The 56,184-nt window shown below is 52.9% G+C and carries 56 protein-coding genes and 1 riboswitch (2 of these 57 cut by a window edge); of the genes, 28 read left to right on the top strand and 28 right to left on the bottom strand.

Going from position 1 to position 56,184, the window contains the following annotated elements:
• The 5 genes from ACIKP9_RS08940 to def form a co-directional block, all read right to left on the bottom strand.
• Positions 1–518: the 5' portion of a DUF4390 domain-containing protein gene (locus ACIKP9_RS08940; RefSeq protein WP_400881559.1), read on the bottom strand. The gene continues 67 nt to the left of window position 1, outside the view; the window shows 518 of its 585 coding nt (coding positions 1–518); it begins with the start codon at positions 516–518; its stop codon lies beyond the left edge, outside the window.
• Positions 481–1,758, bottom strand: a complete 1,278-nt coding sequence (gene rsmB, locus ACIKP9_RS08935) for a 16S rRNA (cytosine(967)-C(5))-methyltransferase RsmB (RefSeq protein WP_400881557.1) — start codon at positions 1,756–1,758, stop codon at positions 481–483. Before rsmB ends, ACIKP9_RS08940 begins: the two co-directional genes overlap by 38 nt.
• 3 nt (positions 1,759–1,761) lie before the next feature.
• Positions 1,762–2,601, bottom strand: coding sequence for a zinc metalloprotease HtpX (htpX, locus tag ACIKP9_RS08930; RefSeq protein WP_230348168.1), 840 nt, complete (start codon positions 2,599–2,601; stop codon positions 1,762–1,764).
• Positions 2,602–2,752: 151 nt separating this feature from the next.
• Positions 2,753–3,679 (bottom strand): methionyl-tRNA formyltransferase, encoded by a 927-nt coding sequence (fmt, locus tag ACIKP9_RS08925; RefSeq protein ID WP_400881554.1) that lies wholly within the window; start codon positions 3,677–3,679, stop codon positions 2,753–2,755.
• A gap of 10 nt (positions 3,680–3,689) precedes the next feature.
• On the bottom strand, positions 3,690–4,193 hold the full coding sequence (gene def, locus ACIKP9_RS08920) for a peptide deformylase (protein ID WP_230348166.1): 504 nt from the start codon (positions 4,191–4,193) through the stop codon (positions 3,690–3,692).
• A 94-nt stretch (positions 4,194–4,287) separates the two neighbouring features.
• On the opposite strand from def, the gene ACIKP9_RS08915 reads away from it, so the two are divergent.
• From ACIKP9_RS08915 to ACIKP9_RS08905, 3 genes are all read left to right on the top strand, one after another.
• Positions 4,288–5,346 carry a LysM peptidoglycan-binding domain-containing protein gene (locus ACIKP9_RS08915; protein WP_449815916.1) on the top strand — a complete coding sequence of 353 codons (1,059 nt, stop codon included), beginning with the start codon at positions 4,288–4,290 and terminating at the stop codon, positions 5,344–5,346.
• Between the two features lie 47 nt (positions 5,347–5,393).
• Positions 5,394–6,437, top strand: a complete 1,044-nt coding sequence (dprA, locus tag ACIKP9_RS08910; RefSeq protein ID WP_400881550.1) for a DNA-processing protein DprA — start codon at positions 5,394–5,396, stop codon at positions 6,435–6,437.
• Positions 6,438–6,538: 101 nt separating this feature from the next.
• Positions 6,539–6,991 carry a DUF494 family protein gene (locus ACIKP9_RS08905; RefSeq protein ID WP_230348164.1) on the top strand — a complete coding sequence of 151 codons (453 nt, stop codon included), beginning with the start codon at positions 6,539–6,541 and terminating at the stop codon, positions 6,989–6,991.
• A 54-nt stretch (positions 6,992–7,045) separates the two neighbouring features.
• On the opposite strand, the gene metF is transcribed toward ACIKP9_RS08905, so the two are convergent.
• The 5 genes from metF to metK all read right to left on the bottom strand — a co-directional run bounded on the left by metF (position 7,046) and on the right by metK (position 12,537).
• Positions 7,046–7,888 (bottom strand): methylenetetrahydrofolate reductase [NAD(P)H], encoded by an 843-nt coding sequence (gene metF, locus ACIKP9_RS08900; protein ID WP_400881548.1) that lies wholly within the window; start codon positions 7,886–7,888, stop codon positions 7,046–7,048.
• A gap of 36 nt (positions 7,889–7,924) precedes the next feature.
• Positions 7,925–8,272: a phage holin family protein gene (locus ACIKP9_RS08895; RefSeq protein ID WP_400881546.1), complete on the bottom strand. Its 348-nt coding sequence runs from the start codon at positions 8,270–8,272 to the stop codon at positions 7,925–7,927.
• Positions 8,273–8,455: 183 nt separating this feature from the next.
• On the bottom strand, positions 8,456–9,865 hold the full coding sequence (gene ahcY, locus ACIKP9_RS08890) for an adenosylhomocysteinase (RefSeq protein WP_230348161.1): 1,410 nt from the start codon (positions 9,863–9,865) through the stop codon (positions 8,456–8,458).
• Between the two features lie 116 nt (positions 9,866–9,981).
• A riboswitch (S-adenosyl-L-homocysteine riboswitch) is annotated at positions 9,982–10,061 on the bottom strand.
• Between the two features lie 42 nt (positions 10,062–10,103).
• On the bottom strand, positions 10,104–11,324 hold the full coding sequence (locus ACIKP9_RS08885) for an HD-GYP domain-containing protein (RefSeq protein ID WP_400881544.1): 1,221 nt from the start codon (positions 11,322–11,324) through the stop codon (positions 10,104–10,106).
• Between the two features lie 49 nt (positions 11,325–11,373).
• Positions 11,374–12,537, bottom strand: a complete 1,164-nt coding sequence (gene metK, locus ACIKP9_RS08880; RefSeq protein ID WP_400881542.1) for a methionine adenosyltransferase — start codon at positions 12,535–12,537, stop codon at positions 11,374–11,376.
• Between the two features lie 71 nt (positions 12,538–12,608).
• On the opposite strand from metK, the gene ACIKP9_RS08875 reads away from it, so the two are divergent.
• The 4 genes from ACIKP9_RS08875 (at position 12,609) to xerC (ending at position 16,082) form a co-directional block, all read left to right on the top strand.
• Positions 12,609–13,463 (top strand): lysophospholipid acyltransferase family protein, encoded by an 855-nt coding sequence (locus tag ACIKP9_RS08875; RefSeq protein ID WP_400881540.1) that lies wholly within the window; start codon positions 12,609–12,611, stop codon positions 13,461–13,463.
• Between the two features lie 75 nt (positions 13,464–13,538).
• The gene (dapF, locus tag ACIKP9_RS08870) at positions 13,539–14,369 is read left to right on the top strand and encodes a diaminopimelate epimerase (RefSeq protein WP_400881538.1); all 831 of its coding nucleotides are present in this window, start codon (positions 13,539–13,541) and stop codon (positions 14,367–14,369) included.
• Between the two features lie 145 nt (positions 14,370–14,514).
• Positions 14,515–15,201, top strand: coding sequence for a DUF484 family protein (locus ACIKP9_RS08865; RefSeq protein WP_400881536.1), 687 nt, complete (start codon positions 14,515–14,517; stop codon positions 15,199–15,201).
• A gap of 2 nt (positions 15,202–15,203) precedes the next feature.
• Positions 15,204–16,082, top strand: a complete 879-nt coding sequence (gene xerC, locus ACIKP9_RS08860; protein ID WP_400881534.1) for a tyrosine recombinase XerC — start codon at positions 15,204–15,206, stop codon at positions 16,080–16,082.
• Positions 16,083–16,177: 95 nt separating this feature from the next.
• On the opposite strand, the gene moaC is transcribed toward xerC, so the two are convergent.
• Positions 16,178–16,654 carry a cyclic pyranopterin monophosphate synthase MoaC gene (gene moaC, locus ACIKP9_RS08855; protein ID WP_400881532.1) on the bottom strand — a complete coding sequence of 159 codons (477 nt, stop codon included), beginning with the start codon at positions 16,652–16,654 and terminating at the stop codon, positions 16,178–16,180.
• Between the two features lie 77 nt (positions 16,655–16,731).
• Here moaC and ACIKP9_RS08850 point away from each other — a divergent pair, with 77 nt between their 5' ends.
• The 3 genes from ACIKP9_RS08850 to soxZ are packed head-to-tail and all read left to right on the top strand — an operon-like array spanning position 16,732 to position 18,902.
• A complete protein-coding gene (locus tag ACIKP9_RS08850; protein WP_400881530.1) occupies positions 16,732–18,159 on the top strand; it encodes a M48 family metalloprotease in 1,428 nt (475 codons plus the stop codon).
• A gap of 44 nt (positions 18,160–18,203) precedes the next feature.
• On the top strand, positions 18,204–18,578 hold the full coding sequence (locus ACIKP9_RS08845; protein WP_400881528.1) for a thiosulfate oxidation carrier protein SoxY: 375 nt from the start codon (positions 18,204–18,206) through the stop codon (positions 18,576–18,578).
• 3 nt (positions 18,579–18,581) lie between these two features.
• Complete coding sequence (soxZ, locus tag ACIKP9_RS08840; protein WP_400881526.1) at positions 18,582–18,902, top strand: thiosulfate oxidation carrier complex protein SoxZ; 321 nt, start codon at positions 18,582–18,584, stop codon at positions 18,900–18,902.
• Positions 18,903–18,904: 2 nt separating this feature from the next.
• Here the strand turns inward: soxZ and ACIKP9_RS08835 are convergent, their stop codons facing one another.
• The 3 genes from ACIKP9_RS08835 to ACIKP9_RS08825 all read right to left on the bottom strand — a co-directional run bounded on the left by ACIKP9_RS08835 (position 18,905) and on the right by ACIKP9_RS08825 (position 21,684).
• A complete protein-coding gene (locus ACIKP9_RS08835; protein WP_400881524.1) occupies positions 18,905–19,978 on the bottom strand; it encodes an NAD(P)-dependent alcohol dehydrogenase in 1,074 nt (357 codons plus the stop codon).
• 92 nt (positions 19,979–20,070) lie between these two features.
• Entirely contained in the window at positions 20,071–21,048 is a 978-nt protein-coding gene (locus ACIKP9_RS08830; RefSeq protein ID WP_400881522.1) for a hypothetical protein, read from the bottom strand.
• 12 nt (positions 21,049–21,060) lie between these two features.
• Positions 21,061–21,684, bottom strand: coding sequence for an HdaA/DnaA family protein (locus tag ACIKP9_RS08825; RefSeq protein WP_400881520.1), 624 nt, complete (start codon positions 21,682–21,684; stop codon positions 21,061–21,063).
• Positions 21,685–21,832: 148 nt separating this feature from the next.
• Here ACIKP9_RS08825 and purM point away from each other — a divergent pair, with 148 nt between their 5' ends.
• From purM to azu, 6 genes are all read left to right on the top strand, one after another.
• Positions 21,833–22,873, top strand: coding sequence for a phosphoribosylformylglycinamidine cyclo-ligase (gene purM / locus ACIKP9_RS08820; RefSeq protein WP_400881518.1), 1,041 nt, complete (start codon positions 21,833–21,835; stop codon positions 22,871–22,873).
• 104 nt (positions 22,874–22,977) lie between these two features.
• Positions 22,978–23,673 (top strand): DUF3108 domain-containing protein, encoded by a 696-nt coding sequence (locus tag ACIKP9_RS08815; RefSeq protein WP_400881516.1) that lies wholly within the window; start codon positions 22,978–22,980, stop codon positions 23,671–23,673.
• A 19-nt stretch (positions 23,674–23,692) separates the two neighbouring features.
• On the top strand, positions 23,693–24,754 hold the full coding sequence (locus tag ACIKP9_RS08810) for a DUF3108 domain-containing protein (RefSeq protein WP_400881514.1): 1,062 nt from the start codon (positions 23,693–23,695) through the stop codon (positions 24,752–24,754).
• A gap of 4 nt (positions 24,755–24,758) precedes the next feature.
• The gene (locus ACIKP9_RS08805) at positions 24,759–26,009 is read left to right on the top strand and encodes an RsmB/NOP family class I SAM-dependent RNA methyltransferase (RefSeq protein WP_400881512.1); all 1,251 of its coding nucleotides are present in this window, start codon (positions 24,759–24,761) and stop codon (positions 26,007–26,009) included.
• 9 nt (positions 26,010–26,018) lie between these two features.
• Positions 26,019–27,278, top strand: a complete 1,260-nt coding sequence (locus ACIKP9_RS08800; protein WP_400881510.1) for a dicarboxylate/amino acid:cation symporter — start codon at positions 26,019–26,021, stop codon at positions 27,276–27,278.
• Positions 27,279–27,537: 259 nt separating this feature from the next.
• Positions 27,538–27,990: an azurin gene (gene azu / locus ACIKP9_RS08795; RefSeq protein ID WP_400881508.1), complete on the top strand. Its 453-nt coding sequence runs from the start codon at positions 27,538–27,540 to the stop codon at positions 27,988–27,990.
• Positions 27,991–28,130: 140 nt separating this feature from the next.
• Here azu and ACIKP9_RS08790 read toward each other — a convergent pair whose 3' ends face one another.
• From ACIKP9_RS08790 to ACIKP9_RS08760, 7 genes are all read right to left on the bottom strand, one after another.
• Entirely contained in the window at positions 28,131–29,546 is a 1,416-nt protein-coding gene (locus tag ACIKP9_RS08790; RefSeq protein ID WP_400881506.1) for a putative porin, read from the bottom strand.
• 245 nt (positions 29,547–29,791) lie between these two features.
• The gene (locus ACIKP9_RS08785; protein ID WP_400881504.1) at positions 29,792–32,860 is read right to left on the bottom strand and encodes an efflux RND transporter permease subunit; all 3,069 of its coding nucleotides are present in this window, start codon (positions 32,858–32,860) and stop codon (positions 29,792–29,794) included.
• Complete coding sequence (locus ACIKP9_RS08780; RefSeq protein ID WP_400881502.1) at positions 32,857–33,942, bottom strand: efflux RND transporter periplasmic adaptor subunit; 1,086 nt, start codon at positions 33,940–33,942, stop codon at positions 32,857–32,859. Before ACIKP9_RS08780 ends, ACIKP9_RS08785 begins: the two co-directional genes overlap by 4 nt.
• Positions 33,943–34,037: 95 nt before the next feature.
• Entirely contained in the window at positions 34,038–34,622 is a 585-nt protein-coding gene (gene ampD / locus ACIKP9_RS08775; protein ID WP_400881500.1) for a 1,6-anhydro-N-acetylmuramyl-L-alanine amidase AmpD, read from the bottom strand.
• Positions 34,623–34,629: 7 nt separating this feature from the next.
• The gene (locus ACIKP9_RS08770; RefSeq protein WP_400881498.1) at positions 34,630–35,991 is read right to left on the bottom strand and encodes a sigma-54-dependent transcriptional regulator; all 1,362 of its coding nucleotides are present in this window, start codon (positions 35,989–35,991) and stop codon (positions 34,630–34,632) included.
• Positions 35,988–37,589, bottom strand: a complete 1,602-nt coding sequence (locus ACIKP9_RS08765; protein ID WP_400881496.1) for a sensor histidine kinase — start codon at positions 37,587–37,589, stop codon at positions 35,988–35,990. The genes ACIKP9_RS08770 and ACIKP9_RS08765 overlap by 4 nt, the downstream gene beginning before the upstream one ends.
• Positions 37,586–37,804 carry a PP0621 family protein gene (locus ACIKP9_RS08760; RefSeq protein ID WP_400881494.1) on the bottom strand — a complete coding sequence of 73 codons (219 nt, stop codon included), beginning with the start codon at positions 37,802–37,804 and terminating at the stop codon, positions 37,586–37,588. The genes ACIKP9_RS08765 and ACIKP9_RS08760 overlap by 4 nt, the downstream gene beginning before the upstream one ends.
• Positions 37,805–37,951: 147 nt before the next feature.
• On the opposite strand from ACIKP9_RS08760, the gene ACIKP9_RS08755 reads away from it, so the two are divergent.
• The 3 genes from ACIKP9_RS08755 to ACIKP9_RS08745 are packed head-to-tail and all read left to right on the top strand — an operon-like array spanning position 37,952 to position 39,329.
• Complete coding sequence (locus ACIKP9_RS08755) at positions 37,952–38,542, top strand: RNA polymerase sigma factor (RefSeq protein ID WP_230348127.1); 591 nt, start codon at positions 37,952–37,954, stop codon at positions 38,540–38,542.
• Positions 38,539–38,913 carry a DUF3619 family protein gene (locus tag ACIKP9_RS08750; protein WP_400881492.1) on the top strand — a complete coding sequence of 125 codons (375 nt, stop codon included), beginning with the start codon at positions 38,539–38,541 and terminating at the stop codon, positions 38,911–38,913. The genes ACIKP9_RS08755 and ACIKP9_RS08750 overlap by 4 nt, the downstream gene beginning before the upstream one ends.
• Positions 38,895–39,329 carry a DUF3106 domain-containing protein gene (locus tag ACIKP9_RS08745; RefSeq protein WP_400881490.1) on the top strand — a complete coding sequence of 145 codons (435 nt, stop codon included), beginning with the start codon at positions 38,895–38,897 and terminating at the stop codon, positions 39,327–39,329. Before ACIKP9_RS08750 ends, ACIKP9_RS08745 begins: the two co-directional genes overlap by 19 nt.
• A gap of 43 nt (positions 39,330–39,372) precedes the next feature.
• On the opposite strand, the gene lptG is transcribed toward ACIKP9_RS08745, so the two are convergent.
• Positions 39,373–40,443 (bottom strand): LPS export ABC transporter permease LptG, encoded by a 1,071-nt coding sequence (gene lptG / locus ACIKP9_RS08740; protein WP_400881488.1) that lies wholly within the window; start codon positions 40,441–40,443, stop codon positions 39,373–39,375.
• A 7-nt stretch (positions 40,444–40,450) separates the two neighbouring features.
• Positions 40,451–41,536, bottom strand: coding sequence for an LPS export ABC transporter permease LptF (lptF, locus tag ACIKP9_RS08735; RefSeq protein ID WP_400881486.1), 1,086 nt, complete (start codon positions 41,534–41,536; stop codon positions 40,451–40,453).
• 95 nt (positions 41,537–41,631) lie between these two features.
• Here lptF and ACIKP9_RS08730 point away from each other — a divergent pair, with 95 nt between their 5' ends.
• The 3 genes from ACIKP9_RS08730 to ACIKP9_RS08720 are packed head-to-tail and all read left to right on the top strand — an operon-like array spanning position 41,632 to position 44,112.
• Positions 41,632–43,122 carry a leucyl aminopeptidase gene (locus ACIKP9_RS08730; RefSeq protein ID WP_400881484.1) on the top strand — a complete coding sequence of 497 codons (1,491 nt, stop codon included), beginning with the start codon at positions 41,632–41,634 and terminating at the stop codon, positions 43,120–43,122.
• Between the two features lie 6 nt (positions 43,123–43,128).
• Positions 43,129–43,557 (top strand): DNA polymerase III subunit chi, encoded by a 429-nt coding sequence (locus ACIKP9_RS08725; RefSeq protein ID WP_400881482.1) that lies wholly within the window; start codon positions 43,129–43,131, stop codon positions 43,555–43,557.
• 15 nt (positions 43,558–43,572) lie between these two features.
• On the top strand, positions 43,573–44,112 hold the full coding sequence (locus tag ACIKP9_RS08720) for a hypothetical protein (protein WP_400881480.1): 540 nt from the start codon (positions 43,573–43,575) through the stop codon (positions 44,110–44,112).
• Here ACIKP9_RS08720 and gcvH read toward each other — a convergent pair.
• A complete protein-coding gene (gene gcvH, locus ACIKP9_RS08715; RefSeq protein ID WP_400881479.1) occupies positions 44,109–44,480 on the bottom strand; it encodes a glycine cleavage system protein GcvH in 372 nt (123 codons plus the stop codon). The genes ACIKP9_RS08720 and gcvH overlap by 4 nt on opposite strands.
• Before the next feature lie 182 nt (positions 44,481–44,662).
• On the opposite strand from gcvH, the gene pbpG reads away from it, so the two are divergent.
• The gene (gene pbpG, locus ACIKP9_RS08710) at positions 44,663–45,682 is read left to right on the top strand and encodes a D-alanyl-D-alanine endopeptidase (protein ID WP_230348118.1); all 1,020 of its coding nucleotides are present in this window, start codon (positions 44,663–44,665) and stop codon (positions 45,680–45,682) included.
• 96 nt (positions 45,683–45,778) lie between these two features.
• Here the strand turns inward: pbpG and topA are convergent, their stop codons facing one another.
• The 3 genes from topA to ACIKP9_RS08695 all read right to left on the bottom strand — a co-directional run bounded on the left by topA (position 45,779) and on the right by ACIKP9_RS08695 (position 50,127).
• Positions 45,779–48,328, bottom strand: coding sequence for a type I DNA topoisomerase (gene topA / locus ACIKP9_RS08705; protein ID WP_400881478.1), 2,550 nt, complete (start codon positions 48,326–48,328; stop codon positions 45,779–45,781).
• Between the two features lie 119 nt (positions 48,329–48,447).
• Complete coding sequence (gene ttcA, locus ACIKP9_RS08700; RefSeq protein WP_400881477.1) at positions 48,448–49,359, bottom strand: tRNA 2-thiocytidine(32) synthetase TtcA; 912 nt, start codon at positions 49,357–49,359, stop codon at positions 48,448–48,450.
• Positions 49,360–49,374: 15 nt separating this feature from the next.
• Positions 49,375–50,127, bottom strand: a complete 753-nt coding sequence (locus ACIKP9_RS08695; RefSeq protein WP_230348115.1) for a pteridine reductase — start codon at positions 50,125–50,127, stop codon at positions 49,375–49,377.
• Positions 50,128–50,184: 57 nt separating this feature from the next.
• Here ACIKP9_RS08695 and ACIKP9_RS08690 point away from each other — a divergent pair, with 57 nt between their 5' ends.
• Together ACIKP9_RS08690 and trmB are read left to right on the top strand one after the other, a co-directional pair.
• Entirely contained in the window at positions 50,185–51,345 is a 1,161-nt protein-coding gene (locus ACIKP9_RS08690; protein ID WP_400881476.1) for a class I SAM-dependent methyltransferase, read from the top strand.
• Positions 51,346–51,374: 29 nt separating this feature from the next.
• A complete protein-coding gene (trmB, locus tag ACIKP9_RS08685) occupies positions 51,375–52,091 on the top strand; it encodes a tRNA (guanosine(46)-N7)-methyltransferase TrmB (protein WP_400881475.1) in 717 nt (238 codons plus the stop codon).
• Here trmB and yihA read toward each other — a convergent pair.
• Positions 52,050–52,673: a ribosome biogenesis GTP-binding protein YihA/YsxC gene (gene yihA / locus ACIKP9_RS08680; protein ID WP_230348112.1), complete on the bottom strand. Its 624-nt coding sequence runs from the start codon at positions 52,671–52,673 to the stop codon at positions 52,050–52,052. The genes trmB and yihA overlap by 42 nt on opposite strands.
• A gap of 117 nt (positions 52,674–52,790) precedes the next feature.
• Here yihA and ACIKP9_RS08675 point away from each other — a divergent pair, with 117 nt between their 5' ends.
• The 3 genes from ACIKP9_RS08675 to ccsB form a co-directional block, all read left to right on the top strand.
• Positions 52,791–53,423, top strand: coding sequence for a c-type cytochrome (locus ACIKP9_RS08675; RefSeq protein WP_400881473.1), 633 nt, complete (start codon positions 52,791–52,793; stop codon positions 53,421–53,423).
• Positions 53,424–53,625: 202 nt separating this feature from the next.
• Positions 53,626–55,557 carry a cytochrome c biogenesis protein ResB gene (locus ACIKP9_RS08670; protein ID WP_400881471.1) on the top strand — a complete coding sequence of 644 codons (1,932 nt, stop codon included), beginning with the start codon at positions 53,626–53,628 and terminating at the stop codon, positions 55,555–55,557.
• Positions 55,558–55,594: 37 nt separating this feature from the next.
• Positions 55,595–56,184 carry the 5' portion of a c-type cytochrome biogenesis protein CcsB gene (ccsB, locus tag ACIKP9_RS08665; RefSeq protein WP_400881921.1) on the top strand. Its footprint extends 556 nt past the window's final position, so 590 of the gene's 1,146 nt are visible here — the first part of the coding sequence; it begins with the start codon at positions 55,595–55,597; the stop codon falls past the right edge of the window.

Raw genomic sequence — 56,184 nt, 5'->3', positions numbered from 1 at the left:
GTGTCTACTTGTAAGGCCTTGGGTAGCTTGGACTGATCAAGGCGCATGCGTAAGCCTGCCTGGTAACTTTCCCCTTTTTTCAACAGGCTATTGTCAACGACTTGCCAATGCCTGAGGCGGGAAATTTCCTCCTTGGCTTCGTAGATACTGGAAAATGATAATTGGTGTCCGTCACGGTTGACGAGATATTGCCGCGACAGGGCATGATAGCTCAGCGATACCTTGCTGGTGAGGCTGACAATCTCGTCATCGAACCAATAACGGCGAGGTGAGACTAGCTGAAACTCGACGAGGAAGTTCAGCGGCATTCCCTTGCTGATTGCTTCTTCCAGTGCGGGACTAAGCGTGAGTCCGAAGTCTGCATCCAGCACATAGTTTCCCTCCTCGGTGGCGGTCAGCTCGGCAGAGGTGATCGATAAGCTACTCTGGATGGCAACTGCCTGGGTGCTGAAAAAAGCCAGCACGAGTAAAAGGAACAGCCTAAACTTTTTGCAGTAAAGCGTAAAAGAAGCCGTCATGGTGTGTACCGGGGAGTAGTTGTCCTTGGTTTGATTGTAATGCGTCGTGCTTTAAGGGCAGCAGGCGAGCATCGGGTTGGGATCGCAGAAACTGCGCGATCTGCTGCTGGTTTTCCTCATGAAATACCGAGCAGGTGACGTAAAGCAATTTACCACCCTTTGCCAGCAGTCGCCACAGGCCTTGCAAAATCACGCGTTGTTGCTCTGCAAATGCTGCGATGTCTTGTTCTCTTCGCAGCCACTTGATGTCCACATGACGGCGCACGATACCCGAGGCAGTACAGGGCACATCGGCCAGGATACGGTCATAAGGCTGCCCATCCCACCAGGCATCTGGCGTGCTGGCATCACCCTGTACCAGGTTGGCTTGCAGGCCTAACCTATCCAGGTTCTGCTGCACACGTTGCAGGCGCTTGGCATCATTATCCATGGCAGTCATGTGTACATCCGCCAGTTCCAATACATGCCCGGTTTTACCGCCAGGCGCGCAACAGGCATCCAGCACACGCATGCCATCCTTGGCATCTAGTTCCAGAGCAGCAAATTGGGCACCCCAATCCTGCACTGAAGCGTGGCCTTGTTCAAAGCCAGGTAGGCGGCTCACTGGCACTGCGTGCTCAAGCATGATGGCTTGTGCATCCAAGGCTTGTGCCGGCAAGTCTGCCGCCTGTAGTTGTTGCAGGTAGTGATCGGCATCGCTGTGGCGGCGATTGACGCGCAGCGTCATGGGCGGGTGCTGATTGCCGGCTTCCAGCATGGATGCCCAATGATCTGGATATTGTTGCTTGAGCTTGTTGATCCACCATTGTGGATAGCTATATTGAGCCACTTGGTTATTGGCGAGCTTTTGTTCAAGCGCATCACGCTGGCGCAAGAAGTTACGCAACACGGCATTGACCAGGCCCTTGGCCCAGGATTTCTTGGTTTTGGCCGCGGCCAGCACTGCTTGATTGACTACCGTGTGTGCACCGGCCTTGTCATAAGCCAGCTGATACAAGCTGACCAGGAGCAGGTGGTGGATAAAGGCTTCAGTCAGGGGTTTTTGCAGTAATTGCTGCAGTAAGGCCTCAAGCCGGGAATAAAAGCGCAACGTGCCGTAGGCCAGGTCTTGGCTCACGGCACGTTGTTGTGGCGTGATGTGAGGATGTTGCTGGAATAGTGTTTCCAGCACGACTGAGAGGTTACGTCCATCAAGCACTTGACCGACGGCTTGCGCGGCAAGCTGCTGCGAAACCTGCACCGCTTAAGCCGCCATCGCCATGAGGCGCTTGATGCGTTCCTCGGTTTGCGGGTGGGTGCTGAACAAGCCCTTGATACCATCAGTGGACAGCGGGTTGATGATCATCATCTGTGCTGTTTCCGGGTGCTGCTCGGCAGTTTCCAGCGGGATCTTGTGCGCGTAGTTATGTATCTTCTGCAAGGCAGCAGCAAGCGCAGTCGGATCATTACAAATCTGTGCGCCAGCGCGGTCAGCCTCGAATTCACGAGCACGCGAGATCGCCATCTGGATCAGCATCGCTGCAATCGGGGCTACGATCATGATCAGGATAGCCACAGCAGGATGCACGCCACGTTCCCTGTCATGCGCAAACAGCATGCCGAATTGTGCGATGGAGGAGATGGCACCAGCAATTGTTGCGGAAATGGTCGAAATCAAGGTGTCTCTATGCTTGACGTGAGCCAGCTCGTGCGCCATTACGCCACGTAGTTCGCGTTGGGTCAGAATGCGCATGATGCCGGTGGTGGCTGCTACGGCAGCATTCTCTGGATTACGTCCAGTGGCGAAAGCATTGGGTTGGTCTTCATCGATGATGTAAACCTTGGGCATTGGCAGCTCGGCATTCTTCGCCAGCTCTCGTACCATGTTGTAAAACTCGGGCGCAGTGGAGGCATCAACCTCGCGCGCGTTGTACATCTTGAGTACGGCTTTGTCGGAAAACCAGTAGGCGTAGACATTCATCGCACCTGCAATTAGCAATGCGATCATCATGCCGCCAGCACCACCCAGCGCGGCGCCTACTGAACCAAACAAGACAACGATCCCCGCCATGAGGATGGAAGTTTTTAGCCAGTTTCCTACCATTGTTGCATTACTCCATTCTGAATGTGTTGCCTACGGCATAACGCCGCGATTCGTCACTATTTTGCTTCCCCATTTAGATAGCGATCAATGGAAAAAATTCAAGTGGATAAGCAGGTTTTTACCGATGAAGTCTGGGGCGCTGGTGCGAATGTCAGCGACCGAATTTGTCACCCAGCTTCAAGGGGTTGCCTGCGAGGAAGTCGCGGGCTTTCAGGCGCTTGCCGCCAGGCAATTGCAATTCATCAATTCTCAGCAAGCCCTTGCCACAGCCTACGATAATGCCTTGATCCAATGACACAATGGTGCCTGGCTCGGCCTGACCATCTAGCGCTTGTGCCATCCAGATGCGGCAAGTTTCGCCCTGCAATGTGCTTTGTGCGACCGGGAAGGGGTTGAAAGCACGCACTTGGCGGGATAGCGCTTCTGCATCCTGGTGCCAGTCGATAGCAGCTTCGGATTTTTGCAGTTTTTCTGCATAAGTCACTAGCGATTCGTCTTGTGGTTCGGCAACCAGTTTTCCTGTGCTTTCCAGCTGGTTCATGGCCTGCAGCATTAACTTGGCGCCTATGTCTGCCAGTCCATCATGCAAAGTTTGGGCGGTATCCTGCGCTGTAATCGGCAAGGCACCCCGCAAGATCATGGCGCCAGCATCCAGTGCGGGCACGACCTCCATGATGGTGACACCAGTTTCTTTGTCACCAGCAAGCAGTGAGCGTTGGATAGGTGCCGCACCGCGCCAGCGAGGCAACAGTGAAGCATGAATGTTGTAGCAACCATGGCGTGGCATGTTGAGCACGGCTGTGGGGATAATGAGGCCATAAGCAGCTACCACCAGTGCATCGGCATTTTCCGCAGCAATCTGGGCTTGTACTGCTGCGTCCTTGAGGGTTTCTGGCTGAAGGACGGGGATATTGTGCTCTAGTGCCAAGCTCTTGACTGGGCTGGGTTTGAGCTTCATGCCTCGCCCTGCCGGGCGGTCAGGCTGGGTCAGCACCAGGCTGACTTCGTGGGAGGACTCAATCAGGGCTGCCAAGGCAGGCATGGCAAATTCCGGGGTTCCGGCATAGATGATTTTCATGAGGGGCTAATCAGGCGCGTTCGCGCTGGCGTTTCTTCAGTTTGTTCTTGATGCGGTTTTGCTTGAGGCCGGAGAGGTATTCGACAAACACTTTGCCCAGCAGGTGATCCATTTCATGCTGGATGCAGACTGCAAGCAGGCCTTCGGCTTCCAGCGTGAATGGCTTGCCATGCTCGTCCAGGGCTTCTACGGTGATTTCCGCAGCGCGCGTCACTGTCTCGTAAAATCCTGGCACGGAGAGGCAGCCCTCGTCGTAATCCTGGCTGCCGCATTTTTTGATGATGCGCGGGTTGATGAAGACTTGCAGTGCAGACTTGTCTTCCGACAAATCCATGACGATCACCTGTTTGTGAACGTCAACCTGGGTTGCAGCCAAGCCGATGCCTGGCGCGTCGTACATGGTTTCTGCCATGTCGCGTACCAATTGCCGTATGTCGTCATTGACTTCATCCACTGGCGCGGCCACTTTATGTAAGCGCGGATCGGGGTAGGTCAGGATGTCTAGAATTGCCATAGAACGCTTGCTTGTTTAATAGATTGAATGCAGAATCCAATGCAAGTTTCAGAATATTAAATGAATCCTTACGCCTGCCGTTAACATATACATGATGTATAAACACATTATAACGCTGCTACTGCTTTGTTGCCCGATTTTGCCTGCTCTGGCAGATGAGGTGAAGCTGCAAGCCAATCATCCTGACCGGTATGTCGTGGTCAAAGGCGATACCTTGTGGGCCATTTCTGGCCGCTTTCTCAAGGATCCGTGGCAGTGGTCGCAGGTCTGGAAGATGAACCGTGAGCAAATCAAGAATCCACACCTGATTTATCCAGGCGATGTCGTGGTGCTGGATACCAGTAGTGGGTCGCCCGAATTGCGCTTATTGCGCGAGACGGTGGCTAACCCCGAGGTGAGTCTTGCGCCTGGTATTCGTACTGAGAAGCTGGATGCTGAAGCCATTCCGGCCATTTCGCCTAGTGTGATTTCCCCTTTCCTCAGTCAGCCCTTGATCATTGAAAACGAAGGGTTGAAGGATGCCCCGAGTATCATTGCCGGGCCGGAAAATCGTGTGGTTTTAAGCCCTGGTTCGCGCGTCTATGTTGATCGCATCAATGAAGGTGAGGGCACGCTGTGGAATATCTACCGTACGGGTAAAACTTATATCGACCCCGAAACCAAGGCGGTGCTGGGCACCGAGGCTATCTATCTTGGTGATGCGCGGATTACCAAATATGGTGAGCCTGCGAGCGGTGACATTGTCAGCGCCAAGGAAGAGATTTTTGCTAACGACAAATTAGTTGCTGCTCCGGAAAACCTGCAAACCAATTTTATTCCCCGGGCGCCAGAAGCCGAGGTCAAAGGTCGTATTCTCTCAATTTATGGTGGCGTGGCGGAAGCAGGGCGCAACACCATTATTGCGATTAGCAAAGGTGGCGATGATGGGTTGGAGCAAGGTCATGTGCTTGCTATCAACCGCAATGGGCGCGTCATCAAGAACCCGAAATACGACAAGAAAAACAAGGAGTCGAAAGAGCCGGAAAACATCAAGTTGCCGAATGAGCGCATTGGGCTGGCCATGGTGTTTCGTACTTTTGACAAAATATCCTATGCGCTGATTGTTCAGGCGACAGAGCCGGTGAACGTGCTGGATGTTGTGGAGAAGCCATAAGTAGCACCAGCCATGAGGAAGCCGGGCTGTGGGTTAGCCTGAGCCTGGTGCCTGGTCTAGGTAGCCAGGCGTTTTGCCAATTGCTGGCGGTGTTTGGTTCTCCTGAAAAAATCTATAACGCCAGCCGGCAGCGCCTGCGTGATGTTTTGCCTGATGCCCAGGCGAGCGCTGTGGCAGCAGGCCCCGTAGCGGAACACCAGGCCTTGATTACAGCTTGGCTGCAACAACCAGGTAATCATCTGGTGACGCTTGCTGACGCCAGCTATCCTCAATCCCTATTGGATATTCCCAACCCGCCCCCGCTCTTGTATGCCAAAGGCAGACTAGCGCTGCTCAATATGCCGTCAATTGCTGTGGTAGGCAGCCGCAATGCCAGTCCGCAGGGTGAAAAAAATGCCGAGGAGTTTTCTGCTGCCTTAAGTCGACAGGGCTTGTGCATTGTCAGTGGCATGGCGCTTGGTATCGATGGTGCTGCACATCAAGGGGCACTCAAGGCGGGAGGTGCCACGATAGCCGTGGTGGGGACTGGTCTGGATATCGTCTATCCGGCACGGCATCGTCATCTGGCACACCAGATTGCCGAACATGGTCTGATCATTTCCGAGTTTGCATTAGGTACACCTTCCCGTGCGCAGAATTTTCCGCGACGCAATCGTATTATTAGCGGCTTAAGCCAAGGGTGCCTGGTGGTCGAGGCCAACCTGCAAAGTGGATCATTGATCACGGCGCGCTTAGCGGTCGAACAGGGGCGCGAGGTATTTGCCATCCCAGGCTCTATACATTCGCCCATGGCCAAAGGCTGTCACCAGCTTATCAAGCAGGGTGCCAAGCTGGTGGATAGCATGCAGGATATCTTGGATGAAATGAAGATTGCTCCACAGTCAGTAGTTGATTCACCTAATGTAGAGCAGCCTGTGGATAGCGAGCATGATCCCTTGCTTGAGGCGCTGGGATATGACCCGGTTAGCCTGGATGTGCTGGCAGCAAGAAGCGGCTTGACGACCGAACGCCTTTCCGCCATGCTGTTGGTGCTGGAGTTAGAAGGTAAGCTAACCTCTCTACCGGGAGGGCGTTTCCAGCGCATCGCCTAATTCTGTGAACAATATCAACACGACACAATGGCGATTCTCAAAATCTGCTAAGTGAGTGAAGACATCACAGGGTCACCCGGGTCATTTTGATTGGGGAATGTATGTTCGAAGTCCTGGTGTATATGTTTGAAAACTACTTTGAGTCAGATATCCATCCCGACCACGAAACACTATCCAAGGAATTATTCGCAGCAGGTTTTGATCAGGAAGACATCAATGGCGCGTTTGATTGGTATAACGCCCTGGAGTCTATGTCTGAGGCTGATGCACCACAGCTTGGCACAACCGGATTACGCATTTACAGTGATGCGGAAACCAAGAAGCTGAGTGCTGATAGCCTGAGTTTTATCATGTTTCTCGAGCAGGCCAAGGTATTGACGGCATCACAGCGCGAGCTGGTGATAGACAGGGCTATGGCGTTATTGCAGCCTGAAATTGGCTTGGAAGAGACGCGCTGGATCGTATTGATGGCGTTATGGAACCAGGATAAAGCCAGCGATTACCTGTTTGTCGAGGACGCCATGTTCAACGACAATCGACCAACATTGCACTAAAGCAATCTGGTCTTGAAGATACAATCCGGAGGCTATTCGGCCTCCGGCAACGCCTTATTTTTCCCCAGCACCCAGTTGCTCAAGAATCGAAGAGATCGTTCCTGCTTGATTGAGTGTATAGAAATGCAGGCCTGGTGCACCGCCAGCGAGCAGTTGCTCACATAGGTCTTCGACGACTTCCGTACCAAAAGCGCGCAAGGAAGCGAGGTCATCACCATAATCTTGCAGTCGCAACCTCAGCCAGCGCGGAATTTCTGCACCGCACACGCTGGAAAAACGCGCAAGCTGCGTGAAGTTATAGATAGGCATGATCCCGGGCACAATCGGGATGGTAATGCCCGATTTTTCACACTGGTCCACAAAGCGGAAGTAAGCATCTGCATTGTAAAAATACTGCGTGATGGCAGCATTCGCTCCGGCATCAACTTTCTGTTTGAAATACTTCAGGTCTGCCGTGGGAGATGATGATTCCGGGTGGAATTCGGGGTAAGCAGCCACTTCAATCTGGAACCAATCGCCAGTTTCCTCGCGAATGAAGCTGACCAATTCATTGGCGTAGCGAAAATCCCCGGCACTGACTTCACCTGAGGGCACATCGCCACGCAAGGCTACCAGTCGCTTAATACCCTGTTGCTGATATTGTGCCAGCAAGGTGCGGATTTCAGCCTTGTCGGAAGATATGCAGGAAAGATGGGGCGCGCCTTCATAGCCAGCCTGTTGGATATCGACGACGGTTTCCAGTGTGCGGTCACGCGTGGAGCCACCAGCACCAAAAGTGACGGAAAAAAACTTGGGGTTGAAGGCAGCAAGCTGTTCACGAGCGGTGCGCAGCTTTGCCATGCCTTCCGCCGTTTTTGGCGGAAAAAACTCAAAACTGATGATAGGAGCATTGTTCATTGAAAAACCATATGAATACGTGATGGATACTACGGGCTAGTCCTTCGTGCCCAGGATCAGGGCGATAAGCGCCCAGGAAATCAGGCTGTAGAGAACAGCACCCACAATGCCAGCGAGTAGTGTCTGTACTTCAAAGCCATTCAATATGTGGCCGACGAAGAGAAACAGCAGCCCATTGATGACCAGCAAGAATAAACCCAATGTCAGCACGGTGACCGGCAGCGTCAGTATTACCAGGATTGGCCGGATAAGCAGGTTGACCAAGCCAATGACGGCTGCTGCGATTAATGCGCTGCCAATGCCAGAAACGTGAATGGACGGTACCACGTAAGCCACTGCTAGCAGGGCCAGGGCGTTGAGTAACCATACGATCAAGAGCTTCATCTTGCTATCCTCCTTGCATATGCCCGATGTCGCTGGGCTGGTTGGGTAAATCGCAAGCATTGCCCAGCAATTATGCTGGGCATTATGCTTTCAAGAATATTGAGCACATTTGCCTGACGGGTACTCCCTTGCCCTAAGGCGGAGCATTTGGCCAGGGTCGTGTGCTCTGCTTATACTTTTACTTTAGTAGCGATAGTGGTCTGGCTTGAATGGGCCATGTTTTTCCACGCCAATGTAGGCAGCTTGCTCATCGGTGAGAGTCGTCAGTTGTGCATTGAGTTTTTTCAATTGCAGCAAGGCAACCTTCTCGTCCAGATGCTTGGGTAGAGTATAAACACCTACTGGATACTTGGCAGTATTTGCAAATAGCTCGATCTGGGCGATGGTCTGGTTGGCGAACGAGGAGCTCATCACATAGCTTGGGTGACCCGTAGCGCAACCTAGGTTGACTAGGCGGCCCTTGGCTAGCAGGATGATGCGCTTGCCATCAGGGAAGATGACGTGATCGACTTGTGGCTTGATTTCTTCCCACTGGTATTTCTCGATCGAGGCAACATCGATTTCATTGTCGAAGTGGCCGATGTTACACACGATAGCCTGATCCTTCATTTTTGCCATGTGCTCATGGTTGATGACATGGTAGTTACCAGTAGCAGTAACGAAGATGTCACCGTGCTCGGCAGCATAGTCCATGGTAACAACACGATAGCCTTCCATGGCGGCTTGCAATGCACAGATCGGATCAATTTCAGTGACCCATACCTGGGCAGATAAAGCGCGCAATGCCTGGGCAGAGCCCTTGCCCACATCGCCATAGCCAGCGACCACGGCCACTTTGCCGGCTACCATCACATCGGTGGCACGCTTGATGCCATCTACCAAGGATTCACGGCAACCGTAGAGGTTGTCGAACTTGGACTTAGTGACGGAATCGTTGACGTTGATAGCCGGGAAAGCCAGCTTGCCTTCCTTGTGCATCTGGTACAGGCGGTGCACGCCAGTAGTGGTTTCTTCAGTGACGCCAAGAATTTTGGATAAACGGGTGGAATACCAGCTTGAATCTTGTGCCAGTTTCGCCTTGATAGCATTGAACAGGCTGGTTTCTTCTTCGCTGGCAGGATGGTTGAGAATGGTGGCATCCTGCTCTGCACGCGTGCCGAGGTGCAGCAGCAATGTGGCATCGCCGCCATCGTCGAGGATCATGTTGCTGTAGCCGCCATCGGCCCACTCGAAAATACGATGGGTATAGTCCCAGTATTCATCCAGGGTTTCACCCTTGACGGCGAATACCGGAATGTTTTGTGCAGCAATCGCGGCGGCCGCATGATCCTGCGTGGAATAGATGTTGCAGGAAGCCCAGCGTACTTCCGCGCCCAAGTCTCGCAGCGTCTCGATCAGTACGGCAGTCTGGATTGTCATGTGCAGGGAGCCAGTGATGCGGGCACCGCGCAGGGGCTTGGTGGTTGCGTATTCTTCGCGGATTGCCATCAGGCCTGGCATTTCGGTTTCGGCGATCGCAATTTCCTTGCGGCCCCATTCAGCCAGGTTGATGTCGGCAATCACGTAATCTTGGGTGTTAGCCACAGTATTCATCCTTTAAAACATTGAGCGACGTGGACACTGTTTGTGTCCGTTAGAAGTGTCTGACCAGTGGAAGGGTGAGAGTCTGCGTTTACAACAATTCACCATCTTCATGACCGGTACTGTCAATCTGGTGAACGCCGTTTACGCAGCTTGTACTGCGGCAACCGAGCCTGGGGATCATATCCTCGCAGCGTTCCTCGGTAGGCCATCATTATAGAGGGTTTTGCCGTGCTTGTGCACGGCGACATCAGGGGTGTTGTATCCCGTTTGTCCAGAGCAGGTTGAAGTCAGGAAATTTCCAGTCTTCTGGTTGCTCAATGGCGATAATCTTCTCTTGGCAGCTAGATGTGCCGAGCTTGAGGATCTCTGGTTTGATACGGGTGCCGGATTTAATGGAAAAAAAGGCTTTCACGACGGGGTTGAGTAATGAAGTCGGGTTTTTATCAATGACAACAGCAAGGCGCCCTGATTGCAGGCGCACCAGTGACCCGATCGGGTAGATACCCAGGCTTTTAACCAAGGCCTGGAAAATGCGGTTGTCGAGATGATCAGTTGTCCACTCAGCCATGTTGCGCAAGGCTTCAGCAGGGTGCCAGCCCTTGTGATAAATCCGGTCAGAGGTCACGGCATCATAGACATCACAGACTGCCCCCATGCGGGCATAGAGACTGATATTGTTGCCTGCGAGTTGATGTGGATAGCCAGTACCAGCAATTTTTTCGTGATGATGCAGGCAAACATCCAGGACGATAGGGTGAATGTTGAGGGAGTTGGAGAGCAACGCGTGCCCGGCTTCTGGATGGTGTCTGACGGTGTCGAATTCTTCATCCGTGAGTTTGCCGGGTTTGTTGATGATGTTCATCGGGATATGCATCTTGCCGATATCGTGCAGCAAGCCTGCCAAGCCGCAGAGCCGGACTTCTTCGTCATTCATGTTAAGTTGCATTGCCAAGGCAATCATGAGTCCGCAAACCGCGACCGAGTGCATATAGGTGTAGTCGTCGTAGTTCTTTAGGCGCGCTAGGCTGATCAGTGCCCCAGAGTTGCGGCTGACTGACGAGGAAATGTCGCTGACCAATGACATGGCTTGCTCGCTGTCAACCGCTTTGCCTAGGCGTGCTTCCTGAAACATGCCTTTGACTTCGCGATTAGCTTTGGCACAAATGTGTGCGGCTTGTTCGAGTTCTTCAGCAATGCTGGTTTGCTGAGTGGCGGTGGGTGGAGCCTTATCGGCAGCAGGAGTGGAGGGTATTTCGGGTGGGGGCTCTTGCGGAGCGGGAGACACATCATCACCCTTGCTGGTATCGATGATGACAGTATGAATACCGCTACTGAGCAGTTTTTCTATATCAGTTTGCTCGGTAATGACAAAGGCGCTACGCCAGAAGGGGTGGTGGATCCAGGAGGCATCAAGCTTATGCAGATACATGCCAATACGCAATTCGCGCACAGGGATTTTTTTTAGCATTATTGATACCCCCAGGACTTACATGTTAAGTAGCAATATATCTGGTTTTTTAGATTCCCGCAGCAGCACGAAGCGCGCTGGCTTTATCCGCCGCTTCCCAAGTGAATTCAGGCTCATCACGACCAAAGTGACCATAGGCCGCTGTCTTGGAATAGATTGGGCGCAACAGGTCTAGCATCTGCACGATACCCTTGGGGCGTAGGTCGAAATGTTCCAGCACCAGTTGCGTGAGCACTTCGTTTGGAACCTTGCCTGTGCCATAGGTTTCCACCATGACACTGGTTGGCTTGGCGACGCCAATCGCATAGGAAACCTGTACCAAGCAGCGTGATGCCAAGCCAGCGGCCACGATGTTCTTGGCAACATAGCGGCCTGCATAAGCTGCGGAACGGTCTACCTTTGAAGGGTCCTTGCCAGAGAAAGCACCACCGCCGTGAGGAGCTGCGCCACCATAGGTGTCGACGATGATTTTACGACCGGTCAAGCCGCAATCCCCTTGTGGACCGCCAATGACGAAACGGCCTGTCGGGTTAACGAGGAACTTGATGTCTCCCTTGATGAGTTCTTGTGGCAGGGATGGTTTGATAATTTCTTCAATCACGCCTTCACGTACTTGATCTAGCGAGATGTCAGGGGCATGCTGTGTTGAGATGAGGACGGTATCAATCTTGTGGGGTTTGCCATCGACATATTGAATGGTGACCTGGCTTTTGGCATCAGGGCGCAGCCAAGGCAGGCGGCCATCTTTGCGCAATTGTGACTGGCGCTCCATTAATCGATGCGAGAGCCAGATCGGCAATGGCATCAATTGTGGTGTTTCATCGCAGGCATAGCCAAACATCAGGCCTTGGTCGCCCGCACCTTGATCAAGTGGGTCATCATTCGCGTTATCAACGCCTTGGGCAATATCGGGGGATTGCTTGTCATAGGCAACCAGTACCGCGCAGCTTTTGTGATCAATGCCATAGTCGGCGTTGTCATAGCCGATGCGCTTGATTGCATCGCGGGCGACCTTGATGTAATCAACACTGGCAGTGGTGGTGATTTCGCCTGCCAGCACAACCAAGCCAGTATTAGTCAAGGTTTCTGCTGCTACGCGTGCCGTAGGGTCCTGCTCAAGAATCGCATCCAGAATGCTATCCGAAATCTGGTCGGCGACCTTGTCGGGATGGCCTTCGGAAACGGATTCTGAAGTAAATAGATATTCGCTCATGAACTCCTGCCAAATCAATTATGCAAAAGGTTGTTAGAATAGCAAAATCATGATGTTTCAAAAAGAAGTACATGCTTAAAGCATTATTACGCATTCTGGCGCGGCTGCCTTTGCCTGTCATCAATGGGATTGGTGTGTTCACGGGGTGGGGTCTTTATTTCTTTTCCCAGAAGGTATTGCGGCGTACCCGCAAGAATCTCAATATCGCTGGCATTACACCATCCCCAGCGGATTATCGGCGTTTGGTCAAACGCAGCGTGGTGGAAACTGGCAAAGGCCTGATCGAGACGTTTGCCATCTGGTTCAGGCCGCAAGAGCGGGTGTTGCCTTGGGTAAGGGAGTGTCATGGCTGGGAGCATGTCGAGGCTGCACATGCGCAAGGGCAGGGTATTATCTTTCTTACCCCCCACTTGGGTTGTTATGAAATTACCGCCTTGTACTACGCCGCTCGCCGTCCGATTACGGTGTTATACCGCCCCGCGCGTCAACAATGGTTGGCTCCTTTAATCGACGAGGGTCGTAACCGCAGCCAGATCAGGCAGGCACCGACCAATCTCAGTGGGGTGCGTAGTTTGCTGAGAGCCTTGAAGCAGGGTGAGGCGATCGGCATTTTGCCCGATCAGGTGCCTGAGTTCGGCGAAGGTGTCTGGGCAGATTTCTTTGGTACACCAGCCTATACCATGACGCTGGTGGGTAAGCTGGCAGAGACTTCTGGTGCACGAGTGTTGCTGGCTTACGGGGAGCGCCTGCCGTGGGGGAGAGGTTATGCCATTCATATACGGCCACTTGATCTTGAGCCCACCCCGGACAATATTAATCACGGGATAGAGCAATTGGTCAGGATGTGCCCCGAGCAATATCTCTGGAGCTATCGCCGCTTCAAGCATCCCAAGCCACATGGCAAGGCACGTGAAGCACAAGGCTAGATAACATAGATCTCAAGCGAATTTTTAGAGTGATCGCCTGGAATAAGGTGGATTGCTGCAATTGCAAGGCAGGATATGAAACTTACTTTTACCAAGATGCAGGGCATAGGCAACGATTTTATCGTGATCGATGGTTACAGTAGCCCGGTGAATCTGGATGCTGCAACGATATGTCGCCTTGCCGACCGTCACTTTGGCGTCGGTTTTGACCAGTTACTGCTGGTGGAGAAGCCGACTGTGGAGGGTGTGGATTTTCGCTACCGCATATTCAATGCCGATGGTGGCGAGGTCGAACAGTGCGGCAATGGTGCGCGTTGCTTTGTCCGGTTTGTGCATGACAAGGCCTTGACCAATCAGCGTGAAATTCGTGTGGAAACAGCACGCGGCGTGATCTTCCCCAAACTAGAAGATAACGGGCTAGTGACGGTAAACATGGGAGAGCCGCGTTTCCAGCCTGCCGAAGTCCCATTTGTTGCAGATCAGGATGAGTTGGTTTACCCGTTGCAGGTGGCAAACCAGACCTTGGAGATTTCCACGGTTTCCATGGGTAACCCGCATGCAGTGACCCTAGTCAGCGATGTCGATACTGCGCCAGTGGAAAACCTAGGGCCTTTGATTGAGCATCATGTGCGCTTTCCACAGCGTGTGAATGCCGGCTTCATGCAGGTGGTGGATGCTCATCATATCCGCTTGCGAGTCTATGAGCGTGGCAGTGGCGAGACTTTGGCCTGTGGCACAGGGGCTTGCGCTGCGGTGGTGAGTGGCATCAGGCGAGGCCTGTTGCAATCCCCGGTGAAAGTGACGACCCGTGGCGGAGAGTTAACCATTGCCTGGGATGGGGCGCAGCAGCCGGTCTGGATGACTGGCCCTGCCGAAACCGTATTTGAAGGTAGTATCGAGATTTAAAGTGGCTGGCGTCAAAGGTCTTGCCTGCCTTGGATAACTGATCGCAGTCAGTCGCGAGCGTAGCATTCAGGTGCGAGGACAATCAGGGCCAACGATGTAGCCTAGCCATCATTACCGTCAGTCATGACGATTGCAAGGAGTTAACATGGAATCACAAGATCATCACGAAGCGCCGTTAGCGGAGTACCAGGTCACGAGTTACCTGCGCGCGAACCCTCAATTTTTTGAGCATCACACCAGCCTGCTGGCGGAGCTCTACCTGCCTAGTCCCCATGGCCAGGGGACAATCTCCCTGGCTGAACGCCAGCAGTTGGCGCAGCGTGATCGCATCCGTGTAATGGATGCCAAACTGGCGCAGCTGATGAAATATGGTGAGGAGAACGACGCGATTGGCGAGAAGGTGCATCGCTTAAGCCTGGGGTTGCTGGCGACCGAGCAAGTGGCGGTGCTGGTCAGCTTGTTGGAGCATAGCTTGCGGGAGGACTTTCAGGTGCCTTATGTGAGTTTGCGCCTATGGGCACAGCCTCGCGATGAAAATAATGGCGGCTTGCCAGCGTTTGCCAAGGTGGATCAAGAGGTGCAGCGCTGGGCACAGGGGTTGGCTACGCCTTATTGTGGTAACCATCCTGGTATGCCATTGCAAGGGTGGTTTGGTGCAGAAGCCAGGCCAGCGGCTTTTGCCTTGATGGCATTGAAAGCGGAGAGCGTGTTTGGTGTGCTGGCGCTGGCCAGTGATGACGAAAAACGTTTTTATCCCGACATGGGCACCCTTTACCTCAAGCGTATAGGCGAATTGGTGAGTGCTGCCTTGCTCCGGCATATCGTTGTGTAAGCATGGATGCACTGCAGCGCTATCTGGAGTATCTGCAATTCGAGCGTGGCTTGAGCCTGCTTACCGTCAAGAATTACCAGCGCGACTTGGCTCTGTTGTTTGAGTTGCAGTCAGAACTCGCGCTGGATACACTGCAACCATCCCACATTCGCCGTTTCATTGCCATTCTTCATGGGCGGGGTCTCAGCGGCAAAACCATTGCACGCCACCTCTCAGGCTGGCGTGGCTTCTTTGATTTCCTGATCAAGTATCATGGTGCGGCAAGCAATCCCTGTCATGACATGCGTGCACCGAAGTCACCCAAGGCTTTGCCCAAGGCGCTCGCGATTGACCAGGCGGTGCAACTGGTGGATATGGAAGGTGAGGACGTACTCGCTTTAAGGGATAAGGCCATCCTGGAGTTGTTCTACTCCTCTGGGTTACGGTTGTCTGAAGTCACTGGTTTGAATATCAGCGATCTCAATTTGAATGAAGGCACCGTGCAGGTACTGGGCAAAGGCAATAAGTCACGTATTGTGCCGATGGGGAAGCATGCCATTGATGCCATGCGGGCATGGCTGGAAGTGCGCCAACCGGCAATATCCAGTCATGACGACCAAGCGGTTTTTCTCAACCGTAACGGGCAGCGCATGAGTGGCCGGGCTATTCAATACCGCATCAAACAATGGGCGCTCAAGCGCGGTATCAGCAGCAATGTGCATCCGCACATGTTGCGCCATAGCTTTGCGAGCCATGTGCTGCAATCCAGTGGTGACTTGCGTGCAGTGCAGGAGATGTTGGGGCACGCCAATATCAGCACTACCCAGGTGTATACCCATCTGGACTTCCAGCACCTGGCCAAAGTTTATGATGCTGCGCATCCGCGCGCGAGGAAGAAGTAAATTTGTGTGGGCACTTCCTGCCCAATCTATTTTTACCCGTTATTCTCTACACCAATACCATCGTTGATGGATTGCAATCGTATGGATGCAAGCGCTTAACTGGCCTGCCAATTCCCTGACTTGCCACCTTGTTTTTCCAGCAGGCGGATGTCGCTGATGATCATGCCTCTATCCATGGCTTTGCACATATCGTAAATCGTCAGCAAGGCGATGCTGGTAGCGGCGAGTGCTTCCATTTCCACCCCAGTGCGCCCGACGGTTTCTGTCGTGACTAGGCAATGAATGCTGTTCAATGCGTGGTCAATGGTGAATACCACGCCAACCTTGGTTAGCGGGATGGGGTGGCAGAGAGGGATGAGTTCAGATGTACGTTTTGAGCCTTGTATGGCGGCGATACGTGCAATGCCTAGTACATCGCCTTTTTTTGTATCACCGCTTTCTATCGTGGCCAATGTTTCAGGCTGCATGCGGATACTGCCACCCGCAACAGCAATACGCTTGGTTTCGGCTTTGTCGCCAACGTCGACCATATGGGCCTGGCCGCTGGCATCAAAATGGGTGAGCTTGCTCATGTGCTTTCCTGCGTTGTGGCCGTGGGCCTGATGGCCCGGCGCTAGTGAACTTGGTGCGTGAGGTTGTTATCATAGCAATGATGAAAGCGCTTTATCCAATCGTATTCCTTGCTTGTGTCGCCCCTGTTGTCCTGGCCGATGGTTTGCCGGAGCTGGGTGATTACTCTGCAACCGTCATGTCGCCACTTGATGAGCAGCGCATCGCTGATGAAATCATGCGGGATGTGTATGCCAGCAGCCAAGTGTTGGAGGACCCCGAGATCAATGATTATATTGATGATTTAGGACACAGGCTTGCTGCCAACGGGCCAGATAAATATCAGCGCTTCAACTTTTTCGTGGTCAAGGATAACAGTATCAATGCGTTTGCCATGCCCGGCGGCGTTATTGGTGTACATACTGGCTTGTTGCTGGCCGCGAAGAATGAGTCAGAAGTGGCTGGGGTATTGGGGCACGAGATCGGCCACGTGGTTCAGCGCCATCTGGCACGGATGCTGGCCAAGCAAAAGAACGATTCCGTCATCAGCATGGCGACTATGGCCTTGGCCCTGCTCGCAGCGCGTAGCAACCCGCAATTGACGGGAGGTGCGCTGACTACTGCCATGGCTGGATCCATACAGAAGCAGATCGACTACACGCGTGAACATGAGCGCGAGGCCGACCGCGTGGGCTTGCAGATCATGGCCGACGCTGGGTTTGACACTCGGGGGATGCCATCCTTCTTTGAAACGTTGCAAAAAGGCACTCGTTTTTCCGAGGGCAGTGCGCCGGCATTTCTGCGAACACACCCGCTGACGGTAGAGCGGATTGCAGATGTGCGTAATCGCGTCGAGCAAGGCAGCTTCCGTGCTATACAGGAAAACCCGAATTTTTATTTCGTCAAAGCCAAGCTGCTGGCCAATATTGGCACTGCGGACAGCGCCATCAATATTTTCCGTATCAACCTGCAAGAAAAGCGTTATGCCAATGAGGCTGCAGAACATTACGGCATTGCACTGGCAATGTTGCGCAAGAATGATCTTGCCGGTGCAAATACTGAGGTGGCGTGGTTACGCAAAAATGCCATTGCCAACGCCATGATAGAAACCGTGGCTACCCAGGTTGCCGTGGCAGGCCAAGCCCCGGCAGTCGCCGAGCAGCGTTATCTTGAGGCCTTGCGCAGTTATCCCGATCATCGCGCCTTGATTTATGCCTATGCCGAGCACTTGCTTGGCTCCAGGCAGGCAGACAAGTTGTTACGCTTGATCGCAGATAAGCAAGATCAATTTCCTGATGACCCTTACTTTTATGAGTTAAAGGCACGCGTCTACAGCATGCAGGGCAAAACTCTGCTGCTGCATCAAGCGCAAGGCGAGGCTTACGCCAGGCGTTATAACCTGCGTGGCGCGATGGAGCAAATGGACCTGGCGGCCAAGGCCACTGATGGTGATTTTTATGAAAAATCCATCGTTGAGGCACGCCTTAACCAGTTGCGGCAGCAGCTTGATGACAAGAGGCCCAATTGAAATTGGTGACAAAACCCAGTCGGCGATCATTGCTCAGGTGGCTGGTGGCAACTGTGCTGGTGCCATGGCATGCAGTAGCGTCCAATCGGGATGCCTTGCAGCAGGCGCTGCCGCTAGATCAAGCCTCGAATGACCCAGTGGGAGACATTGAGATGATCGTGCCTGCATGCACAGAGGGTGGTGCGAGCATCAAGGTGGAAATCATGAGTCGCGTCCCGGGCACGGAAGCGATCGCCTTGTTTGCCGAGAAGAGTGATGTCCCATTATTGGCCAATTTCACGCTCAGTCATGGGGCACAGCCCTATATCATGACCCGCATCAGGCTGGCGCAAAGCCAATCGGTTGAAGTGGTCGTGAAGGCAAACGGGCAGTATTACAAGGCCAGTCGTTACATCACAGTTCTCGATCAAAAGGGGTAGCAGATGGTGCCTGAAGTAAACAAGATGACGATGCAGGCCAGGTTACAGCAAGGGGTAGCTGAGTTAACGCTGGCGTTATTCCACCCCATGGAGAATGGTGGCAGGCTGGATGCCTCCGCCCAGCGTATAGCTGCGCATTTCATTCAATGGGTGCAGGTCAGCCACAATGGGCAGCAGGTGCTGGAGGCGCAATGGGGCACAGGCATTGCCAGTGATCCAGAATTGGTGTTTTACCTGGCGAATGCGAAAGCGGGCGATACAGTGAGTGTGCAATGGCATGACAACAAGGGCTATAGCGGCCATCATGCCATGACACTCTCATAGTATTAAGGCGTGATTGCTACCTTCATGACGCCATCGCGCTGGTTAGCAAAGAGGTCATACGCGTCCTCAATCTCGCTAAGCTTGAAGCGATGGGTGACCAGCTTGCTCAAGTCGGCGCGGCCAGAGCCAACGGCATCCATCAACCTGCGCATACGCTCCTTGCCGCCGGGGCAAAGCGTGGACACGATGGTGAAATCTCCCAGGCCGGCGCCGAATGCACTCAGTGGCAGCGTGAGGTCTGAAGAGTAGACGCCCAGGCTGGATAGGGTGCCGCCCGGACGTAGTACGCGCAAACAGGATTCAAAGGTTTGCTGTACGCCCAAGGCTTCAATCGCGACATCCACGCCGCGTCCATCGGTCAGTTTCAGGATTTCCTGTACCGGGTCATGGGTCTTGAAATTGACGACATGATCTGCGCCCAGGGCGCGGGCAATGCTCAGGCGCTCGGGAATCGAATCCACGCCAATAATCTTTGTGGCACCCAGCAGCTTCGCGCCTGCAATGGCTGAGAGGCCAATGGGGCCAAGGGCAAACACGACTACCGTATCGCCGATCTTGATATTGCCGCGTTCTGCACCAGAGAAGCCAGTCGACATAATGTCTGGACACATCAAGACTTGTTCGTCGCTGAGGTGGTCGGGAATTACGCTCAAGTTGGCTATGGCATCCGGTACACGCAGGTATTCCGCCTGGCTGCCATCAATGGTGTTGCCGAATTTCCAGCCGCCGGCCACTTTGAAGCCGTGCGGAGTATCCGGGCCGTCCTGGGCACCGATGCCGCATAGGCAGGCATTGGAGTATCCGCTTGGGGTAATGGCACCTGCGATCACTCGTTGGCCAACCTTGAATCCATGGACTTCCGAGCCTAGTTTTTCAATGATGCCTACCGGCTCATGGCCGACAGTCAGGCCTGTTGCTACCGGATATTCACCCTTGAGGATGTGCACATCCGTGCCACAGATGGTGGTGGTCGTGATGCGGATCAAGGCATCTAGCGGGCCGATCTCCGGAATGGGTTTGTCGCGTAATTCTATTTTTCCGGGGGAGACGAAAACTGCAGCTTTCATGGTAGCCATGCAAATACTCCTGTTTTGACAAGGGTTATTAATATGGTACCAAACTTCCAGCCGGTGTGCCTTGCAGTTTGGTGAAGGTTTGTGAGCCCTTGTTATAAGCGCATCAAGTGCGTCAATAGGTTGCGCTGATTGGTGAAGGTGATGTCGTACATGCTAGTGAGGCCTTGCGCATGCTCGTCGGGCAGGTCGGCAACGCAAAGCAGGAATTGCGATTTCTGTAACCCCAGGCTTTTCTTGAGTAAACGGTATTTCTCGATGTAAGGCTTGTAATCTCCAGATTTACATTCAATGCAGATCGGTGTTTTTTCTTCAAGCAGCAAGAATACATCCAGCTCATAGACATCGGCGTTTGGCAGGGTGATCTTGGCGTTGCGTGCGCAGGAAAATGGCAGGTTGCGCTTGTCTGCAAATTCCAGTGCCTGCATCAGGGCATACCATTCCAGCCAGATGCCATTGAAGAATTGGCGAATGACGGGTGAGGGTTGCAAGATCAAGCGCAGGCTTTTCTCGCTTTTTTGTTGAACTAGCCGACTGAGGAAAGCGTAATCATGCAGTTGCTTGCAAAAGCGCGTGATACGGTTGATATCGTCGGGCTTGCGATTGTCCAGCTTGATCGTGGTGCCGTTGTAGTTTTCCTTGTAGGCATGGCAGATTTGCGCAATTAGCGGGCGCAAGGTGGCGTAATCCTCGGCAATGGCATTGGCGATCTCATCGAAGAAGCCTGTGGTATCCACCGCCTTGGGGTTGATCTCGACAGCGATTTTCTTGCGTTCAAACCATGTCAGGATGGGTTGGGATTGGCTGGGGCTGGAGAGCATTTCCGTGTTGGAAAAGTCGTGCGGAGTAGTGGCACTGGCTTCCGTGGTTGCAGCCTCTTCTGTTTGTTCAGCCTGCAAGCGTTTGACGGTGTTGTGCAGTGCAAAATACTTTTCCAGCAGCTTGCCTACAAAAAAACTGGTATCCCACACCTTGTTCTGGTGTTGGCACTTGGGGCAGGCGACATCATGTCCGATTAGGCTGTGATCTAGCTCCTCGATAAAGTTGCAGCGACTACAGCGTAAGATGGCCATGATAGGGTTGTCCTAGGGGTGGATGGAAGTTTGCAGTAATTGCTTCAGCAAAGGCAGCGTCACCGCGCGTTTGTCGGTGAGTGACCATTCGTCCAGAGCGTCAATGGTGGCGATCAAGCTGGGCATGTCGCGGCGCAGGTGGCGCAGGCAGTAGTCCAGCACCTCGTCGGGTAGCTTCATGCCGCGTGCATCGGCGTGGATTTTCAATGCCTGGTTTTTTTCTTCATCGCTCAATGGGTGTAGCTGGTAGCTCAGTCCCCACGCCAGTCGGGTAGCCAGGTCATCACGCAAGCCCATCTGCCCTGGGGCTGCAATGCCGCTGACCAGCAACCTGCCGCCGGATTCGCGTAACTGGTTGTAAAGGTCGAACAAGGCGATTTGGTCATCATCGGAGAGGGTGTGTACGTCATCGACGCAGATCATGTCTAGGCCAGCAGTGCTGGCAAGCGCGTTACAAGCCTGGATCAAGTGGCTTTTGCCACAACCAGTTTCTCCCCAGAGGTAGATGAAGCGTGCATCATCATGTTCAAGCACGGTGCGCTTGAGCTGGAACAGGGCTTCGGCATTGCGGCCGACCACGAAGTTATCCAGGCTGGGGGCCGCTGGGGGCTGGATGTCAAGAAGTAGTTGTTTCAATATGGTTCACTTGCGAGCTAAATATTGGCAGTGCCGTGCATGATGCATCGTGATCCTGCCGAGGTCTTTATTATCGTTTGCGGGCTATTATCAGGTAAAATTGCGCCCTAATTGTCTAAATTTATCCTGTGGAAAGCGAGAACTCAACTTGAATTCTGAAAAAACCTCGATTAGCTATCGCGATGCCGGTGTGGACATTGAGGCCGGGGACGCCCTGGTTGAGAGAATCAAGCCATTCGCAAAACGTACCATGCGCCCGGAAGTACTGGGTGGCATCGGTGGTTTCGGCTCCTTGTTTGAAGTGCCGAAAAAATTCAAGAACCCGGTATTGGTCTCTGGTACCGATGGTGTAGGCACCAAGCTCAAGCTGGCTTTCCAGCTTAACAAGCACGATACGGTGGGCATTGATCTGGTGGCCATGAGCGTTAATGACATCCTGGTACAGGGTGCAGAGCCTTTGTTCTTCCTCGATTACTTTGCCTGTGGCAAGCTGGATGTTGATACCGCGGCACAAGTGGTGCAGGGCATTGCTGCGGGTTGCGAGCAATCTGGCTGTGCGCTGGTAGGTGGTGAAACCGCTGAAATGCCTGGTATGTATCCAGATGGTGAGTATGATCTTGCAGGCTTTGTGGTTGGTGCGGCAGACAAGGATGCTTTGATTGATGGCTCTACCATCGCTGAAGGCGATGTAGTACTGGGCTTGGCGTCCAATGGTGCGCATTCCAATGGCTATTCGCTGGTGCGCAAGCTGCTTGATCTTTCTGGCGTAGACCTTGATAGCGATTTCTATGGTCGCCCATTTCGTGATGTGGTGATGGCCCCGACGCGTATTTACGTCAAGCCTCTCCTCAAGTTGCTGCAAAGCATCAAGGTCAAAGGTATGGCGCATATCACTGGCGGTGGCATTACTGAAAACGTGCCACGCGTGTTGCCAGAAGGCCTGACTGCCGAAGTGAGCCAAGGTAGCTGGGAAATGCCACCGCTGTTTTCCTGGTTGCAGGAGCAGGGTAATGTGACCGATCAGGAAATGTATCGCACATTCAACTGTGGTATCGGCATGGTTGTGATTGTGTCGGCACAAGATGCCGCTGCCGCCCAGGCCTTGCTGGCGGCAGAAGGTGAGAAAGTGTGGGAGATTGGACGTATCCGAGCACAGACGGCTGGTGAAGCGCCTACCGTGGTGGTGTAAAGAACTAAAGCAGGATTCTGTTGCCAACAGAGTGTTTGCTTGCACTTGATGAGTGCTGATTCAGGGCGATGCAATGCATCGCCCTTCATGTTCCAGGAGGCCCCATGTTCATATCCCGTATCCGTGTCCTGAGTCTATTGCTGCTATGTGTCAGCCATCTGGCACTGGCTGCGCCCAAGCAGGTGCAGCTGACCTATGAAGCCACGCGCAATGGCCAGCCCTTTGCCACCGTGAATGAAACGTATCGTCAAGAAGGTAATCGCTACCATATTGAAAGCGTGACCAAAGGCGTTGGTGTCTATGCCTTGTTTGGCGAGCGCAGGTTGACCAGTAGTGGCGAAGTGACGGCGCAGGGCTTGAAGCCGGAGCATTTTGAGTTGCACCAGGGCGATAACGAAAAGCGCTCGTTATATACCGATTTCGATTGGGCGAATAACCAGCTCAAGATGAAGGTGAAGGGCAAGCTCAATACCGTGTCGCTGGAGCCGGGCGCGCAGGATATCAGCAGCTTCATCTATCAATTCATGTTTGCAGCCCCTGCCGGTGCCGAGCTCAAATTGCCGGTGACCACAGGCAAGAAGCTGCGTACTTATCACTATCAGATCGATGCCAAGAGCGATGCCCTGGAGGTTGCTGCTGGTAAGTTCAAGGTGATGCATCTTAGTGAGGCTGTGGCTGATGAAGATGGCAAGGAGTTATGGCTGGCCGTGGAGCAGCATTACCTGCCAGTCAAGCTCATGATGGTGGATGACAAAGGTAGCAAGATAGAACAGGTGCTGACGAGTATTAATGTGGAGTAGTGTATTCAGCAATAAGTTATTGAAGCGTCTGCCTCTAGGGCTGGCGCTTGCACTATTGCTTTCCCTGTTGGTTCACTTGGTGATTCTGGGGAGTGAGTATTGGCACTTGCCCAGTCTGGATGTTGCCCAGTCTAATCACCAAGTGCAGCAAATACACTTGCAAGCCGCCCCGCTGGCTGAGTTACCCCCTGCGCCCAAGCCGCAGCCAGCGGCAAAGCCTAAACCCGCGGCGAAACAGGCACCGTCGCCAGCTAGCCAACCGTTGCCTGAGACGGCGGCGCAGGCGCCCATTGCAGAAGCTCAGCCCATGGATGAAATGCCTGCCGTGGATGTTGCGCCAGCGAATGAGCCGCAAGCTGATGAGCCAGCTATGCCGGTAGAAGATGCTGGGGTAGCCCAAGCACCTGAAACTGATGCGCATGAAATGCCCGCGTTCAGTTATATAGACACTGAATTCGTGGTGTTGCGTGGGGAAAATGGTAGCAAGATCGGGGTGACCAAGATCAGTTACCGCATGCAAGAGAATGGCCGGTATGAGCTGACCAGCACTACGGAAGCCAAGGGGCTTGCCGCATTGGTCGTGGCGGGAAAGTTGTTGCAGCAGAGCGAAGGCGTGGTGACTAGCGAAGGCTTGCAACCGCAGTTTTTCTCTTACCAATATGGCAAGGGGGAAAACAAGAAGCAGCAATCCAGGTTTGACTGGGAGCAGCATACGGTGACCCTGGAAACCGCCAAGGGTGTGAAGACTGTGGCATTGCCCGCAGACTCGCAGGATTTATTGAGCTTTATGTACCAGTTTATTTTCACACCACCGCTGGAGCAGCTGACGCTGCACATCAGCAATGGCAAAAAATTGAGCGAATATAGCTACAGTTTTGAAGGTGAGGAAACACTGAGTGCCGAGTTTGGCAGCGTGCGTACTTGGCATATTGCCCACGCAGGCCAGACGGGTCATGAGAAAACCGAATTATGGCTGGCGATAGATTATCACTACCTGCCGGTTAAAATGCGTAAGACAGAAGAGGATGGCAGCGTGATCGAACAGCTTGCCACCAGCATATCGACTGATTTATTGAAATGAGATTATGAACCAGAATATTCTGAGATCTACCAGTATTGCCCTTGCCGACGTATTGGGTAATCCCGGTCCGGCGGATGCCAAGTTGGGAAAATTTTTTCGTGAGCACCGCGAGTTTGGCAACAAGGAGCGCGGCTGGATTGCCGAGGCGGTGTATGGCGTGCTACGCCGAAGATCCTTTCTTGCCTACTTGGCTGGCAATGAAGATCCGCGGCGTTTGTTAGTGGCTTGGCTGGTGCGCGTGCAGGGCAATAGCTTACGTGAGCTGGATGAGTTGCTGAACCAGCAGCAAAAGGAATGGGCGCAAGAGATCAAGGCTAAGTCCACGGATGGCTTGAGCCCGGCAATACAAGCTGACTTGCCAGAGTGGTTATGGGAGCGCCTGGAGTCGCAATATGGTGCAGAAGAAGCATTGGCGATTGCGCGCAGCATGCATAAATCTGCCAGCCTTGATTTGCGTGTTAACCTGGTCAAGAGCAACCGTGATGAAGTGCTGGCCCGCTTCAATAGCGAAAAGGCCGGTGCTGAGGCTACGCCGTATTCCCCTACTGGCATTCGCTTGCCGCAGCGTATGTCCATCAATCGTCATCCTTTCTTTGTTGATGGCAAGATTGAGGTGCAGGATGAAGGTAGCCAGCTGCTGGCCTTGCTGGTTGCACCTAAGCGCGGTGAAATGATTGCCGATTTCTGTGCGGGTGCGGGCGGTAAATCACTAGCAATGGGCGCGCTGATGCGTAACACCGGCAGGTTGTATGCTTTTGATGTGTCAGAAAAACGCTTGCATAACCTGGGGCAGCGCCTCAAGCGTTCGGGCCTTTCCAACCTGCATAGCCAGGTGATCAGCAGTGAAAGCGATCCCAAACTCAAGCGCCTCAATGGCAAGTTCAATCGTGTGCTGGTGGATGCACCGTGTAGTGGTCTGGGGACCTTACGCCGTAATCCCGATCTCAAGTGGAAGCAGACGCCAAATGATATTACCGAGTTGACTGCCAAACAGACGGCTATCCTGACCCGCGCAGCAAAATTGGTGAAGGCAGGTGGCCGCTTGATCTATGCCACATGCAGCTTGCTAGCGGAAGAAAATGAGCAGGTGGCAGAGGCATTCTTGGCCGCACATCCACAGTTTAAGTTGGTGAATGCGGCAGAAATCCTTGCACAACAACAGGTTGAGCTGGATACTGGGACTTATCTGAAATTACTGCCGCACCAACATGAAACCGATGGTTTCTTCGCTGCGGTATTTGAACTCACCAATTAAGGATTCTGCATGAAGCTACCCAGCCTCAACACACAAATATTGCTCGGTGCATTATTGGGTGTAGGGTTGGGGTTCCTGCTGGCTAGCCTGGATGCAGGTTCGACAGCACAAGAAACTGGTTTATATATCAGCACCATGGCTGGGGGTGTCTTCATCGGCCTGCTCAAGATGGTGCTGGTGCCTTTGCTGTTTACATCCATCGTCGTTGGTGTCGCAAGCTTGCAGGCGCATCAGCAGATGCATCGGGTGTGGATTTCAACCTTGGTCTTCTTCAGTATTTCCATGGCGATTGCTGTGGCACTGGGATTGGTGGCGACCAATATCTTCAAGCCCGGCGCTGGCATGCACCTTAGTATGTTTGCTGATGCCATGGAGAATTTCCATAGTGAAAAGCTGACCGTTGGTGAGTTTTTCAGCAAATTCTTGTTGGGCCTGTTCCAGAACCCATTTGCTGCGCTGGCACAGAGCAATGTGCTTGCAGTGGTCATTTTTGCCTTGATCGTTGGCATTGCCATGGTGATTGGCGGCGAGCGCTACCGCCATTTACTCAATATCATGCAGGAAGCCTTTGACCTGGTGATGATGGTGGTCGGTTGGGTCATGCGCCTGGCGCCTATCGGCATCATGGCATTGCTCACCAAGCTGGTCGCTACGCAGGATGCCAGCCTGTTCGCAAGCATGGGCGAATTCATGCTCTTGGTCGTGGGCATTACCCTGGTGCATGGCGTCATTATCCTGCCAGGCATTCTCTACTTGGTTACGCGCGTCACGCCATGGCGATTCTGGAAAGGCGCACGTGATGCTCTGGTGACAGCATTTGCTACCAGCTCTAGTTCTGCCACCATGCCGGTGACTATGCGGTGTACCGAGCAGCAACTAGGTGTAAAGCGTGACATTGCGGGATTCGTTGTGCCGTTGGGGGCGACAATCAATATGGATGGCACTGCATTGTATGAAGCTTCTGCCGCATTATTCATCGCTAACCTAGCTGGGGTGGAACTTAACCTGGTTCAGCAACTCATAGTGTTTTTCATGGCCATGTTGGCGTCGCTAGGTGCTCCAGGTATTCCCAGTGCTGGCATGGTGACGATGGTGATGGTGTTGCAGTCAGTCGGTTTGCCAGCGGAGGCCATTGCTATTTTGCTGCCTATAGATCGCCTGCTGGATACCATACGTACGACGGTAAACGTCGAAGGTGACATGGTGGGCAGCTTGATTGTGCAGGAAATTGTCTCTACTTCTGACCATAAGCCTGTTGCAGGGGGATGATTTTGTATAGAATTGCCCGCTCTGTCATCCAAACCGGGATTGATACGTTATAACTAGCGTATCACTAAGATACTGGAAAAAATACTCGGTTTAATTGATAATGTTTCTCAGTTGTAAAAATCGAGAAACTGGCAATGCGCTCTGATGCAGCAACATCAAACAATGCGCAGCAAAAAAGCCAAACGCGGTAGTTGTTGAGTAGTAACAAAAGAGAAGTTCTATAACACAGGCAATAAGCCTATTTTAGATGAGGAAAGTCATGATGAAATCCAGCAAAATCGTCGCTCTGTTGTTCGCTTCACTGTTCTCTGGCTCCGTATTGGCAGCCGGTTGCTCGGTAGATGTCGAAGCTAACGACGCTATGCAATTCAACACCAAGAACATTGATATTGAAAAGAGCTGTAAAGAGTTCACAGTCAACCTGAAGCACACTGGTTCACTGCCAAAAAATGTCATGGGCCACAATCTGGTGATCACCAAGACCCCTGACTTCAAGGCTGTCATGAATGACGGTGTTGCTGCTGGTGAAGCTGGTAACTTTGTTAAGGCTGGTGATGCACGCGTGATTGCTCATACCAAGCTGATCGGCGGTGGTGAGAAGGACAGCGTTAAGGTTGACGTAAGCAAGCTGGCTGCTGGTGAGAAGTACACATTCTTCTGTTCCTTCCCTGGCCATGCCACTATGATGCGCGGTACTGTTACTGTTAAGTAATACAGTATCCCATCACAATCACCTGATGGGTGGTTAATTAAAAAGGCAGCTTTCGAGCTGCCTTTTTTGTTGCGTGATGGAAGTGGCTAGAAATGAAAAAGCAGCCCGTAGGCTGCCTGAGTGTTGTGCATTAAGTTGGACTAGAACCTGTAGGTGATATCCATCTGGTACAAGCTGAAACTGTCGAGATTGAGGGCGATATCGCTCTGCGATGCGGCAGCTGATAGTTTATCGTTCTTGCGGTTGGCGTGGCCGACAGCCAAGTTCACGACGACATTGTCACGCAGGAAGTATTCACCCTTGAGTACGATGCCCTTCATGTTGACTCGAGAGTCCATGAAGTCGGAGTCGACGGTATTGGGGTCAAGCGCGTAAATGCCCACATCTTGATACCACAATCTGCTGGACCAATCGCCACGTTTGGGTTGCTTGCCCTGTTGGCTAGAGAGTCCCACACCAAGTAACCAGGCCTTGTCGTCATGGCCTGCCGAGCGGATGACAGCACCTCTGGCGGCTGAACTGGCGGTGGCTGCTGCAACAGCCGCCTCGTATCGGTCCTTGCCATCAAGGTTGGTGACATAGTCGCTGAATGCCATCAGTTTCATGCTGTCATTAAGCTTGAACACAACTTCCGCGGGAATCTCGATGGTGCGGATATCGTTGGTTGCTGTCGTCGTTGTGCCCAGGCTTACACCTCGACCACTATCGCTGCCCAAACCGGGCACAAATGGCCCAGCACCTGGTGCATGGTCATTGGAGAACTTGGTGAAGGTGAGCGCCGCCTTGGCAGAAACACGCTCGTTAATATCAAATTTCGCTCCACCCTGAAATGCCATCAAATCATTCGTGACCCTGTCGTTGTTGATAATGGTGAAGTCTTGGCGGTCACCGATGTACTGTGATTGGGCAAAATTAGCAAACAGGTTTACCTTACCCCATTGGTACTCTACCTTCTCGACCAGGCCTTCAAAGGTCAAGTCACCATCCCATACCATAGGCGTCGTGTAGAGTGGATTGGCAACACGGCCTGCTTCTACCTTCAACCAGTCTGTGACCTTCCAGCCTAGCAGTGCGCGTTTGACGTAGACTGTTTCTTTGGTATTGGAACCGTTGGAACTGTTGGCAGCATTACCGAAAGTGGAGTTGTCGGAGCGACCATTAGCCCCCATGGATAACGCGATGTCAGAGTAGAAATCGCCAGCGTTGGTTTTGACACCCAGCACCAGCTTGTAACGGCCGCGCTCGCGATCTTCAGTGATGTTGGATGAATCCTCACCTCGACGGAATTCGTAGCGGGCGCGAATATCGCCATAGATCGTAGCATTGTCGATGGCGTCGGAAATCGTGACTTTGCCACCTGACTTGCTGCTCTTCTCCAGCACCTTGTCCTGAGCTGCCTTTTCGCTTTCGTGGCCCTTGCTCAGCAGCTTGCCTTCCTCTTCGGTCAATACACCTTTAGCGACCAGCGCATTGACAAGATCAGTCGTGGAGTCTGCCATCGCTGACATACTCGCCAATGCCATCGCGGTCATGGGTAACAAACGTAACAGTTTCATTTTTTCCTCATTGAAGTCTAGGGAGATGACGGCGTGTGTGCCATTCAATGAGGCGGGATTATTGGGAGGGAATGTGACAATTCGGTGTCACGTGATGGAAAAATGACTAGAAAAGGACTACTTTTACAGTGATTTACAATAAATGAAATTTCATTATTAATCAGTCTGATAGGGTATTAGGAGGTTGAAAATAAAAAAGGCGGCAGTAAAACTGCCGCCCTGGGAAGAGGTAATAACGATGAATGCTAATGAACCATTTTGTTCATGATCAAGGAGTAAGCTGCGGGCACGACTACCAAGGTCAGCAGGGTGGAGGAGATCATGCCACCGATCACGGCGATGGATAGCGGGCCATTGGTTTCGGCACCAGCACCCAGGCCGAATGCTGCCGGGAGCAAGGCCAGGATGATGGTCAAAGAGGTCATGAGCACAGGACGCAGGCGAATGGGGCAGGCCTCGCGCAAGGCATCGTTGACGCTCTTGCCTTCATCGCGTAACTGGTTGGTCAGGTCGATCAGCAAAATAGAGTTTTTGGCGACCAGCCCGATTAACAGTACCAAGCCTATCATGGAGAAAATATTGAGCGAATTCCCCGTGATCCACAGTGCAAATACACCGCCGATAATCGCCAGTGGCTGGGCCAGCATGATGATGAAGGGCTGTAGGAAAGAGTTGAACTGGCTTGCAAGAACCATGTACAGAAGCACCAAGGCCAACGCAAAGGCAAACACCATGCTACTGATGGTTTTTTGCAGCTCTTCTGCCTGGCCTACCAAGTTGAACTGATAGCCGGGAGGTAGGGTTTCGGCAGCCAGGCTACGCACATGCTGAACAGCATCGCCTAGCGGCATGATGGGGTTGGAGTAGAGGCTGGCAGCATATTGCAAATCGAAGCGCCCGATCACGGCGGCCCCCAGGGTTTGCTTGAAGCTCGCAACACTGTCCAGGCGTACCAGTTCCCCAGTGCTGCTACGCAGATAAATCTTCTTCAGGTCATCCGGGGTTTTCAGGCTGCCTTCCTTAGCTTTGAGGCGAATGTCGTAACGCTGGCCATCACCAGGCTCGTCATTGAAGTCGGCAATATCAATGCCGCCTGTATAAAGGTTAAGCGCTGTGGCGACATCTATCGTGGACAGGCCCAGGCTTGCTGCCCGTACACGATCTATCTGCAAGGTGAGTTGAGGGAGGTCCAGGTCCAGATCCAGGTCCACTTTGCCCATGCCTGGAATATCCCCCAATTTACGTTGCATGGTCTTGCCGAGCAGGCTGACCTGCTCCAGATTGGCACCCGTGATATTGAATTGCAGTTTTTCTGAACGCTGTCCCCCAACGATGGCAACGGGTACCGGAAAGGCACGCACACCTGGAATCTGGTCGAGTTCGCTGCGGATGGCGCGAATCAAGGCTTGTTGGGTCATGTCGCGTTCGCGCCGGTCTTTGAGGCGGATGCTTACCGTGCCTTTGTTGACTTGGCCTTGTGCGCCCACGCCTATGGTGCTGAAGTAACTGGCAATCTGTGCATCGTAACGCTGTAGCACAGCTTCCATTTTCTCCAAGCGGCTGTTGGTATATTCGAGGCTGGAGCCTAAGGGGGTGCGAAATGAAATCAGGAAGCGGCCTTCATCCGAATCGGGGATAAATTCTTTTTGTACTTTGCCAAAGAAGAAACCGCTGCCAACCACGACCAAGACGGTCAAGAACATGACTTTCCAGCGGTGTTGCAGTGTCCAGGCCAACATGCCACCGTAGATTTTATCCATGCCACTGAAGACACGATCTAGCCACAGATAGAAGCGGCCTGTAGGTTCGTGCGCCTTGAGATAGCGCGAACACAGCATGGGGGTGAGGGTGAGTGACACCAGCAATGACACCAACACGCCAAAAGTGACCACCACAGCGAAGGATTTGAAGAATTTGCCAATAATGCCCTCCATGAAAATCACGGGAGCAAAAATACACACCAGGGAAAATGTGGCCGCAATCACGGCAAATGCCACCTCCCGGCTACCGGTAATCGCGGCGGAACGTGCCAGAAGGCTTGCATTGGCACTTGGGTCTTGTTGAGTACGCAGGCTGAGATGTCGATAGATGTTCTCAAGTACCACGATGGCATCATCCACGACTACGCCGATCAGCAATAGCAGCGCCAGCAGCGTCATGGTGTTGAAGGTGAAGCCTGAAAAATACATGACAGCGACTGAGCCCAGCAGTGATACCGGAATGGCCGTGGCAATGATCAGGGTGGAGCGGATAGAGCGCAGGAATAGCCACACAATCAAGGCGGCAAGTAGCGTGCCTTCCAACAGATGCTCCTGCAGGGCATGGACGATTTCCTCAATGAATAAGGCATCGTTGGTTGAAATATCCAGCGTCATGCCTGGAGGCAGGTTAGGACGGATGTCCTTGTCCAGCTTGCGCAATACGTCATCAATAATCGCCACTGTGTTGGCATTGGAAACCTTGACGATGCCCAGGCCAACGGCAGGTTTGCCCATGTACCGACCAAGCTGGCGATAATCCGCAATGCCGTCTTCCAACTCGGCAACTTGCTTGAGCTTGATCGCGGCACCATCGCGATAGGCCACGATCATCTCTGCCATGTCGCGCAGATTGTGGAATTCCATATCCAGTTTCATGAGGTATTCGGCATTATTGCCTACCAGGAAACCGCCTGGTAATTGCACATGCTCACGCTTGAAGGCATCGATAAGGTCTGTTGCCGTGATGTTGTGGGCAGCCATGCGCTCGGGCAAGACATTGACGCGGATGGTACGGTCACGGCGACCACCCAGACGTACTTCGCCAACACCATTGATGGTTTCCAGCTTTTTCTTGAGGACATTGAAGCCGTAGAGATTGATCTGTTGCGTGGTGCGGTCGCCGCGCAAGGCCAGCCACATGATGGGCTGGGCATTGGTCTCTACTTTCTGCACCTGCGGTGGATCGGCATCATCCGGCAAGCGCCGCAATACCTGGTTAACCTTGGCTTGTACTTCGTTATACGCTACATCAATGTTCTTCTCGAGGCCGAATGTAATGGTAATGACAGACACGCCTGGTGAAGAGGAGGACTGGATATGTTCAATCCCAGGCGTGGTGTTGACCGAGGATTCGATGATGCTGGTGATGCTGGCATCGATGATGTCCGGATTGGCACCATTCAGCGTGGTCGTGATCGAAATGATGGGAAATTCAATATACGGCAGGCGGTCAACGCCGATGCGCTGATAGCTGATGATGCCCAGCAATACCAGCAGGCCTGAAACCATCCAGGCCAGTACATGGCGCTTGATCGATATCTCTGGCAAGGTCATGGCTGGGCCTGCCGTGGTTGGATCTGTACGCGGGTCTGGTCAGTCAGGAAAGCGGCACCATCGACGGCAATGGTTTCACCTGCCTGCAAACCTTCGAGAATCTGGATGCGGCCATCCTGATACATACCGGTTTTGACGATACGCTGCTCTGCTATGTCATCCTTGATCACGTAGACGACCTCTCCTGCTGGACGTAACACGATGCTCTGCTCCGGCACCACTAGGGCTGCAGGATATTCACCCAGAATGATGTCTCCAGTGACGCTGGCACCCGATTGCCAGCCAGGCTGGTCCACAATGTCTACGAGTACATCAATGGCCCGGTTGTTGCTGCCAATGACAGGCTTAAACTCACGCAAGATACCTTCTGCCTCTTCATCGGAAGTAGGTGTTTTCAGCCTGACAGTGAGCCCTGGCTTGAGTTTGGAGCCCAGGTTTTCCGGGAAGGGCAGGTGGGCACGCAACTTCTGGTTGCTGATGATTTGCAGGATAGGGTCACCTACCTTGACATAATCACCCGGCGAGACGATCTGCTTCTCTACCTTGCCGTCAATGGGAGCAAGCAAGCGGGTTTTGTTGCCATTGTGGGTAATGGTAGCAAGGCGGGAGCGTGCACCTTCAAGCTGGCGCTTGAGCGCTATCTTTTGCGTTTCCAGATCATCAAGCGCGTTTTGAGAAATGAAGTTTTTCTCGACCAGTTTCTGGTTGCGCTCCACATTGCGTTGCTGGTTCAGCAGCAAGGCTTCCAACCTGGCGACCTCGCTTTCAGCCTCGTGCTGTTGCAAGGTGTAGTCTTGCGCATCCAGCAAGGCGATGACTTCGCCTTTTTTCACGACTTGTCCTGGCCTGGCAAGTATCCTCAAGACGCGAGCAGGCACTTCGGCTGCCACTGTAGGGTCCATGATGCCTTCAAGCGTACCGATCGCTTGCTCACGAATTTCGAGTCGGGCAGTTTCCACCTTGGCGGTGCTGACCAATGGGAGTGAGGCGGGTTTAGCAGCCTCTTCTTTTTTGCTACAAGCGATGTTCAATAAAGGTAGCAGGGCAAGAAGTGCAAAAGCCCCTACACGATAAGCTGACATTGATTCTAGTTTTCCTGATTGATTGCACGAGGGATAAACCCCTTATGCTTATTGGTTGGCACGATTGCATGTCAACCTGGCTTTGTCCCGAGAATTCAGGAGTCTATACCGGAATTGCCGGTTTTTTCCATGCTTGCCTTGAGGTCGGCTAGCCGTTCCCATTGAAAATAAGGTCCAGGGTCAGTCTTGCGGCCAGGTGCAATGTCGGAGTGACCGACAATATCGCGGATTGGATAGTGCGAAATCAAGCGATTGAGTAGGGTTTGTAGCACTTGGTACTGCGGCTCGGTGAATGCTTCGTCATCACTGCCCTCCAGCTCAATGCCAATCGAAAAATCATTGCAGCGTTCACGCCCTTGCCAGCTAGATAATCCTGCATGCCAGGCGCGTGCCTCGCAAGCAACGAACTGTTGCAGCGAGCCATCGCGCCGGATGACGAAGTGCGCGGAAACCCTGAGGTGATGTATAGCGGCGTAGTAGGGGTGTGTTGCAGGGGCTAGCTGATTAGTGAACAGTTGGGCAATGCCAGGGCCGCCATATTCCCCGGGTGGCAAGCTGATATTGTGAATGACGATCAGGCAAATATCCTCATCGATCGGACGTTCATCATGGTTGGGCGAGGCAATGAACTCAGCCTCTGCCACGATGCCATGCTGGTCAATCGATAAGGTGCTATTCATCAGCGTGTTAGTCGTTGTCTTTGCTCAGCCCCAGCTTGCTGAGTCGGTAGCGGAAGGTGCGGAAGCTGACGCCAAGCAGTTTGGCTGCAGCTGTCTTGTTGTGTTGGGTTTTTTCTAAGGCATTGATGATAGCCTTTTTTTCCAATTGCTCGAGGTAGTCAGGCAATGGCAGGCCTTCATCCGCTGGGGATGTTTTGGTAGTGGCTACTGGCATGGCTGGGTCTTGGTCCAGCAAGAGGTCATCAGCCGTGATGGTGTTGCCATCGCACAAAGCCAGCGCACGTTCCAGCACATTTTCCAGCTCACGCACATTGCCTGGGAAGCTGTGTCGTGCCAGCATCTGGCTAGCTGCGGGAGATAATGCCGGTACGGCACGGCTCTCCTCGCGGCATTGCTTGGCAAGCAGAGAGTCAACGAGTAACGGGATGTCTTGCTGCATGTCACGCAAGGCAGGCAGCTTCAGTTCAATGACGTTGAGACGGTAGTACAAATCCTGGCGGAATTCGCCACGCTCCATGAGGACGGACAAGTTCTTATGCGTGGCACTGATGATGCGTACATCGACGCTTTCTTCCTGCGTGCCGCCTACCATGCGGACTTTTTTCTCCTGGATCGCACGTAACAGTTTGACCTGCATGGCAAGCGGCAGGTCTGCGACTTCATCCAGGAAGAGGGTGCCGCCTTTGGCGGCGTGGAACATGCCTTCCTTGTCGTGCGTCGCGCCAGTGAAAGCGCCTTTTTTATGACCAAAAAACTCGCTTTCCATCAGATTTTCCGGGATGGCGCCACAGTTGACAGCGATAAAAGGACCATCGCGACGGGAGCCATGCTGGTGAATCAAGCGTGCAGCCAGCTCCTTGCCGCTGCCAGATTCTCCACTGATGTACACAGGTGCCTGGCTGCGGGAGAGTTTTTCTATCATGCTGCGCACCTGCTTGATGGCGGCGCTGTTGCCTATCATGTTCAGCGTACCTGACGCGGTATTTTCCTCCTCAACGGAGGCAAGCTTGAGCGCGGATTGCACTAGTGGACGCAGTTGCTTGAGCGAAATGGGCTTGGTGAGGTAGTCGAATGCACCGGCTTTGAGCGCGGAAACGGCATTTTCCGCACTGCCGTAAGCCGTGATGACAGCCACCGGCAGCCCGGGATAATCCTGGGCGATATGCTTGACCAGGTCCAGTCCGCTGCCATCGGGCAAGCGCATATCGGTGAGGCACAAGCCGTATTGCCCTTGCGCTAGCAGGTGTCGGGCTTCTGCCAGGTTGCTGGCACTATCTGCACGGATATCCATACGCTCCAGAGTGAGCACCAGCAACTCACGAATATCAGTTTCGTCGTCGACAACCAGGCAAGCGGGAAAAGCACTCATGCAGATTCAGTTTTCTCAATATGGATAACAAACGAACAGCCTTGCTCAATGGCGACATGTTCTATGGTAGCGCCATTAGCTTCGCATAGTTCGCGTGCGATATAAAGGCCAAGCCCTGTCCCTGTGCTTTCTGTCGTGAAGAATGGCTCAAACAGGTGTGCTAGCGCATGCTCAGGAATACCCTGGCCGTCATCACGTACCTCAACCAGCCATTGTTCGGATTCACTACGCAATGAGAGTGTCAGGCTGCCATCATACTGCTGGCTATGGCGCCATCCATTGCGACACAGGTTCCACAGTACTTGGTGCAGATGGCGATGGTCGAAATCAATCGTGGGCTCCAAGTCATCGGTATCCAGGACAAAGCCTTGAGCGGGAATTTTCTCCACTTGGTAGAACTGGTCGTGGAACTCGCGCAGAAAGTCTGCCAGCTGGATTTTCTGTTGTTTGGTGCGATCGCGGCGGTTCAGCTCCAGTACATCCTTGATCATCTGCTCCATGCGCTGCACATTATCACTGATGATTTGCAGCATGCGCTGGCTGGCAGGATCGTGCGATTCGTCTTCCTGCAATAATTGCGTAGCATGGCTGATAGCGCTCAGAGGGTTACGGATCTCATGGGCAATGTTGGCGGTGAGGCGCCCTAGTGCAGCCAGTTTGAGTTGCTGTGCCTGGGTTTGCAGGTGGCTCCAGTCTTGAATGAAGATGACGGTACCGTGTGCATAGCTTTCACCTACCGGCATGATTTTGAGGCGCAGGTCGCGTTTGCTCAGGCTTAGCTTGATCAAGCCTTGCGGTTTGCCGCGGCCTTCTTGGTGCCAATGTTGTAATAGTGTGTACAGTTCAGGCGCATAGTTGGATAGTGGCTGGTGGTTGCGGATATCGCCTTCCAGGCCTAGCAAGAAATCCGCTTGCCGATTGCGATGACGCAGGTTGAGCGCTTCGTCTACTACCAGGACGCCATCATCCATTTCCTGCGTGATGAGCTGGTTGACCTGGCCAAGGTTCTCCAGGTCGATCCCGCGTTGCGAGGCTAGTTGCGCATGCAGATTAGCGCGCTTGCTGAAACTGTGGGCCAGCCAGGCAGTAGCAAAACAACTGATGCTGAGCATCGCGGCATGCGAATAATCGCCAAAATCCTCATTCCAGATCAACATCTGGTAAGACTGCTCCAGCAGCAGGCCTATACTGGCTACCGCGGCATAAAACAAGGCGAGCCTTCCCTGGCTGATCAAGCTCGCTGCTGCAATGGTGACAATCAACAGTAGGCCTAGGCCGCTCTTTATACCGCCACTGGCATACATAAGCAGCACGATAAAGCCGATATCCAGCAGGGTTAACAGAGATAGCTGGGCACTGAAGTTGGGTTTGCGCAGGACATTCAGGCATAGCGCCAGGCAACCAAAGCTTAAGTACGCCAAAGACAGGCTGAGATACAGCGTGGGGTTGTAGTTGAGCCAGACGCGGGTGTCTTGCAGCAGGAAATACGAAGCCAGGAAGACGATGCCAAGCAGAATGCGGTAGACCCCGAACAGGGCTAATGGCTGCCAGAAGTTCGTACTAGTGTTGCCGCCAGTCTGGGCAGGCTGCTTGATCATGATTGATGTTGCTGTTGATGTGCCTCTGAGCAGTAGTGCAGCGTGCCATCCTGTATGCTTTCGCTTCTCGGTAGGTGTACTTGGCAATGTGCGCATTGCACCATGTCTTCGGGATGGGGGCGTGGTTGTGTCGGTTGGTCGACGTTATGGCGATAGCGCTTGAGTATGGTGAAGAGCAACCAGACAACAATAGCGAGTAACAGCAGTTTCAGCATGATGCTCAATGAAGTGGGTGGAGAATGTGGCTGATTGTAGCTAAAAGCAGGCCAGGCCACAAAATCAAACCTGATATACTCACTCGCAATAGCTGATGTTCCACGTGCCGAGGCACTAAATGCAATAAAAAGCATCCAAGCACTTCAATGGCGAGCACACAAGAACTCTCAAATTTTCTGGCACAAGTCGAGCGTCGGGCTTTCAAGCAGACGGCATATGCCGTGCGCGACGATCATGCTGCCATGGACATTGTCCAGGATGCCATGCTCAAGTTAGCGGAAAAGTATGGTGCGCGGCCTGTTGAAGAATACCCCATGCTATTTCAGCGTATCCTGCAAAACACCATGAAGGATTACTGGCGTCGACAAAAGGTGCGTGGTATCTGGACGACCTTACTATCCTCGCTGGGTGTCAATCAGCATGACGACGAGGAGCATGATCCTTTGGAAACCATGGTCTCGGAAGATGATCATGACAATCCTGAACAACAGTATGAACAGCAGGAAACTATTGCGATTATTGAAACCGCAATAAAAAATTTGCCAACGCGTCAACGAGAAGCATTTATTTTGCGTTACTGGGAAGATATGGATGTTGCTGAAACGGCTGCAGCCATGGGATGCTCGGAAGGCAGCGTCAAGACTCATTGTTCCCGGGCAGTCCACGCGTTGGCTGCAACACTTGAAAAATACGGTTTTGCTAAGGAAGTGCTCGACAAGGCTGGGGGCGAGCGATGAATCACGAACAGCGTTTTGCAAAAGAAATCGTCCGTCGATTGGACGAAACCACAGAGCATCTGACACCCGAGGTGGCCAATCGCCTGGCTGAGGCGCGTCTTCGAGCGGTGTCGTCTATGGTTGCACACGCACAGTCTTCCCAGCCACAGGGACGAGGATTGCTCGCCTTGGTTGCAGGTTATGCGCTACATCATCAACGTACCTTGTCTTTGGCTGCCCTGGTGGCGGCTGTATTGTTTACTTTTGTTGTTACCCAGCAGCTGACTGGGCATGGTCATGGTGAACATGGCGATGCCTTCCTGCTGGCTTCTGAACTCCCCCCCGAGGCATATCTTGATCAAGGTTTTTATTCATGGTTAAAACAGCAATAGCAGCCAGCCTGTTATTGCTTACGCTGACAGCAGGTGCCGAAACAGGCGCATCGGAACCAAGTTGGGCGCAACTCAATGAAAGCCAGCGCCAGGTGCTGGCGCCATTGGCACAGGAGTGGGATATTCTGCGTCCGTGGCAGCGTGAGAAAATGCTGGATATAGCACGCGACTATCCCAAGATGTCGGTGACGCAACAGCAGTTGGTGCAGAAGCGCCTGACGCATTGGAGTCGCATGACGCCTTACGAGCGTGAGAATGCGCGCAAGAAATACCAGGCATACCAGAACCTGTCGCCTGAGAAAAAAGCGGAATTGCGCAAAAAGTGGGAAGAATACAAGCGCCTGCCAGAATCGAAGCGCGAGGCATTACGCCGCGATAATCCTGACATCGATACCGGTCTGGATGAATTAGACTAAATCTAGCAAAAAGCCGTATGTAGCTGCATGCGGCTTTTTACTTTTATCTACGTTCCACCCAGTACAACATGAAGATGCCTGCCAGCATGAAGAGCAAGGTAGGCATGACCGCGCTGAATAATGGCGACCAGTCATTGAGCAAGCCCAGGTGTACAAATACCCGGTTCAATACTTGATACACGATCCCCAGCATGATCCCGGCAAAAATCTTGGTGCTTGCCGAGCTTGAGCGTTGCTGCACAAAGCCGAAAGGCAAGGCCAGGATGACCATCACTAGACAGGCCAGGGGATAAATCATTTTTGACCAGAGTGCAATCTGGTGGCGTGAGGTTTTCTGTTTATTGCTCGTCAGGTGGTTGATATAGAAATACAAATTCCACGCAGACATTTTTTCCGGTACCACCAGCAGTACATTCAGCAGTTCCGGGCGAATCAGCGATTGCCAAGTGGCTTCTGGGAACATGTTGGTGCGGATTTTCTGCTCTTCAAAATGGGTTTGCGTGACTTGATGCAGGTTCCAGTTCTTGCCGTCAAAGCTGCCATCCTTGGCATTGCTGATCGTGCGCAAACGGAATTCGTTATCGAATTCATAGATGTTGATATTCATGAGCGAGGCGTCTGGCATGACGGTCTGCACATTCACGAAGCTGTTGCCATCCTTTACCCAGAGCCCTGAACGGAAATCTTGTGCCACAACGGAATCGGTCGCTTGGATGCGGATGCGTTGCGCGGCTTTTTCGCTCAAGGGGGCAATGAGTTCTCCAACCAGGAAAGTCAGCACGGCGAATACCAAGCCTACGCGTAGCAGGGAGAACGCGATTTTTCGGATGGAGATGCCACTGACGCGCAGGATGATCAGCTCGGAGTAGCGTGAAAACTGGCCCAGGGAATACATGGTACCCACGAGGACCGCGACCGGCACTACTTCATAGACGTGACCGGGTGCGCTGAGTAATACATAGAGCAAGACCTTGCCGATACCATAGCTGCCTTGGCCCAGGCTTTCCAGCTCCTGAATCAGGTCGAAGAAGGAAAACATGGCCAGCAATCCCAGCATGATCAGCATGATACTGGAGATGATTTCCTGGGCAAGGTAGCGATTGAGTAGTTTCATTACGGGATTACTTACGCCACAGGCGTGGCAGGAACGGTAGCTGGAACAAGCGGCGATAGAACATCCAGAATGTCAGCAACAGGAAGAATGCATGCACTGGCCACAGGCCAACCATGGTAGGGATTTTGCCTTGTGCCAACCAAGCTTGCAGGATGCTGAGCAGGTTGTTATACACAATGTAGATCAGCAGGGCCATCATCAGGTTAGCAGAGCGACCTGAGCGTGGGTCAACAAAGCTCAGTGGAATGGCCAACAGGATCAATACGAATGCAGAAATAGGGATGGCAAGGCGCCATTGCAGTTCTGCAGCGCTGTCCAGGCTATGTTCGTTGAATAGATCCAGGCTGCTTTTGGATTGTGTATTAGGTGGCTGCTGCTGGACTTCCGCAGGCTCAATGCGGATAGCATAGCGCTCGAATTCGGTAATCGAGTATTCCGCGGTGTTGGGAGTACCTTCATAACGGCGGCCATTTTGCATTACGAGAAAATTGTCGTTGTTCTCTGCTGTCTCGCGATGTCCGCGTGCAGCCACGATGATGCCGAGCTTTTGGTGCTGCATGGATTGCACAAAGATGTTCTTGACGATATTGCCTAGCTCATCAAAGCTTTCCACAAAGAAGACACGATCAGCCTGGCGTGACTCCTTGAATACGCCGGGGCTGATGGAAGATAGCTCATCGCGGCTTTTCAGTTGGTCACGGAATTCAGCGCCCTTGTTGGTTGCCCATGGCGTGACAAACAGGCTGAGGAAGGTGATGACGACAATAACGGGTACGCCAAACGTCAGCACAGGGCGAATCCAGCTGGACAACCCTTGCCCGGAGCTGAACCAGACGACCATCTCACTGTCGCGGTGCCAGCGCGATAAAGTGAGCAGGACAGCCAGAAAGAGCGTGAGTGAGAGCATCATGGGCAAGAACTTCAGCATGCTGAAGCCGAGCAGGGTATTAATGGCATCGCTGGCAAGGCTGCCTTTGGCTGCAATACCAATGTAATAGGCTACGCGCTGGGCGATGACAATGCCGAACAGCACCATAAAGCCGCCAATGGCAGTGGTGACTAGCTCTTGCAGGAGTGAGCGTTTGAAGAGCATCTTAGAAAAACAGGTGGTCCAGATTCCGCAATTGAGGTTGATTTACCGCGAAAACGCGGGATAATTCAGAAGGCTTTAATCTTAAGGATCAAGGAATGGAATTTAGCATAAAAAGTGGTACTCCGGAAAAACAGCGTAAAGATTGCGTCGTGGTTGGCGTGTTTGAAGCACGCAAGCTTTCCACTGCGGCTGAGGCGCTGGATCGTGTCTCCGATGGCTATTTGACCAATATCCTGCGAGCTGGGGATATTGATGGCAAGCCCGGTTCCACGGTGTTGTTGCATTCCATTCCCGGTGTAGCAGCCAGCCGTGTGCTACTGGTAGGGCTGGGCAAGGAGCGTGAACTCAACGAACGCAACTATCGCCAGGCTGTACGTGCTTCCATCAAGGTGCTGGGTAACCTAGAGGGTGCCGATGTCGCGACATTTCTTGCTGAAGTCTCAGTCAAGAAGCGTGACGTGACCTGGTGTGTTGCCCAGGTGGTGGAAGTGGCAGAGGACAGTACTTATCGCTTTGATCGTTTTAAGAGCAAAGCAGCCAATGGCAAGAAAGGCATTGCCAAATTACAGGTGCACGTTGCCCAGCGCGATGATGTGGCGGCTGGTAACGAGGGGATCAAGCAGGGTAAGGCTTTGGCATCTGGTGTCAGCTTTGCCAAGGATCTTGGCAACTTGGCACCGAATTACTGCACCCCTACTTATCTTGCTGAGCAGGCCAAGGCCTTGGTCAAAAGCCATGGGCTACAAGTCGAGGTGTTGGAACAGGCCGATATCGAGAAGCTGGGTATGGGGTCCTTCCTTGGTGTAACCAAGGGCAGTGTGCAGCCACCCAAACTTATCGTGCTACAGCACAAAAAAGGCAAGAAGGCGCAGAAGCCTGTCGTGCTGGTGGGCAAGGGAATTACCTTCGATACCGGTGGTATTTCGCTCAAGCCAGGTGCCGACATGGACGAGATGAAATACGACATGTGTGGGGCTGCCAGCGTGCTTGGTACCTTCAAGGCAATTGCCGAGCTGGGCTTGCCACTCAACGTGGTTGGCATCATCCCGACTTGCGAGAATATGCCTGACGGTAATGCAACGCGCCCAGGTGATGTGCTGACCAGCATGTCCGGTCAGACGATCGAGGTCTTGAATACTGATGCTGAAGGTCGCCTGATTCTGTGCGATGCCTTGACCTATGCCGAGCGCTTTGAGCCGCAAGCCGTGGTTGATGTGGCTACCCTGACAGGCGCGTGCGTGATCGCATTAGGACATCATGCCAGTGGCTTGTTCAGTAACCAGGATGAGTTGGCTGACGAGCTGCTGCAGGCGGGTAATGAAGCGCAGGATCGTGCATGGCGCTTGCCGCTGTGGGATGATTACCAGCCTCAGCTTGATAGCAATTTTGCAGATATGGCCAACATTGGTGGCAGGGCCGGTGGCAGTATCACCGCAGCATGCTTCCTGTCACGTTTTGCCAAGAAATATGACTGGGCGCACCTGGATATCGCCGGCACTGCCTGGAAATCCGGCAAGGATAAAGGTGCCACCGGACGTCCAGTCCCGTTGTTGACCGAGTTCCTCAAGCAGCGCGCTGGGAAGTAAAGTCGCATGACCCGGGTAGATTTCTTCTTCAACGTGCCAAACAAGGCCTTGCATGTGGCTGATCTCAGCAGTCGCGCCGCCCAGCGTGGGCGGCGACTGATGGTGTTGACTGCTACTCAGCAGGAAGCGGAAAAGTTGGGGACATTGTTCTGGAGCAATCCTCCCATCGGATTTCTTCCGCATTGTCATGCTACGCATCCGCGTGCAGCGGAGACGCCAATCATTATCGATTGGCGTCATGATCCTTTGCCACATGATGACATCCTGATTAATCTGGATAGCCAGTATCCACCGTTCTTTAGTCGCTTCAAGCGATTGATTGAAGTTGTGGGTTTGGACGAGGATGACCGTGCCGCAGCACGTGAGCGTTACCGTTTCTACCGGGATCGCGGTTACGAAATCCGTACATTCGATGCTACTGGTGCGGCTTTATGATGAAAAGAGTATTCCATGAGTGATCAACCTCAAGATGAACTGGCACTGGTGCTACGTCGCATCCATGCGCTGAGCGGTGCAACTGCGGCCCCTGCACCAGTTGCTGAGGATGATGTGCCTGTGCTGACTGACGTATACGCAGGGCACGGCGCACTGAGTGCGGTGGAGATTGAGCAGTTGCTGGCGCCTTATGATGCGAATGCCGAACAAGCTGAACCTGTGCCGGCTGCAGCATTAGCAATATTGGCGGAGGGTGAGCAACCCCAGGAATCTGGCATAAAATTTCTGCCTGCTGATGTGGATGAAGACGATGGAGAGTTTTCGGATGAGCCGTTGTTTGCCCAGCCTGAGACAATGCACCCGCAGTTACTACTCGCGCGCCAAGAGCTCGCCGAGGCAGTGATGACTGATATGCAGCCTGTGATTGCCCAAGCTATTCAGGATGCCCTGGTGAAGGAAATGCAGGCCTTAACCCCTAAGCTCAGTGCCGAGGTGGAAAAGGCGCTGGCGCATAGCTTGCGCGAGCGCGTGGTTGAAGCACTAAGAAAGGATTAGCCCAAGAGGGCTTGATATTCAGCCGCGCTTAACAGACCTGTGGGTTCAGTATCAGGCTGAAAAGAGAATATCCAGGCGTCATACGGCTTATCGTTGATGTTTTCTGGCGTACTCTGCAATGCTTCATTGATTGCGATCACAGTTGCGTTGAGCGGAGCATGCAAGTCGGAGCCGGTCTTGACTGATTCTACCAGCCCGCAAGGCTGCCCCGCGGTTATATGGCTCCCGGGCTTGGGCGCTTCCACATAGACAATATCGCCCAGCAGGTCTTGTGCATAATCGGTGATGCCAGCCAGCCAGTACCCATCCTCATGTGGACGTACCCATAGATGTTCAGCGGTATATTGCAGATGCTCGGGGATTTTCATGAAAAGCTCAGAAGATAAATATTGCTTTATTTTCGCATAAACCGGCTAAGTCAGTGTATAGCGAGATTTTTTTATGATTTTCTATTAAGAAAGTTTATAAACTTCCGTTGCTATGTAAATGACAAATCAAAGTTTTTTGGATATTATTCTTCTCGACCATTGAACGGGGTGGGCGTGACATCATGCGTAAAATTACACTATTACTGACAATGCTGGCGTTGTGCATGCCGCCCGTATTGTCTTATGCGGCAGACAAAAAGCCGCAAAAGACAGCTGCCAGCAAAACCAAGGCGAGCAAAAAGGTTGTTGCGCAGAAAAAAACCAAGACCAAAGTCGCCAAGAAGAATGAGGCGAGTGGTCGTATCATCAGTACGATACGCTCCAACAGTGCTGTTGCTGTGGCAAGCCCAAGTGCGGGCGTATTCAAGGATGATGCGGCTGGCTTGAAGCTGGCTTCAAGCAAGGCCATGATCGTGAATCAAGATTCAGGCGAGATCCTGTATGCCAAGGGCACCGATATTGCTTCTCCCATCGCTTCCCTGACCAAGCTGATGACGGCGATGGTGGTGCTGGATGCTCGATTGGATATGGACGAAAAGCTGCATGTGACGCGTGAAGATATAGATACTCTCAAGGGTACTGGTTCGCGCATGCCGATTGGTGCTGCCCTGACACGTGCAGAAATGTTGCAGCTTGCGCTGATGGCTTCTGAAAACCGCGCAGCTTCAGCGTTAGGGCGTCATTACCCAGGTGGTGTTGAATCGTTTGTCGCAGCGATGAATGCCAAGGCATTGCAGCTAGGGATGCTGCATTCTCGCTTTGCTGATCCCACTGGCTTGAACAGCGCCAATGTCTCGACGGCAGAAGATTTGGTGAAAATGGTGCGTGCCGCATATCAATATCCCGAGATTCGACATGTGTCGACCAGCAGTTCTTATGCGGTGCCCGTGAGCAACACGCGTGCACCCTTGCAATACGTGAATAGCAATGTGCTGGTGCGCAATAGCGACTGGGTGATTGGACTCTCAAAGACTGGCTATATCAACGAGGCCGGGCGTTGTTTGGTCATGCAGGCGCAAGTGGGTGGGCAACCGCTTATCATCGTCTTGCTGGACTCTTTCAGCAAAAATGCCCGTGTAGGTGATGCCCAGAAAATCCGCAAATGGATAGAAAGCAGTACTAACCATCGTCATGCGAGCTAGTGAAATGAAGTCTCGTTGAGTAAAGCTTCTAGGGTAACAATAATAAAAAAGCGGCTTGAGGCCGCTTTTTTATTACCTTGAATTCCTGTAGTGATTTTACTCGTCGTCCGCGGTCTTTTTCTTGCGTGTCGTGGTCGTGGATTTCTTGGCTTTTGTGCTGGTGGTGGCTTTCTTCGCTGAAGCCTTGGAAGTCGCCTTGGTTTTCTTGGCAGGAGCATCCTTGGCCGCCTTGGCTGCCAACAGTTCCAGGGCCTGTTCCATGGTCAGGCTTTCAGGCTCCTGGCTCTTAGGTAGTGTGGCACGTAGCTTGCCGTGTTGTACATAGGGGCCGAAGCGTCCAGAGTAGATGGCAATCGTCCCTTCTTCCGTTGGGTGAGCGCCTAGTTCCTTGATTGGCGCAGGGCCTGCGTTGGCTTGCGCCAATAGCTCAACCGCGCGTGGCATATCAATGTCAAAAACACTGTCGCTCTTGGGAATGGATTTGAACTTGCCGTCATGATTGACATAAGGTCCAAAACGCCCGATGTTGGCAACGATTTTCTTGCCAGTTTCTGGGTGTTGGCCCAGGTCACGTGGCAATGCGATCAGTTTTAGCGCAGTCTCCATATCCATGCTGGCCGCAGAGATTTCCTTGGGAATGCTCACGCGCTTCGGCTTTTTCTTGCTGTCTGCTTCGGGTAGGCCGATCTGTAGGTAAGGACCGTAGGGGCCATTGAGCAAGAGGATATCTTTGCCACTTTCCGGTTCTTGACCGATGACTGTGGGCTCATTGTTGTTGCTATTGGCACTCGGGTTGCGGATATAGTCGCACTCGGGGAAACCTGAACAGCCAATAAACTTGCCAAAGCGCCCGAGACGCGATTGCAGCGGTTTGCCACATTTCGGGCATGGCTCATCCAGTACTTCCACGCCAGGACGTTCTACATTGCTTTTTTCCTGAATCTGGTTGCTGAAGCCTTGCCAGAAATCATTGAGTACAGGAATCCATTCACGTCCGCCTTCGGCGATATCGTCAAGCTCGTTCTCGAGGTTGGCAGTAAAGCCATAGTCGACATAGCGCGTGAAGTGCTCGGTGAGGAACTTGTTGACCACGCGGCCTACATCGGTAGGTGTGAAGCGCTTTTTATCGAGCAAGACATATTCGCGATCTTGCAGGGTGGAAATGATGCTGGCATAAGTGGAAGGACGGCCAATGCCGAACTCTTCCAGTGCCTTGACCAAACTGGCTTCGGAATAGCGTGGCGGCGGTTCGGTGAAGTGTTGGTCGCCAAAGATTTTCTGCACCGCGAGTACTTCACCTGTTTCCAGGTGTGGCAGCTTGCTTTCGCTTTCTTCTTCCTCGTCGTCCACGCCTTCCATGTAAACAGCAATAAAGCCCGGGAATACCAGGGTTTGGCCAGTGGCACGGAACAGGTTGGCTTCACTGCCAACCGCAAGGTCTACACTCACAGCGTCAAATTTGGCTTGTGTCATCTGGCACGCCAATGCACGCTTCCAAATCATTTCATAAAGCTTGAACTGCTCATCCGTCAGGTAGGCGCGAACGCTGGCTGGAGTGCGCGTAATATCGGTTGGGCGTATCGCCTCGTGCGCTTCCTGTGCGTTCTTCGCCTTGGTCTTGTACATGATGGGTGACTTCGGCAGGTAGTCGGCAGCGAAATTCTTCTTGATGTAGTCGCGAATCTGCATCACTGCTTCGGCAGCCAGGCTGAAGCTGTCAGTACGCATATACGTAATGAGGCCAACAGTGCCGCTACCGATGTCGATACCTTCATACAATTGCTGTGCGACGCGCATGGTGCGGCTGGTGGTGAAGCCCAGCTTGCGCACGGCTTCCTGTTGTAGCGTGGAAGTCGTGAATGGTGCTGCCGGGCTGCGGCTGCGCTGTTTCTTCTCGACGCGGGTAACTGTAGTCTTGCCTGCGCTGGCTGCGAGCAGTTTGCCGACAATGCCTTGTTGTTGCTCCTGGCTGGTGACGGTGAATTGCTCTACCTTCTGACCATCAAGCTGCACCAGCTTGGCATCGAACACATGCTGGTGTTTGGCAGATTCCAGGTGGATAGTCCAGTATTCCTGGCTGGTGAAGGCTTCGATCTCGAGTTCGCGCTCGACGATCAGGCGCAATGCCGGGCTTTGTACGCGTCCAGCGGAGAGGCCGCGGCGGATTTTCTTCCAGAGTAAGGGCGATAGGTTGAAGCCAACTAGATAATCCAGCGCCCGGCGCGCCTGCTGGGCATTGACCAACGGCATAGAGATGTCGCGCGGTTCGTCAATCGCGTGTTGTACCGCGTTCTTGGTGATTTCGTGAAACACCACGCGTTTCAGCAGCTTGTCCTTGAGCAGCTTCTTGCTTTTGAGGATTTCGGCAATATGCCAGGAAATAGCTTCCCCTTCGCGATCCGGGTCGGTGGCGAGGTAGATGGCATCAGCATTCTTGACCGCTTTTGCAATGGCATCCACATGGCGCGAGTTGCGGTCGATCACTTCATACTTCATCGCGAAGTCATGCTCGGGATCAACCGCCCCGGTTTTGGGGATCAGGTCGCGCACGTGTCCATATGAGGCCAGAACCTCAAAATCCTTGCCCAGGTATTTTTGCAGGGTCTTGGCTTTGGAAGGTGATTCAACGATCAGCAGTTTTGACATGGACACACAATTTGTGGGATGCGGAGCGGCAGATGATAAGAGTAAATTGCTTGCTACACAAGAAAGCGCTGTAAATTTAGGTGCTTGCCGACAGCACTTTCTTGTTTTGAAGGGAGTGTTTAAGCGATGTTGCGTTTGAACTCGATGCGTGAACCTTCGCTGGAAACCAAGCTCAGGGCCGGGTTGTTTTCTTTGTCGATGTCGCCGAACAATGGGTCTTCGTCTTCCACCTTGGTTTGCGACATATGCTTGAAATCATAAAGATCGGTATCGCCCAGGTGTGATGGCTCTACATTGCAGATGGCGCGGAAGATATTGTTGACGCGTCCAGGCTGCTCACGTTCCCAGGCTTGCAGCATGTCCTTCACCTTCTGGCGTTGCAGGTTTTCCTGTGAGCCGCAGAGATCGCAAGGGATGATGGGGAAGCTCATGCCGCGTGCATAGCTGGCAATATCTTTTTCTGAGCAATAAGCCAATGGGCGGATAACGTGGAACTCGCCTTTGTTGGTGGCTAGTTTAGGCGGCATGGCTTTCATCTTGGCGCCGAAAAACATATTGAGGAACAAGGTTTCAACGATGTCGTCTCTATGGTGGCCCAGTGCGATCTTGTTCGCCCCAAGCTCTTGTGCGGTACGGTAGATAATGCCGCGACGCAGGCGCGAACACAGTGAGCAAGTGGTTTTGCCTTCGGGAATCTTCTCTTTGACGATAGAGTAGGTGTCGGCTTCGACAATACGGTGCTCTACGCCAAGCTGTGCAAGGTAAGCAGGCAGGATGTGTTCGGGGAAGCCTGGTTGCTTTTGATCCAGGTTCATGGCGATCAGCTTGAAGTTGACGGGCGCACGTTCCTGCAAGGCTAGCAACATCATGAGCATGGTGTAGGAGTCTTTGCCACCGCTCATGCAGACGAGGATGGTGTCGCCTTCCTCTATCATGTTGTAGTCGCCAATCGCCTTGCCAGTGGCGCTGATCAAGCTGTTGCGCAGTTTGAGGAAACTATTGGAGGCGTCGTCGGGATAATGTTTGATCATGATTAACAAATACTTTTAAAGATTGAGTGAGCGTCCGCCATCGACGGCGATCACGTGTCCGGTAATGAAAGGGGCATCCTGCAACAGGAAGCGCACAGCCTTGGCAACATCGTCGCCTTCGCCAATCCGCTTCAGCAGTGTCTGCGAGATCACGCGCTGGCGATATACCTCGTCAAATTGCGGGTTGTTCTCAGGCCATAACACTGGCCCGGGTGCGACGGCGTTGACCCTGACTTCGGGTGCCAGCTCATGCGCGAGCGATTTGGTTAAGGTCACCAGCCCAGCCTTGGCAACGCTGTAGACGATATAGCCCTTCTTGGGCCGCTCTACGTGCATATCGGTGATATTGATAATGGTGCCGTGGGTTTTTTTCAGTTCAGGCGCTGCCGCTTGCGAAAGAAACAGGGGCGCCTTGAGATTGGGGCCGATCAGGTCTTCCCATTGGTGCTCGTTGATGGTACCCAACTCGCTGGGATAATAGCTGGAGGCATTGTTGATCAGTGCATCCAGCCGACCAAAATGCTGCACGGTTTCTTGCACCAGCTTGGGCAGTACGCTGAGTCTTAACAAATCTCCCTGAATGATCGCGACGGAATTTGGACGTTGCAGGTTAAGCTCCGTTTGCAGCGTGCGTGCTTCGTCATCTGAGCTGCGATAATGGATCATCAGTTGCGCGCCACCGGCATGCAACAGGCGGCAAATCGCCGCACCGACGCGTTTAGCACCGCCAGTGATCAAAATAACTTTATTTTCCAGAGAGGAATCCACCAAATGTTCCAGATCGCATCGATATTCGGGAAGAACGCGAGATTATAATCTAATACCATGAATATCTCTGCCTTACCTCTTCCCGATACCCATGCAATTGCCCATAGCGCTCAATTGCTTGCGTTGATTCGCGACGAATTAGCCGCGGCTGGCGGCTGGATCAGCTTTGCCCGGTATATGGAGCTGGCGTTGTACGCCCCTGGCCTAGGTTATTACAGTGCGGGAGCAACAAAATTTGGCGAAGCCGGGGATTTCGTCACCGCGCCGGAAATGACGCCCTTGTTCGGTCACACCCTGGCGCGGCAGGTAATGGAGGTGTTGGCGCAGACAGGCGGTAGTGTGTTGGAGCTTGGTGCCGGGCGTGGCAGGCTGGCTGCAGCTATTCTCGAGGAAATGCAGCGTGTTGGTAAATTGCCGGATCAATACCTGATCCTGGAAGTCAGCGCGGATTTGCAGGCCGTGCAAAAGCAGCACCTGCAAGCCGTGCTTGCTCCCGCGCTGTATGAGCGAGTGTGCTGGTTGGATGCCCTGCCTGAGAGCTTCACTGGAGTGATGCTCGCCAATGAAGTGCTGGATGCTGTTCCTGTGCATGTGGTCAGCAAGTACGGCACAGGGTGGCAGGAGATGGGGGTCACGGCCGATGATCAAGCAGGCTTGATGCTGATGCCGCGGGCATTGCTGAATCAGGCCTTGGTGGCTGATATTGATACGCTTAACTTGCCAGAGCCTTACCAGACGGAAGTGAGTCCGGCAGCCCGTGCGCTGGTGGCAAGCCTGGCAGAGTGCTTGCAACAGGGCGTGCTGCTGTTCATTGATTATGGGTTTTCACGGGCGGAGTACTATCATCCGCAACGTCAGCAGGGCACGTTGATGTGCCATTACCGCCATCATGCGCATCCTGATCCACTCTTTCATCCAGGGTTGCAGGATATTACCGCTCATGTGGATTTCTCTGCCATGGCCGAGGCAGGCCAGGCGCAAGGCCTGCAATTGCTGGGATATTGTGGACAGGCGCAATTCCTCATCAATTGTGGCATCACTGACCTGATGTTGCGCGTGCCAGTGCATGATCTCAAGCAATATGCACCGCTGGCCAGCCAGGCGCAAAAGCTCTTGTCGCCCGCGGAAATGGGTGAGCTGTTCAAGGTGTTAGCTTTGGGGCGAGGAGTGGTGCCGCTCTCGGGTTTTGTTCGCGGTGACCGTTCGCATACCCTATAATCGCGGTTTTTTCAGTGGTTGAGTCAAGCATGGATCAAGAGGCAGCAGACAAGGAAAATATCAGCAAGGAAGAGCTCGCAAAGCGCCCCATCCGTAGCTTTGTATTGCGCCAAGGTCGCTTGACCCATGGGCAGCAACGCGCCCTGGATGAATTAATGCCGGTATTTGGTGTGCCTTATGCACCGGCGCTGATCGACTTGAATGCGCTATTTGGGCGTGATACCAGCCTGAAAGTCCTGGAAATTGGCTTTGGTATGGGCGATAGCACGGCCAAGATTGCCCAGACTCAGCCTGAACGTGATTTCCTTGGGGTAGAGGTGCACGCTCCTGGGGTGGGCAGCTTGCTCAAGCAGATTGGAGAATTGGAACTCAAGAACCTGCGCATCGTTCAGCACGATGCGGTGGAAGTGTTAAAACACATGATTCCTGATGCCAGCCTGGATGGCGTGCATATTTTCTTCCCTGATCCTTGGCACAAAAAGCGCCATCACAAGCGCCGGTTGATTCAGGCTGAGTTCGTTAAGCTGCTATGCAGCAAGCTGAAAGCGGGCGCTTACCTGCATGTGGCAACCGATTGGCAGGAATATGCCGAGTGGGTGCTGGATGTGTTGCAGCAGGAACCCTTGCTGGAAAACACTGCACAGGATTACGCCCCCAAGCCGGACTATCGTCCGTTGACCAAGTTCGAGAACCGCGGCATCAAGCTAGGCCACGGCGTCTGGGACATCATCTTCCGGCGTAAATAACCAGCGCCCGATCACTGCTTCAGCTTCCTCCACGCCTTGTTTTTTCAGGCTGGAGAATAGCTGTACGCTGCAATTTCCCCAGTTTGCCTCAAGCTCTTTCCTGACTTGTTGCAATGTCTGGTTGGCCGCTTGGCGCGATAGCTTGTCCGACTTGGTCAACAGGGCATGGATGGGCTTGCCGCTTGGGCTGTACCAATCCAGCATCTGGCGATCTAGCGGGGTAAGGGGATGGCGGCAGTCCATCACCAAGACCAGCCCGCCAATGCACGGACGCTGGCTCAAGTAGTTGGCCAGCGTGAGCTGCCAGTGCTTGCGCATGGCTTCCGGCACCTTGGCATAACCATAGCCAGGCAAGTCCACCAGGAAGCGTTCGTTCCCTAGGCTGAAGAAGTTGATGAGCTGGGTGCGCCCAGGTTGCTTACTGACAAATGCCAGTCGATTGTGGTTGGCCAGCGTGTTGAGTGCGCTGGATTTACCAGCGTTGGAACGTCCGGCAAAGGCAACTTCAACGCCAGCTGGGGGTGGAAGATCACTCAGCTTGTGTGCGGAGATGTAGAAAGTGGCGTTTTGAAACAAAGGCATGGATTCGGCAGGAGGTATCGTCGGAAAGGGAAAAATATTAGCACGAAGTGGGGTTTTTTATATAAAATGCGACCCTATTCGCAGTATTGGTATCTGAAAAGAACTTTAGGAGTGGCTATGTTGTTGCGTAAATATGCGGTACTGATCATGAGTGCCATGATGCTGGCAACTGCAGCAGTTTCGCATGCAGAAGATGACGACGATGAAGATGACGTCGTAAGCAAAGTACCTGCTCAGGCCCAGATTTGTGCTGGCTGTCACGGCCCTGACGGCAATAGCATGGTGCCTATGTTCCCGAAAATCGCGGGTCAGCATGCTGCGTACCTAGAAAAGCAGTTGAAGAATATCAAGGCCAATGTGCGCATGAGCCCAGTCATGATGGGCATTGTTGCTCCATTGAGCGATGAAGATATGGCAGTGGTTGCTGAACATTACGCCAAGCAGGCTCCACGTTCTACGCCATCTGTGAGCAATGGCCCAGGGTCGGTAGGTGAAAAGATTTTCAAGACGGGTATTCCTGGTGCGGGTGTTCCAGCATGTGCTTCCTGTCATGGTGCCAATGGTGAAGGTATTGCGCCTGGTTTCCCACGTTTGGCTGGCCAGCATGCCAACTACACAACGAGCCAGGTAAAAGCTTTCCGCGATGGTCAACGCAAGAACGATGCTGCCAAGATGATGCGCATGGTGTCTGCCAAGATGACAGATGCTGATATTGCTGCAGTTGCTGATTATATTCAGGGCTTGAAGTAAAATCTGGCAGCTTATTGCACAAGTCTGACAACCAAAAGCCAAGTGCGAGCGTTAAGGGTGGCAATAGCCGCCCTTAATTTTTTATATCGTCAGGCTGCAACCAATCATCGATATCTAAGGTCTCACCTCAAATTTTTTGAATGGTCTTGTTTTGAAATCCGTACAGTCCCATAGGCATAGGTTATACGAGCTGCTGAGTTCCATGCGTTTTGCAGTGAGCGTATTGGTCGTGCTTGGCATTGCCTCAATTATCGGGACAGTGCTGAAGCAGAATGAGCCTTATACCAATTACGTGGTGCAATTTGGCCAGTTCTGGTTTGAGTTTTTCGAGTTTCTCGGCCTGTACGATGTATACCACTCAGGCTGGTTTCTAGTCATTCTGGTTTTTCTGGTCCTTTCCACCTCACTCTGTATTTATCGCAATACTCCCCTGATGCTGCGGGAGTTGCGTGCATTCCGTGAAACAGCAAAAGAGGTTTCACTGCGTAGTTTCAGTCACAAGCATGAGTACCACACGCCCTATTCCACTGAGGAAACGACCTCGCGCCTGGCAAAATTCCTGACGCAGCACGGCTTTCGCTATAAGACGGTAGCGCAGGAAGATGGCGGGCACTTGCTTGCAGCCAAGGCGGGTAGTTATCAGCGCCTGGGATACATCCTCACGCATGCAGCTATCGTGATTATCTGTATTGGTGGCCTCATGGATGGCAACCTGGTATTCAAGGCGCAAGAGTTGCTGGGATACAAGGTGGTGGAAACGCGTGACATCCCCGAGCGCAAGGTGCCGGCTGAAAGCCGCATGTCACCTGCGAATCTTTCTTTCCGTGCCAATATGACCTTGCCTGAAGGTGCCGGTGCCAATGCTGCCTTTATGCGGGTGCGCGATGGATATCTGGTACAGGATCTGCCATTTAGCATTGTGCTGAAAGCGTTCCGCATCGAGCATTATGAGACTGGTCAGCCCAAGTCGTTCGAGAGCGATGTCATGATCATCGACCCGGAGCATGAGGAGCCGATCACGGCAACCATCAAGGTTAATCACCCGTTGATCTACAAAGGTGTCGCGATTTATCAGTCTGATTTTGGCGATGGCGGCTCCAAGCTTGATTTCAAGGTGTGGAACCTGCTCGGAAGCCATGCGGACAATATTCCATTTTCTGGCAATGTGTTCAACAAATATGATGTGAGTGGTGGCAATAGCCCATTGAGCGTCGAGCTATCTGATTTCCGCCTGTTTAATATCCTCAATCTTTCTACTGATGGTAAGGGTAAGCCACGTAATGTTGGGCCGAATGTCACCTTCAAGGTGCGCGATGCTGAAGGCCAGGCGCATGAGTATGTGAATTACATGAACCCGCTAATATTGGATGGGCGGCAATATTTCCTCTCTGGCATGCGCTCAATGCAGCAGGATAGCTATCGTTACTTGCGCATACCTGCGGATGATGCAGGCAGTATCGATGGGTACATGAACTTCCGTGCCGCCATGTTTGACCAATCGCTGTATCCTGAAATCGTGCGCCGTGTTTCGCAATTGGCTTTATCCAGCCACAGCGAGCTGAATACGGAAACGCGGAGCAGGTTCGAGGCCAGTGTCATGCAGTTGTTGCAGGCATTCAGCCAGGGTGGTTTCGGCAAGGTGGCCGAGATGATCGACGAAGCCGTGCCGGAGGCGCAGCGGGCAGGTGCGGCACAGGCTTATGTCAAGGTAGTGACTACAGCGGCTTTCGCGGCACATGCCATCAGTCGTGAGCGTGCTGGCTTGCCTCCTGCTGAAAACGGTGATGCCTTGCAGTTTTTCATAGAGGATAGCCTGCATGCGATCAGCGATAGCTTCCATTATGGGGCACCGCTATATCTGCAATTGAGCGGGTTCGATCATCGCCAGTCCAGTGGTTTGCAATTGACACGTTCACCCGGCAAGGTGCTGGTGTATTCTGGATCGGTATTATTGGTGTTGGGCATTTTTGCCATGATTTATATTCGCGAGCGCCGTATCTGGCTGCTGGTGAAGCCGGAAAACAATCGTGTGCTGTTTGCCATGTCGGCTAACCGCAAGAACCGCGATTTCGATATTGAATTCGACAAGATGCGCGACAAACTCGCGCGCCTGCTGGAAAACCAGCAAGTGTGACTACCTGTCACGTAACCAACATGCATTGAGGTTGATGATGAAAACTGCCTATATGGAAGATGTGCCTGAACCATTCTTCAAGCGCTTGGGGCTGCTGGATTGGGGCTATGCGTTGCTGTTGTTGTTGGGTGGCTTGTTTGCTTTCCAGCAATACGCTGAGTTCATGGATGCTTATGAAGTCGGTATCTTGTTTGGGTCCGTTGCCTTGTTTAGCTGGCTAGGCTGGCAATGGAAGCCGGTGCGTACCTTGTTGCTGGTAGTTGCAGCAATCAGCCTTGGTGCCATACAGCTCTACAATGGCAGCCGGGCCAGTGTTGAACAAGTGTTCCTCCTCAAATTCTTGTTTGCCAGCCAGTCTGCCATTATGTGGATGAACGTACTGTTTGTCCTGGCTATGCTGGCTTATTGGCTGGGCTTGTTCGCGCGCTCTGCCTTTGCCTTCAAGGTAGGGTCGGGTTTGACTTGGTCTGCGGTGGTCATGGGTTTTGTCGGGCTCATGGTACGTTGGTACGAGTCTTACCTGATTGCTCCCGATGTCGGGCATATCCCTATCAGCAATCTTTATGAAGTCTTTATCCTCTTCTGCCTGATTACCGCGCTGGCTTATCTTTATTACGAAGCTCGCTA

Source organism: Methylobacillus methanolivorans (assembly GCF_044751345.1).
Lineage (GTDB): Bacteria > Pseudomonadota > Gammaproteobacteria > Burkholderiales > Methylophilaceae > Methylobacillus > Methylobacillus methanolivorans.
This window is presented reverse-complemented; position numbering and strand designations above follow the sequence as displayed.

Bases quoted from the DNA above. Each gene is read 5' to 3' on its own strand.
- soxZ (WP_400881526.1), top strand. From the start codon at position 18,582: ATGGTGCCTGAAGTAAACAAGATGACGATGCAGGCCAGGTTACAGCAA.
- ACIKP9_RS08675 (WP_400881473.1), top strand. From the start codon at position 52,791: ATGTTGTTGCGTAAATATGCGGTACTGATCATGAGTGCCATGATGCTG.
- topA (WP_400881478.1), bottom strand. From the start codon at position 48,328: ATGTCAAAACTGCTGATCGTTGAATCACCTTCCAAAGCCAAGACCCTG.
- ACIKP9_RS08785 (WP_400881504.1), bottom strand. From the start codon at position 32,860: ATGACCTTGCCAGAGATATCGATCAAGCGCCATGTACTGGCCTGGATG.
- ACIKP9_RS08805 (WP_400881512.1), top strand. From the start codon at position 24,759: ATGAACCAGAATATTCTGAGATCTACCAGTATTGCCCTTGCCGACGTA.
- ACIKP9_RS08765 (WP_400881496.1), bottom strand. From the start codon at position 37,589: ATGATCAAGCAGCCTGCCCAGACTGGCGGCAACACTAGTACGAACTTC.
- ACIKP9_RS08745 (WP_400881490.1), top strand. From the start codon at position 38,895: ATGGTTAAAACAGCAATAGCAGCCAGCCTGTTATTGCTTACGCTGACA.
- pbpG (WP_230348118.1), top strand. From the start codon at position 44,663: ATGCGTAAAATTACACTATTACTGACAATGCTGGCGTTGTGCATGCCG.
- ACIKP9_RS08690 (WP_400881476.1), top strand. From the start codon at position 50,185: ATGAATATCTCTGCCTTACCTCTTCCCGATACCCATGCAATTGCCCAT.
- ACIKP9_RS08865 (WP_400881536.1), top strand. From the start codon at position 14,515: ATGGAATCACAAGATCATCACGAAGCGCCGTTAGCGGAGTACCAGGTC.
- ttcA (WP_400881477.1), bottom strand. From the start codon at position 49,359: ATGATCAAACATTATCCCGACGACGCCTCCAATAGTTTCCTCAAACTG.
- azu (WP_400881508.1), top strand. From the start codon at position 27,538: ATGATGAAATCCAGCAAAATCGTCGCTCTGTTGTTCGCTTCACTGTTC.
- ACIKP9_RS08670 (WP_400881471.1), top strand. From the start codon at position 53,626: ATGCGTTTTGCAGTGAGCGTATTGGTCGTGCTTGGCATTGCCTCAATT.
- ACIKP9_RS08830 (WP_400881522.1), bottom strand. From the start codon at position 21,048: ATGGCCATCTTACGCTGTAGTCGCTGCAACTTTATCGAGGAGCTAGAT.
- ACIKP9_RS08885 (WP_400881544.1), bottom strand. From the start codon at position 11,324: ATGCTAAAAAAAATCCCTGTGCGCGAATTGCGTATTGGCATGTATCTG.
- ampD (WP_400881500.1), bottom strand. From the start codon at position 34,622: ATGAATAGCACCTTATCGATTGACCAGCATGGCATCGTGGCAGAGGCT.
- ACIKP9_RS08770 (WP_400881498.1), bottom strand. From the start codon at position 35,991: ATGAGTGCTTTTCCCGCTTGCCTGGTTGTCGACGACGAAACTGATATT.
- moaC (WP_400881532.1), bottom strand. From the start codon at position 16,654: ATGAGCAAGCTCACCCATTTTGATGCCAGCGGCCAGGCCCATATGGTC.
- metK (WP_400881542.1), bottom strand. From the start codon at position 12,537: ATGAGCGAATATCTATTTACTTCAGAATCCGTTTCCGAAGGCCATCCC.
- ACIKP9_RS08835 (WP_400881524.1), bottom strand. From the start codon at position 19,978: ATGGCTACCATGAAAGCTGCAGTTTTCGTCTCCCCCGGAAAAATAGAA.
- lptG (WP_400881488.1), bottom strand. From the start codon at position 40,443: ATGAAACTACTCAATCGCTACCTTGCCCAGGAAATCATCTCCAGTATC.
- ACIKP9_RS08875 (WP_400881540.1), top strand. From the start codon at position 12,609: ATGCTTAAAGCATTATTACGCATTCTGGCGCGGCTGCCTTTGCCTGTC.
- ACIKP9_RS08780 (WP_400881502.1), bottom strand. From the start codon at position 33,942: ATGTCAGCTTATCGTGTAGGGGCTTTTGCACTTCTTGCCCTGCTACCT.
- trmB (WP_400881475.1), top strand. From the start codon at position 51,375: ATGGATCAAGAGGCAGCAGACAAGGAAAATATCAGCAAGGAAGAGCTC.
- def (WP_230348166.1), bottom strand. From the start codon at position 4,193: ATGGCAATTCTAGACATCCTGACCTACCCCGATCCGCGCTTACATAAA.
- ACIKP9_RS08720 (WP_400881480.1), top strand. From the start codon at position 43,573: ATGAGTGATCAACCTCAAGATGAACTGGCACTGGTGCTACGTCGCATC.
- ACIKP9_RS08725 (WP_400881482.1), top strand. From the start codon at position 43,129: ATGACCCGGGTAGATTTCTTCTTCAACGTGCCAAACAAGGCCTTGCAT.
- ACIKP9_RS08730 (WP_400881484.1), top strand. From the start codon at position 41,632: ATGGAATTTAGCATAAAAAGTGGTACTCCGGAAAAACAGCGTAAAGAT.
- dapF (WP_400881538.1), top strand. From the start codon at position 13,539: ATGAAACTTACTTTTACCAAGATGCAGGGCATAGGCAACGATTTTATC.
- htpX (WP_230348168.1), bottom strand. From the start codon at position 2,601: ATGGTAGGAAACTGGCTAAAAACTTCCATCCTCATGGCGGGGATCGTT.
- gcvH (WP_400881479.1), bottom strand. From the start codon at position 44,480: ATGAAAATCCCCGAGCATCTGCAATATACCGCTGAACATCTATGGGTA.
- ACIKP9_RS08895 (WP_400881546.1), bottom strand. From the start codon at position 8,272: ATGAAGCTCTTGATCGTATGGTTACTCAACGCCCTGGCCCTGCTAGCA.
- ahcY (WP_230348161.1), bottom strand. From the start codon at position 9,865: ATGAATACTGTGGCTAACACCCAAGATTACGTGATTGCCGACATCAAC.
- ACIKP9_RS08790 (WP_400881506.1), bottom strand. From the start codon at position 29,546: ATGAAACTGTTACGTTTGTTACCCATGACCGCGATGGCATTGGCGAGT.
- lptF (WP_400881486.1), bottom strand. From the start codon at position 41,536: ATGCTCTTCAAACGCTCACTCCTGCAAGAGCTAGTCACCACTGCCATT.
- ACIKP9_RS08750 (WP_400881492.1), top strand. From the start codon at position 38,539: ATGAATCACGAACAGCGTTTTGCAAAAGAAATCGTCCGTCGATTGGAC.
- ACIKP9_RS08815 (WP_400881516.1), top strand. From the start codon at position 22,978: ATGTTCATATCCCGTATCCGTGTCCTGAGTCTATTGCTGCTATGTGTC.
- ACIKP9_RS08760 (WP_400881494.1), bottom strand. From the start codon at position 37,804: ATGCTGAAACTGCTGTTACTCGCTATTGTTGTCTGGTTGCTCTTCACC.
- fmt (WP_400881554.1), bottom strand. From the start codon at position 3,679: ATGAAAATCATCTATGCCGGAACCCCGGAATTTGCCATGCCTGCCTTG.
- ACIKP9_RS08915 (WP_449815916.1), top strand. From the start codon at position 4,288: ATGTATAAACACATTATAACGCTGCTACTGCTTTGTTGCCCGATTTTG.
- ACIKP9_RS08905 (WP_230348164.1), top strand. From the start codon at position 6,539: ATGTTCGAAGTCCTGGTGTATATGTTTGAAAACTACTTTGAGTCAGAT.
- metF (WP_400881548.1), bottom strand. From the start codon at position 7,888: ATGAACAATGCTCCTATCATCAGTTTTGAGTTTTTTCCGCCAAAAACG.
- yihA (WP_230348112.1), bottom strand. From the start codon at position 52,673: ATGCCTTTGTTTCAAAACGCCACTTTCTACATCTCCGCACACAAGCTG.
- xerC (WP_400881534.1), top strand. From the start codon at position 15,204: ATGGATGCACTGCAGCGCTATCTGGAGTATCTGCAATTCGAGCGTGGC.
- ACIKP9_RS08755 (WP_230348127.1), top strand. From the start codon at position 37,952: ATGGCGAGCACACAAGAACTCTCAAATTTTCTGGCACAAGTCGAGCGT.
- ACIKP9_RS08850 (WP_400881530.1), top strand. From the start codon at position 16,732: ATGATGAAAGCGCTTTATCCAATCGTATTCCTTGCTTGTGTCGCCCCT.
- ACIKP9_RS08800 (WP_400881510.1), top strand. From the start codon at position 26,019: ATGAAGCTACCCAGCCTCAACACACAAATATTGCTCGGTGCATTATTG.